This window comes from Alteromonas sp. LOR (genome assembly GCF_000753865.1).
In the GTDB taxonomy this organism is placed as follows: domain Bacteria; phylum Pseudomonadota; class Gammaproteobacteria; order Enterobacterales; family Alteromonadaceae; genus Alteromonas.
In genome coordinates, this window is the sequence record NZ_JQFW01000010.1 from 153805 (window position 1) to 200406 (window position 46602).

Genomic DNA, 46602 nt, shown 5'->3' on the forward strand with positions numbered 1-46602 from the left:
ATGCCATGATGAAATTTGTGCTTTTTTTACTTCTATTTGTCTCATTCAGTGGATGGTCATGCGAAAGGCTTATCGGAACTTATAAAAGTGTAAGTGAAACGCATTGGAATTTTGAATTAAGAATTACAGCAGATAGCGCCTTTCTTAAATACACGGATTATGTTTCTGGAGTTAAAGATACTAGAACTGACTACACGGTCGAATCTGAAGGATATTGCGAAATAAGTGACAATGGCTATTTATTAGTTTTCGCACATCGGAGTTTTGAGATTACTTATAGTAAGCAGCTAACCCATAGCTTTTTTGGTGGAAAGGGCGAATCTGAAGGAATTTCGGGAGAATTCATTGAAGGACAAATTGTACATTTGTGGAAGGGCAAATAACAAAATGATGAAGACGGATTTGTCACAAGAGCGGTGCCAAACCGCTTATCAAAATTGTTAGAAGTTTCAATCACCGACATGGAGTTCATGTGAACAAATACCTATTAATAATCTCTTTAGCTATTTCATCGTTTAGCACTCAAGCATCAAATTTAATCAATGATGAACGAGTTATAGATCAAAAAAGCTGCTTTACTTGGATTTTTACTGATTACGCTTCATGGCGTAATGCCATGGAGAAAAAATTCAAAAGGAAAATCAAATCAGACGAAAAGCTTAAACAAGCCTTGACTCGGTTTGATTCGCGTTTCGGCAAAGAGAAATTCGATTTTTATCAGAGTAATTTGTCTTGTTCTACCTTTAATTATTTTGTCGATGGAAACACTGTAAAAGGCTATGTAATTAAGCCTAAAGTATCAAAAGGGAAATTGCCTGTTTTAATTTATAACCGTGGTGGTAATGGAAACTTTGGTGGTGTCGTTTTTGGCTCAATGATGCATAATTTATTTCCTATTGCTAACGAAGGTTTTGTTATTATCGGAAGTCAATATCGTGGAACTTTCACTAAAAACTCATCAGCCCATGATGAATTTGGTGGAAATGATGTCAATGATGTAACTGCATTATTAGATTTTATCCCAAGTATTGAAGGTGCTGATGAACAACGTATTGGAATGTACGGTGCAAGTCGTGGGGGTATGCAAACTCATTTAGCCGTGAAAAAAGTAAAAAATATAAAAGCTATAGCAACTATTGCGGGTAATTCTGATTTATTAAAAGGTTTAACTTACCGCCCTGAAATGGAAAAAGTATTCAAGCACCGAATTCCTGATTATGAGAAAAACAAAGTAGCTGAACTAGAAAAGCGTTCAGTATTAAACTGGACAGCTGATTTATCGCCAAATGTCCCTATTTTACTTCTACACGGCACTAATGATAAGCGTGTATCAGTCAATCATTCTATTGATTTAGCTGCTTCGTTAAAAAAGAACAATATTCCGCACAAACTTGTTTTATATCCTGATGATAATCATGGTTTAATGCAAAACAAAGAAAAAGCAAATAAAGAATTAGTTAGTTGGTTTCGAGAGTATTTATAAAAAACTTCTAACAAGGCGTTCAAACGGACAAAAAACAGCTGGCTGTTGTTCGTGCCTCACACATTTTAGCCAGCTATTATTTGCCGCTTAACGTGGCGTTAATGTCCGCTTTAGAGTAAATAATTCAATCAAAACTAAGTGTCGGCTACGTCTGGTTATCGCTAATTGCCGTCATTAGAATCTTACTGCTCCAACTTCCGGTTTACGTACTTTTGAGCCGTTCAGTATGGTTCTTTTTTGTACCGTATTACTCGCCTAGTCATCAGGTCGCAACAAGTAGTATGATTGATTAGGTCATTAGCGGATTAGTCTGTTGCCTGAAAGCATAGAATTTTGGGTTTTAAAAGTATGATAGTTTTTTGTTAAACAACAATGGCTTCATACCACCAAGCGTGAAGGTTCATAGCCCAAATTCCTCAGCTAGACAAAAGATGGAACAGGAGATTGACAATATACTCAGCTTAACGCACCGAAAAAACTAGCAAAGCCGCATGGATGCGACGATAACTCTACACATACCGCTAACATCTATCCCCACACTGCAAAACTAAACTGTAGATTCAAGAAAGTTGTCATACTTTTCAAATACTATGCGTTATTGCTTGGCTTAAAGTGCTCTGTCGAATTCCGCTCCACAACAAAGTAACGGGCGGTAACTAGGGCTAGTATCGACACTCTTTTTCAAGGGGGGGACACATAAATTTTTCCATTCGCGAATTAGTATTTAAAGAGTTGAGTATCAAAAGGATTATTGCTAGATTACTTCTATGAAAAACAACTCAACACGCACATTTTTCTTTTGGTGGCACTCTAAATAGAGCGGCACTGAATTTGTACATTCTATAGCTGCTGGAAGGTAGCTAAGATTGTCACTTCTCTTGTATCTCCAGTAGTAACTTATTTTAGCTTGGAGATATACCCATGAATACAATACAAAATACTGATAAAAAAGAGATTATCTTAACCGGTGATAGAGCCACAGGTGCGTTACATCTAGGTCATTATGTCGGTTCTTTAAAGCAACGTGTAGCTTTACAGGAAATTCATGAGCAAACGATTCTAGTTGCTGATATGCAAGGCCTTACTGATAATGCTCATAATCCAAAAAAAGTGTCATCCAATATTTTAAATGTCGTTGCAGATTACCTAGCTGTTGGCATTGAACCATCTAAAACAACTATTTGCCTACAATCACAACTACCAGCCCTTGCTGAATTGACTATGTATTACAGCAACCTTGTAACAATTAGTCGGTTAGAACGAAATCCGACTGTCAAAAGTGAAATCCAAAACAAAGGTTTCGAACGGTCTATCCCCGCTGGTTTTTTAACATATCCGATATCTCAAGCGGCTGACATAACGGGCTTTAACGCAACATTAATTCCTGTTGGGGATGACCAACTACCAATGCTTGAACAAACTAATGAGATAGTGAGAAAGCTTAACTTAATAGCAGGGCGTATTGTTTTGAATGAATGTAGACCTCTATTAAGTAATTCATCACGTTTACCCAGCGTGGATGGGAAAAATAAGATGTCGAAGTCGATGGGCAACGCCATTAATCTTGGGGCTACCGAAAAAGAGATATCCTATGCGGTCAAATCAATGTATACCGACCCCAATCACTTAAGAGTCGAAGATCCCGGCAATATCGAGGGGAATGTTGTGTTTACCTATCTCGATGCTTTTCATACTGATAAGGACTACATAAGCCAGCTAAAAGAGCACTATCAACGTGGCGGTCTTGGCGACGGTACAACGAAAAAAGTGCTGGAAGAGTGTTTGCAGGACATGCTCCGGCCAATAAGACAGAGAAGAACAGAGTTTTTACACGATAAAGCTCAACTAGTTGATATTTTAGTCGAAGGAAGTCAAATCTCTAGAGATAAAACAGAAAAAGTACTTTTCGATATTAAGAGTGTTTTTGGACTTAATATTTTCTGAAAAAACTGTTTTAAACATTCGAAATCGAGAAGGTAATCGGCTGGACCTCTTCAAACTAAAGATTACTTCTCACGTTCTTAGGCAGAAACAGTGAATATCTGGATGAATACTAAAATAAGTTTTTATTAGCGGCATTTTTAGGAGGCATGAACTTGTCGATTTTGGAGATGATGATTCATTATCTTCCTTTAGAAGTCTCTGTAGGATAAGATCCTAGAAGTGCGCGCCGCGTCAGCACAATTTAATAATTTAATATTTATGAACTGACCTTCTATTCTCGTGGCTTACTGAATCCAGCGGCTGGGTAAGACAGAATCACCTCGTAGGATCAGTGTATGCATAATTCGATTAAAAAAAAACCATTCGACAATCTCAATCTGAAAACAATAAGAAAAGAAGTTTCAGCAGTCTGTGAAGTTTATAACCAGCTATCCTCAATAAGACTTGCAGAAAAAGATCTTTTAAACTCTTTTGCTAAAAGTTTTGGTTACAAAAACTGGGAACAGATTGTCTCCGTCAATAAATCGAGACGATACTATTTGCCTTTCTCTTTTCATTTCAGATGCCACGTTGCCGCTATTATCAAGAACTTGATTCAGGAACTCCCGAAACATGTTGAGCAAGATATCTTGTTAATAGCCGCATCTTTCAATGAACTTTCAGTAACAAATGTGAGAAATATATTTAAATTTGAAACCAATTGTCCACTAGACGGAGAATGTAAACTTTATTGGTTTACTGACAACTTGAATAGTCCTTTGAAGTATCTCGCTGAATCGCCAAGAGCAGCAATACTTCGACGGGAAGGTATATTTTTCAAACATTTCAAAATTCTTTGGCCAGAAGTTTCGGTCTGGTTGCAACGTAAATTTGACCTTCGGAATAATTCAATTCTAATGTTCGCAGAACCCATTTGGTGGAGATATTGTGATCACCTATCTGCAGATTTTTTACAAGATGACGTCGGGCATTGGGAAGTCGATTTTATGAAAAAAGGATTAAAACGGACTTGCTATCATCCAATAAGTGCTCCAAGCAAAGGAAGCTCGCTCGCAGAGTCGCTTCAATTTGATGAGTTTGGATTGTTTGACCTTGAGCCTGTAACGCTCGACGAAACACAATCCATAGAAGTGGATTTGTTGCAATGCTTACAGTTTTGGAAGTCACTGCCACATGTTACTAACATAAGAATTACGTTTAGTGAAATGTATGAACATAAGCTAGAGCATTCTTTAAGAAGCTTATTAAGCGATTATCTCGCACAACACAACCAAGAAATAGAAGCGAAAAGAAAGCAACTAACAAAGCTTGATTTAACGGGTGCTTACTCGAGTTTTGAAGAAAGATTGGTTAAAAATGCAGGAAGAACAAAAATTTATAATGAAGAATGGATAGAACAAAGTGAACTTGAAAAGTTTAAAGAGATAAATACATTGATACAATCTGAGCTTGCTAATCAGGGCATGCTGCAGCCTAAAGCCGCCATTGACGCCATAGATAATTACAAGAAAGCTTTTTATCGTTTTGGCTAGCATCTAAGCGTCAAAGCAAAAAGCTCACTGTTACCTATTTCTTGAAAATGGAACGCTTTCTTCTGCTATCATCGAATAATTTATTACCTCAATGAACCGCTATGCGGATTACTTAAAATAAGGAATGCAATTAGATCATGAGTTCCTCTATGCGAATCAATCAGGACGATATAAACAAAGCAGTATGGTCCGCTTGTGACACGTTTCGCGGCGTTATCAGTGCCGATACCTATAAAGACTTTATACTCACCATGCTTTTCTTAAAGTATATCTCGGACGTGTATAAGGACGATTACAACCGTTTGGTAGGACAATACGGTGATAATCCTGAACTCATTAACGCTATGGTGTCGAAGCAACGTTTTGTGTTACCAGAAGGTGCAAGCTTTTGGGATTTGTATGAAAAACGCTATGAGCCCGGTAATGGTGAGCGTATCGACAAGGCCTTGCATGCCATTGAAGAAGTTAACGGAAGCAAGCTTAAAAACGTATTCCAAGACATCAGCTTTAACACCGACCGCCTAGGCCAAGAAAAGCAAAAAAACGACTTACTGCGCCACTTGTTAGAAGACTTTGGTAAAGACATTTTAAACCTAAGCACAGAGCGTGTAGGTAGCTTAGATATTATCGGTAATGCCTACGAATACCTTATTAAACACTTTGCGGCTGGCAGTGGCGCCACTGCTGGCGAATACTACACGCCCCCAGAAGTCTCGACACTTTTAGCAACCGTTTTGGCGCCAGTTGAGGGTGATGATATTTGTGACCCTTGCACAGGTAGTGGCTCATTGCTTTTAAAATGCGGCGCTATGGTACGCAAAAACTCAGGTTCGAAGAAGTATGCGTTGTATGGACAGGAAGCTATTGGCTCTACATGGGCATTGGCTAAGATGAACATGTTCCTACACGGCGAGGACAACCACAAAATCGAATGGGCCGATACTATTCGTAACCCACTACTGCTAGATAAAGACGGCAAAGGCTTATTGCACTTTGATGTGGTAACCGCTAATCCCCCTTTCTCTTTGGATAAGTGGGGCCATGATGACGCCAGTAATGACCCATATGGCCGTTTCCGCCGTGGTGTGCCACCAAAAACCAAAGGCGACTACGCGTTCATCACTCATATGATTGAAACGCTCAAGCCTGAAACCGGCAGAATGGCGGTAGTTGTGCCGCATGGCGTACTATTCAGAGCATCGAGCGAAGGCAAAATTCGTCAACAACTGATTGAAGAAAACTTGCTAGACACCGTAATCGGTTTGCCAGAGAAGCTGTTCTTCGGCACAGGCATTCCCGCCGCAATTTTGGTATTCAAAAAGCATAAAACAGACAACAATGTTTTGTTTATTGATGCCAGCCGTGAGTTTAAATCAGGCAAAAACCAAAATCAGTTAACTGACGATAATATTCAAAAGGTAATCGACACCTACAAGGCACGTGAGAGCGTTGATAAATACGCCTACCTTGCCAGTTTTGACGAAATAAAAGAGAACGACTTTAACCTCAACATCCCCCGTTACGTTAATACCTTTGAAGAAGAAGCGGAGATTGATTTAGTGGCAGTGCGCACTGAGCGTCTCCAGCTAAAAAGTGAGATGCAAACTCTTGAAGCAGAAATGGAAGGCTACTTAAAGGAGTTGGGTTATGGTGCCTAATGGATGGGAAAAAGGTGTAATAGAAGATATTGCTAAAGTTTCTTCTGGTGGAACCCCTAGTAGGCAAAATGATTCCTTTTGGCTTGACGGTCAAATACCTTGGGTAACAACAACTGAGGTACAGTTTGGTATTATCAACGAAACAGAGCAAAAAATAACTGAGGAAGGACTTAAAAATTCATCAGCGAAACTTTTTCCAAAAGACACTATTTTAATGGCCATGTATGGCCAAGGAAAAACACGTGGTCAAGTTGCGAAACTAGGAATTGAAGCTTCAACAAATCAAGCGTGTGCAGCATTATTACTCAATGATGGCTTTGAAGTTGACTATTACTATCAATATTTAGTCAGTCAATATGAAAACATTAGAGAATTAGCTAACAGTGGCGGCCAGCAGAATTTGAGCGCTGGAATTATTAAAGGTATTCATGTCCCAATTCCCCCAGTCGCTGAACAACGTAAAATCGCCAAAATCCTATCTACATGGGATAAAGCGGTTAGCACCACTGAGCGCCTAATCGACAACAGCAAACAGCAGAAAAAAGCCCTAATGCAACAACTGCTCACTGGCAAAAAGCGCCTACTTGATGATTCGGGTAAACCGTTTGAGGGTGAGTGGGAGGAGGTTAAACTTGGTGACTTGTCGTCAAAGGTTACTAAAGGAACAACACCATCGACAAATGGATTCAGCTTTCAACAAGACGGAATTAATTTTGTAAAGGTTGAATCGATTTCTTCGTCAGGGCGATTTGATAGGTCTAAGTTTGCATATATTGATAACGATTGCTACGAATCATTTAAACGCTCCCAATTAGAAAAGGATGACATTTTATTTTCTATCGCAGGCGCATTAGGTCGCACAGCGTTAGTTGATGAAACAATTCTTCCAGCTAATACCAACCAAGCTTTAGCGATTGTCAGGCTCAACAGAACGCGAACTGTACACCGATACATTATTTATTTCCTAAACTCTCCAAGAATAGCCTCTGTTATTAAGGGGCTAACGGCAAAGGCTGCTCAACCAAACTTAAGCCTAAAGGATGTGAATGGTTTAACAATATTACTGCCGTCACTTGAAGAGCAGGAAAAGATATCTACTGCTCTTTTTAACGCAGACAAAGAAATTGAACTATTAGAACAACAGCTTGCTGACTTAAAGCAAGAGAAAAAAGCACTGATGCAACAATTGTTAACTGGCAAGCGTAGAGTCAAGGTGGACGATGAGGCGGTCGCATGATTTCGCAAAAGCGACCTCGCACCATCCAAATCTTTTTGCCGACGGGCGACCCTGCAGGTATTCGCATAGCAGAAAAAACTACGTCGATTATTCGTGTAATTGAAGTGCCTAGAAGCGATATCGCTGAGTTTGTAAAAATGCCGGAAGCCAAACAGGTTGGCCTGTATTTCTTAGTGTCTGGCGATAGCAAAGACGAACTCTATGTCGGGCAATCGGGCGATGTAGGCGCAAGACTCACTCAACATCACAAAGATGAGAAGAAAGACTGGGAACGAGCATTAGTTTTGGTGTCGCTCACCAATAACTTAACGCAAACCCATGCGCTGTATTTGGAATCGCTGTCGATAGAAAAAGCCCGTCAATGCCAGCGTTACGAGTTACTCAACGGAAATGGCGGCCAAAAGCCCCACACGCCCATTCCGCTTAAAGCTGACTGTGATGAAATCCATGAGATTGGCAGTTTATTGTTAGCTACACTGGGTTATCCGCTGTTTGAACCACTGACTGACCAATCTCCTACCCAAGCTGAACAGGTCTGTGTATGTAACCGTGCATCAGTCAATGCGAAGGGGATTCATACCAATGAGGGCATGGTGGTGTTGAAAGACTCTGCATCGCCTTATTAGACCAAGCGTAAAACCGATATGCGCATGATAGAAATTCGCGATAACTTATTAAGCAAGGGCGTTATCTCACTGTCAGGCAGTCACATTGTGTTTGAGCGTGATTACTTGTTCAAAACCCCCAGCGGTGCATCGGGCTTTCTGCTACTGGGTTCCTCGAACGGTTGGGTTGACTGGAAAACGGAGCAAGGCATTACGTTGCATGAGTATGAGGGCAGAACGCTTTCCTTGGCAGAGCTATAAAAATAGGCGCAAGCAAGCAGAGGTTCCTTCGGTATATCATCGTCGGTAATGTACTCGCCTTCATAGCAAGGACTTGGTATCTTTAGGCTTAAATCATCATACGCCCTGACATGCGAGTAAATGGAGAGAGTAAAGGCAATGGAAGACAACCGCAGAATGGCAGCTAACTTCAACGAAGAGTTTAGTGCAAAACTTCCCGCACTAACGCTGCTGACAAATTTGGGCTATACCTTCATTCCTCCTGCTGAATGCGAGACGCTCAGAGGTAACTTAACGGGGGATGTTAACAAAAGTACCCAGCAAGTCATCCTGCTTCCCATCTTGCGTCAATTTTTAGCAAAGCAAACCTTTTCTTTTCAGGGAAAAACGTATCCTTTATCTGAAGCGGCTATCGATAAAGTCATCCACCAACTAAGTCCTGCTATGAATCTGGGGCTATTGACAGCTAACGAAAAAATCTATGACGCCCTCATGTATGGGGTGAGTGTCACAGAATTTATCGACGGCAAAAAAGCCTCGCCCACAATAAAGTTAATTGATTGGAATACGCTAAAAAAAACCGCATTTCACTTCACGGAAGAGTATGTGGTGCAAACCGCCCCTGCTACCGGGCGACGCATTCCCGATATCGTGTGTTTTGTAAATGGTTTACCGCTTGCGGTGATTGAAGCAAAGCGCCCAAATGATGCGAGAACAGGAAAGCTCACCACTTCAGCGGGTATCTCCCAGCATTTGCGTAATCAGGGGCACGATGAAATTCCGCATTTATTTGCGTACAGCCAATTGCTGCTTTCCATTAATGGATATGACGGCTTGTATGGCACCACCGGAACGAAAGAAAAGTTCTGGGCAAAGTGGAAAGAAGAACTGATAACCGAGGCTGAATTTAGCGCATTAATCAATAAACCACTTTCTCAAGACAAGCTCGATTTACTGCTTAACCATCGCCCTGTAAACGTAAAAACTGAGTTCTTGTCATTATTGAATGCAGGAGAGCTCGCGGTAACGGACCAAGACCGGTTGTTAGTCAGCTTATTACGACCAGACCGTCTTCTCGAAATGAGTCGCTTATTCACGCTTTTCGATAAAAAAGCCGGAAAGATTGTGGCGCGATACCAACAGATATTTGGTATCAAAGCGCTCATAGAGCGCATCAGTTCGTTTGATAAGTCCGGCTCTCGTGAAGGCGGTGTTATTTGGCATACTACGGGTAGCGGTAAGTCATTCACTATGGTGTTTTTATCTAAAGCGCTGATATGGCTTGAAGCCCTTGCGCAATGTCGCGTAATCATTGTCACAGACCGCGTGGACTTGGAAGACCAGCTGAGTCGCACCTTTGCCTCTGGTGGCGTGTTAACTGACAGAGATAAAAAAGACGCCATGGCCACATCGGGTAAACGATTGGCCCAACAAATCGGTCAAGGCAACGAGCGCGTTATATTCTCCATTATCAATAAATTTGGCTCTGCCATTAAGCACGAAGAGTGCTTCAACGATAGCCCGAATATCCTTGTGCTGGTAGACGAAGGTCACCGAAGTCAAAACGGTGAAAACAATATCCGTATGCAACAAACACTGCCCAATGCCGCATTTGTCGCCTTTACCGGTACACCGTTACTCAAAGACGATAAAACAGAGAATAAATTCGGTAAAATTATTCACTCTTACACGATGCAGCAAGCAGTAGAGGATAAAACCGTCACGCCCTTGCTGTATGAAGAACGGATTCCTGAATTAGCTGTGCAGGATAAGGCCATTGATGCCTGGTTTGAACGAAGTACGAAAACATTAACCGATAAGCAAAAAGCCGATTTAAAGAAGAAATTTTCTCAAAAAGGGCAGGTTTACCAAACCGAAGACCGGATTCGCCTAATTGCTTACGACATTTCTGAACACTTCCAGAACTTCAAATACAAAGGATTGAAAGGGCAGCTTGCCTGCGACTCCAAAGCCTCAGCCATTCGCTATAAAAAAGCGTTGGATAAAGAAGGCAAAGTGACCTCTGTCGTTGCCATGTCACCACCCGATACCCGCGAGGGTCATGAAGCGGTTGACCAAGAAAGCAAAGACATCGTGCAAAACTGGTGGAAGGACAACATTGGTAAGATGGATGAAAAAGCCTACACCAAAGCCATCATAGAGGATTACGGTCATGTGGACGGGCCTGACATCATGATTGTGGTGGATAAGCTCCTGACGGGCTTTGACGAGCCTAAAAACACGGTCCTGTATATCGATAAGCCCTTAAAGGAGCACAACCTCATCCAAGCCATTGCACGAGTGAACCGTCTGTATCAAGACAAAGACTTTGGCTACCTCATTGATTATCGCGGCATTCTCAAAGAATTAGATACCACTATAGAAAAGTACCAAGACCTGGCAGAGCGCACCCAAGGTGGCTTTGACATAGAGGATATCCAAGGGCTTTACAGCCCAATGGATACCGAATACAAAAAACTCCCAACGTTAAACAGTGACGTCTGGGCGATATTTGATGGCGTCAAAAATAAACAACAATCCGCCGCACTCAGTCAGGCACTGTCACCGAAAATAGAAGATATCGACGGTCAGCTGACGGACACTAACTTAAAAAAACGCGAAGACTTCTATGCTGCATTAACGGCGTTTTCCAACTGCATGAAGGTCGCGCTTCAATCTGCGTCGTATTTTGACGATAAGTCGTTTGATAAAACCCGTGACCTATACAAACGTGATTTGAAAGCGTTTGTCGAGATACGTCAAAAGGTCAAAGAACTCTCAGAAGAAACGGTCAATTATGATGCTTATGCCGAAGACATCAGGCAATTGCTCGATAGACATATTTCGGGCGTCGATATTGTAGAATCAGATGGTGTTTATCTTATCGGCGAGATGGGTAAGACTCGCGAATCCGAAAAGATGTCCGATGATGAAGCGCGAAATCAGACCGACAAAATCACCGGGCGTGTTACAAAGATGATCCAAGATGACCTCGCTGACGATCCTCATGCACAGGCCCACTTCTCAAAACTGTTAAAGCAAGCCATCGAGGACGCGCGAGCGATGTTTGATTCCCCCGTCAAACAATACCTGATGTTTGCCGAGCTAGAAAACGATGTTGCACAACGTAAGGTCGCTGACATTCCAGACCGGTTTGTTGATGACAGCGGAAAACGTAATCGTCATGCCCAAGCGTATTACGGTCTCTTTGCACATGTCTTAGGCGATACACTTAACGATAAGCCCCACTTGAATGAAGACAAGCGCGTTGCCCTAGCGTATGACATTGAGACTATCGTGAAGGACGCTGTGGCAGAGTTTTCTATTACCCCGTCAGAGATAGAAAATGCCATTCATAATAAAACACTCCCGCTCTTATTTCATGAGGTGGGGTTAGAGAATGCCACGGTGATGGTAGAGGAAATAATACGCATAACACGTACTGGGTTATCAAAAGAGTGACACTGTGACACAAAAACACCTCGCTGCCCGTATTGGCAGTAATAACAGTGAGTCTGCTGTATTGCATTACGGTGATGAGCGTATTGAATACGACGTCATCAGGCGAAAAACGCCGACGGACTCAGCCGCTCCCCGTAGAAATGTAACCTTAAAAGTTCACCCAGACCTTAGGGTTGTTGCGACCGTGCCCCATGATGCATCGAATGATGATATTCACCAGGTTGTCACAAAACGTGCCCGTTGGATTTGGGATAACCTGAAGCAGTTTGCCGAACAGCAGTCCATGGTACTGCCAAGGCAATATGTCAGTGGTGAAACTCAGTTTTACCTTGGGCGTCGCTATGTGTTGAAGGTCAGTCCGAGTGATTCACAACGTTCAGACATCAAGCTCTTTCGAGGAAAGCTTCAAGTGACGGTCAGTGCTGCATTGTATGACGCAGAATTGTCACGACAAGCTAAGGTGAAAGGTTTGCTTAAACGCTGGTACGCCAACAAATCTCAGCAGTTGTTGACTGAACGGATTGCGCAAATGGTGACAAAAACACCGTGGGTAAAAGAAACGCCGTCATTTCGAATAATGGAGATGAAAAAACAATGGGGCAGCTGCTCGGCGAGCGGCAGTTTGTTGTTTAACCCCCATCTCATTAAGGCGCCTAAAGAGTGCATAGACTACGTCGTACTTCATGAGCTATGTCATATCGCGGAACACAACCACAGCGAGCGATTTTGGCGTTTGCTGACCCGTTCCATGCCAAATTGGACGGATGTTAAAGCCCAGTTAGACAGTATGGCTGAGCTATACTTGAATCATTAGAGCTATATAGGAATCTGCTTAAGCAAAGTTTCGAATGCTAGCTTGTTTGCTATAATTTTGTTACGCACTTCAACACTGCACGCTTAACTGTTAATCAGATTGTCAAAGTGAACTCTAACCGCTAATTTTGTTCAACAGACTCGCTATGTAATCGGATTGCTAACTCTCCCAGTGATTATAACAGTATTACAACTAGCGTTTGCACGCTTTCAACATCTTACCAACTATACGCAGTTCGCTGGGGATGTAGCGAAGCTCATATTTGTCCATAACTGTATTAAATTTTTTCAAATAATCACATCTGAATGAATGATTAGGCGGCATCCATTCGTCGGGGCCTTTAGCGCCTTTTTGTCGATTTAATGATGCCTTTACGAGTAGTAAATTATCAACATCGTTGGCAAATTGTTTTTTTCGGCTTTTACTCCACGATGCCCCTCCATGTCCATGTGCGAATTTGAGCGGTACAATGTGGTCTAAATCTAGGGCTTTTGAGTCTGTGATGGTTTCGCCACTATAAGGGTCGTGCCACGAGCCTGTTATTACGTTACATTCTTTCGTAGACATGAACTCAACACCGGATAGCGACGTTGCCAGTAACAGCTCGTGGCGAGTATTTTGGCAGTCGCCATCGCTATCACTCCAATGAGGCCAGTCACTCCTTTCATATAATACAACGAAGTCTCTGTTTTCGTTTACAGCCTCACGTAATGCTTTGTTCATCTGGCCTTTAGGTAGTCGACCACCAGAATTCAGACATGCTGTTAAGCTTTCATAAGGCGTAAAATTTTTTGTTCTGTTATATGACGAACTTGTCGCGTCGTGACAGATATTTGATGAAGACTTTTTAACGTTGACTTCATTAGTGTGTGTTTTGGCAGAGAGGGAGTTTTGACCGCATCCTGCCACCAAGATCAAAAATAAGGTAAAGAGTAATGACTTCTTGCTATTCATAAAACGTGATTAGAAAAAAACGTTGTTTTTATAATAACAGATGCATTGAAAATCGCAGTTCTCAAACTAGACCTTTGAGCAGTTACAAAACACTGAGGCAGAGGCTACTCTTTTTTAAATGTCCTTCTCCCTCTACATATGATGAGACGAAACAATGGTTGCTGAACCTACGATAGAGACTATCGCGGAAGAGTTGAGTGTTGCTTATGACATTATCCTCAACATTCTTGAGCGCTTCCCAGATATAGATACTGAGCATGCAGCAGATTGGCACCTCAATGAGGTCATAGAGCGACTGGAAAACGTGAAAGCGCATGCTGAAACGATATTTCAAACGTTTGATAAGCTCAACCTTGTTGAATATTAAGACGCAAATGCAGAACTAACAGTGTTTGATATTTGAGGTGTTGCATATCATACATATGATATGCAACATTATGATTTTATTGTGAAAAAAATTTCGTGTTGGAGCTTTTTTATGGCAGTAACGGTATTGTTGGCGTACTATTTAAAATGTTGACGATGAAGTATTGAAAGATATTAACGTTATTTGTACAGCGAGCGACGTAAGAATACGAATCAAAGTCGGGGGGAGGAGTTTTCAATGTCCGAAAGAGAATTTTCATTATCTCAGTACCCGGAAATTGCATTGATTTTTTGGGATTACAACATCGATACAATCGGAGAACGGGAACTTTTTAATCACATTCGCAATAGAATGAAATACCTTTATCAAGACTTGCTCAGTGATGAGGAAGTCGGACTCATTAACGAGCTCTGTAATAAGTATAATGACGGTATTTCTCTCCTTGGTTAGCGGTAATAATGACTTTTTAGATTACGAACTGCATTGGCAAAGAAGTACATTAAAATCAAATGGTATGAGCTAATAGTAAAACCTCGCAAACAGTGTCCTTGCTGTGGCCACATTTCACTGGCAGAGCGAGGAATCTATTTAGTTTTTCCAGTTTGTTGTTAGGAAGACGATAGACTCGATATTAATACGCTAGACATTGGGTCATGCGCATATCACGACATCACGTTGCGTCAAGCTTGACACAACTTTAGAGTATTTGGCGCGTGTGAGATAAAAGTAAAAATACTTACTGTCAGTTAAAGGAAGAAAAGCTCTGACTAGAACGACAGAATTCTTGTGCCTTGAAATCACGCTTAGAGATGTAATGAATCACGCGATGCGTGAAGTCAAACGTCAAACATAAATTGAGTTGAATGACATCGGATAAGACGTGGCGGCTCAGTAAGAGCAATAAGCTCTATGAGTCATGTGTTTAAGCTCCAATTTTCAGGACAATAGCATGTGCAAAAAAGATTTGATTTCGCTCGCGCCCAACGCAGTGAGTCTTTATCAGTCATGTGAAGATGCGGCTGGCCATAACGAAACGCAGTCGACTAACGTGATTATCCAAATGGATATCTCAGCTACGCACCCCACACTAGAGCCGATAAAAATATTGGCATCTCAAGTGTGGGTAAAAATTCCCTGCGAATCTTTTGATGTAATCGCGCGAGATTGGTGCAAAAAGCGTGAACTAAACACAAATAAATTTACGCTAGAAGAGCTTCTCAGCCAGTGCACTTTTCAGTGGCCAATAGTCGAAAAAACGCTCATTGATGGATTAGATGAATGGGTTGAGGACTTATCGCTCACTGAGCAAGTCAATGAGCGTGAACAACAAGATGAAAAAGAGGTTGTTCTTCACTACGAGAATATATTTGATGCAGTAGTTGACGATGAAGATTCAGCAAGGCTCATGCAAAAAAGCTGCAACGACCTTTTAAAACTGCGAGAAATGGGCCAACGTCTTCAGAGCGCCTTCCCGATTTTAAGCGTTATAAGTAACGAAGCGGAACATAAAAAAGCTCTAGATACCATGGAAATGCTATTGGAAGACTATGGGAGTAATTTATTGCTGATAGATGCGCTAAGCTCAGCGATTGCTCGATATGAGCAACAATGAACAATAATAGTCCGAATAGCATTAGGGTTTAAGTCTTGGAACTTGTGAAAGAGCATTGTTGATGAATAGTCTGTATATCAGGGCGATGGAGTATTATGGGAGTTCAGAGCGCAGTAAACGTTGATTGAAGACAGCAAAAATATTTGGGACGCAAGACGCCTCTGGAAATGCGTCATAATTTAGGCGGTATCAAGATGGTGAAAAACAGGTTCCTGCAACTCGAGTGCGCCATGGTAACCTAATGAACCCAAAATATTTTGTCTAGTTAATCAACACAGCTTCTTGATTTCGCAACAGCAGTATTATTGAGCCATAACATTTAATTAAGGTTTGAAGTATAAATGTCTCGTCAATTCACAAATGGACTGAAACAAAAGTCTCTTCATGTTGCGTGTGATATCGCTGGTCAATTTTATATTACCGGTTATGGCGGCATGGGCATGGAGCTTATCTCTCTCGCCAATGAGGATGGAAACGCAATAATTCTTGCGTTAATCGAAGAAGGAAGGTTATTACAAAAGGACAGCATTAGGTATTCTCCTGAGCTCGGCGTAGATTTGAAATTTTATGATTACAATGATGTGTAGTGTGTATTGGCAAATTCTCTGGAAGCAAAAAGAAAATAAGACACTGACTGCTATAGTGTGAGCGTTCGGTAATCCCCACATTCAAATCATAAATTAGCTACGGCATGGTGTTCTTTTTTTGCTAAGGAGAATGCTAATGCAGCAACACCAACGAAGAGAAGTGCAAGACTGGCTCAATTTATTTGATCAACAAAAGGAAAGTGGACTCACTGCTGTGGAGTTTTGTCGCCAGCAGCAGATTAACGTTCAAACCTATTATACCAGGCATCGTGATCTTCGGCCTCAACGAACAAACAGCAAGTTCGTTCAGGTGAAGCGTGAAGTCACGAAGGTTGAGTCATACAACAAAGAAATAGATGGCGAACTTCTTCTTAAATCGGAAAACGCTCAACTTTGCACAGCAACTAAATCTGTTGGTCTTTTTATTTGTACGGCTGCTCTGGAGTAACGAAGCTACCGCAGCTTGCCTATTTGCAAGCATCGGCCTGCTTGCATCTGTTCTCCTGTCGGATCTTGTCCTATCTGCGTCCCACTATCGTTGTAACGTGTATAGTATAGGGATTAGCCGATGATATGCCACAAGCTTTATGCTTTCTGACCTGGCGCTAAAAGCTTTATCACCAGTGAAGCAAAGGATTGCCTATTTGGAACATGTACAAACGCTGGAGGTTTAACGAAAAGCAGTAAAACTTTAATTTTGCTTAGGGTTTCTGGTAATTAAAATTTCGATAAGGTTATCTACTAACGATGAGAAGAACAAAGCACCCTGGTAAGCTTTTTCATGAATACATCCTGAAAAGAGAAGAGAATAATATTCAATGCTTCGCTGCTTTAATGAAAGTAAAAGCACCGTTGCTTCAGGATTTTATTGACGGTCAAATTAGTGTGAATGAAGATTTTGCTAAAAAGTTATATTCTGTAACGGGTATATCAGAACAGTTTTGGTTGAATATGCAATTGAACTACGACAACTCGAACTAAGAAAAATAGGGGTGAGAATAGGGGGGTTGTTAAATTAAATTAACCCACATTAAATCAGACAATAGGGCAATAACTTACATATATTTCTTGCATCATCTATCCCTCGATGATGGCTGCCCATTAACGGCTCATTGACTAATTCAAGTGCCCGCTGCATTCCCACCTTTTTTACTTTCATTTGTTTTGCAAACTCGTTTTTAAGATTAACGTGCTTAGCAGAAATCGGGTTTTTGACGTTGTGATACGCTGAGTCTGACTCAAGGTGATTTCTATCATAATTTCCCCAGCTGCAGAACACATAATTTTTGTAGCGATGCAGCCATTGCGCAAAAATTTCCGAAGCTTCAGGAAAGTGAGGGGCTTTATCTAAGTCTTTCTGTGTAATTGTTGTTAAATTTGTGCAGAACTGAGTGAGACTTGGATGTCTTACTGGTCTCACAAATATGTCAAAGCAATCAACTTCTTTGAGAGAAGTTGCGTCAACCATCACCGCTCCTATCTCAATTACTTCATGCTCTCCCTTTGGAATCGAGTCATCTTCACAACATGTACTCTCTAAATCAACAATCAAAAAATGTGAGAAGCAGTCTACATCAACCATATCGTCAGAACTCAAAAATAAAACTTTCATAAAAGGATTTAACTAGAACGTCAGGCAAACATCCTCTCCGGTTTTTAGTTACTCTAGTATTACCAAACGGTTAAACTATAAACATACGCTAGCATAAAAAACCAGAGCCTGTGTCCACGGCAATCAAATTTTACCGTACTTCTTGATGTAGATTGACAAAAAAGTATCATACTTTTATATCCTCGATGTCAAAGGCAGCTTTAGACAAACACCGGACCTTCGCTTTCCTGTGATTAGGTCTGCAAAGAACGTTTCCCTGTCACTGATGAAGATAACAGGCAGGCAGTGAAAAACACCTAACCAAGTATCAGCAAAATAACGGTCCGCAACGCATCATGGGCAGAATCAGCGCCCGGCGGCTATTAAGCACAGGCTCCCCCTCCACTATAACACTAGTGTCCTCACTTCAGTCATCTGCAAACGAAAGGTGGAGAGAACCAGACACATCTGTGTATTCTCAATATCTCACTGGCTCACCGCTATACACAAAATGTCAAAAATTACGCATTAAAGTAACACATCTTACTGCGCAAAATTATGCTTGAACGCCTTTGTTCTAAGCTTTAGCTGTTAGTTGCAATGTGTGTCTATTTAAGTTTAAAAATCACTAATCTTATAAATTTTTATACCAACATTATTTTCATGAGATACGATCAAAAAATCTTGATAGACAAATACCCCTTCAACCGTGTCTACTACATCAATCTTATATGTATTCTGGATTTCGTCATTTGAAAGTCGATAAAAGTATATGAAGTTGCTGTTAGCGATAAAAACACCTTCATTGTGGACAGAGACCCTGTTGATTGCATTTACTACCGATGGACTCGCTGGCTCTTGGAAAATTACTGGTTCTCCTAAACCATTCGAGTCGACACTCATTTTCCACACAGATGAAAATCCGGTAAAAAAGATGAAACCATCTCTGTACTCGATATCACTGCCATAAATCTCTTCAGTCGAAGAATACTCGTCTTTCAGTTCAAATTCAGAGTTAAACAATTTGATATATCTGTTTCCTGATACTCCCTCGAATACAACAAATTCACCGCTTTGAAGTGGAAAGATGTTATCTATGTAGTTGCTCGTTTGATATCTTTCTACTTCGGTACTCCCGCTTTCCTCACTAATACACAATTCCTCAAGCGTATCAGGAGACTCGCCAGAAGTTCCTCTGTCTACCCAATAAACGCAATTTCCATAAGACGCAAATATCGTTGCACTTAAATTGGGTGATGGTTGAGTGGAATACACAGCATCTAATAGGCTCCCCTCTAAACTTTGAATACTCACAGAATTCAGACCTAATATTCCAAGTAGGTCATTTGTTAGCGCCGCTAAATTATTTGCAAGAGAAGCAGTAATTTGCACTTCTGTCTCTACCAATCCGGAGCTGCTGATATTCAAAAGACTAACTCCTGCATTGTGGCTTATTGCTAGAGAGTCTTGGTAAGAAACATAGGTTCTTCCCCCTGGCAACCAAAAGGAATCCACAAAATCCACATTAATTTCGACTATTTCAGGAGAAGTTTCACTACCATTATTATTGCTTCCCGTGTCGTCATCTATGAGGGTCTCTGGGTCGCTATTTGAACCACAAGCATTTAAAAACATTAAGGAAGAAAGAAGAAGAGCTTGGGTTATGCGCATAAATACTCCGATAGCACACTCACGTTGGTATACTGGTGCTGACGACTACTCTTTTCTTTTTTACTCATAAGATCATCCATTCTAATACTCTCCTAAGGTTTTTAAATCGCGGCTATGAATTTACCTGTTAACTTTTCACTAGCGAGTGTCATAATTTTTTTCATATTTTACGCAAAGCACGATATAGCCACAAAACGAAGATACTCAATACTATGACTAAAGCATAGTCAAACATATAATTGCTTAATGTCATCAAGCTTCCGGTAATGATAAATGACGCAACGTGCCCGAGAAAAATAGAAACTGTAGATGTGAGCGCTAGAGCTGAAAAGCTAGCAAAACTTAATTTAAATGCTTGGTATATGAGAAACGGAAGGTAGATGACTGCAAGCGCCGAATAAGATACAGCCGTAAAGCTGAAGGAGTTTATCGCTATTCCCGAAAAGTTGTAAATCAACGTACCGGTAAGAAACTGAGTAACCGCGAGCATGCAGCAAAATAAGGCTAATTTTCTATTCATTTTAACGATTCCTTTCAATAACATAACACCAAATTAAGCGGCGTTGCCCGCTCTTGGGAATGTTTGCTTAAATTTCCTTGTTAACTTTCATTTTCAATATCAAATTCCAACCTAACCTTCATATCTTTTTGAACTACTGCAACTCCGTCTACAATCTTAGGTTTATACTTCCATTTTCCTAGAGCTCTTATAGCTGCTTTATCCAACATTCCCTGATGAGTAGATTTTATTACCTTAATATTAGCGACATCACCAAGCTCAGTGATGTCAAAAGATAGATCCACCCACCTTTCAGATGTCGGCGCTTCCAATAAATCTGCTTTTTTTGATTCATCTAAACTATCTGCGGTACATATCCCTACAGGCATTAATAAAGCAAAGAAAATGACAACCTTAAACATGAATAATCCTCCTTGAAAGTTAACTTTTAAATAAGGGGCGATGGCACGTAGGGTATAATAAGCGAAGCGGCCCTGCGTGTTAGCGTCTCAACGAGCGACAGCGAGTGACTTTATTTTTTTGTTAGGCGGCATGCAGATCTATTGGCTGCACATTATCCAAATTAATGTTTTGTTTCGCTTGCCAAAGTTCATAATTGTCTTGCATGCTAAGCCAACTTTCTGGGCTGCGTCCCAATACTTTTGATAGCCTTAAGGCCATTTCTGGCGTTACTGCACTTTTACCCTTTACGACACGATTTAATGTTGAAGCTGCAACACCAAGATGGGTAGCGAGTGTTCTGCAGCTTATACCATGTGGCTCCATGTAAATAGACTCAATAAATTCACCTGGATGTGGTGGGTTATGCATATTCATTAGTGATAATCCTCGTAATTTAAGATGTAAGCATTACCATCCGTGAACTCAAAAGTTACTCTCCAATTACCGTTAACTGATATTGACCAAATGTTAGATCTTTCTCCCTTGAGTTGATGGAGAGAAAAGCCAGGTAGATTAATGTCATCAATATTTCGTGCGGTATGAATTGCTGCTAATTGCATACGAAGTTTTTTCGCATGCTTAGTTTGTATGCCTGAGGTTTTCCCTTTTTCGAAAAAGAGCTTCAAGCCTTTATGTTTAAATGACTTAATCATGGCATGAGTGTAGCGCATTGCGCAACGCGGTGCAACTTGACGCCTAACACTCAAATAAGCGGCGCGCTTGCGATGCCAACACAACAGCTAAACCTAAACCGCGTCCGACTTTATTTGTTTTGTTAGGTTTCGATTTCATCTAGTCCTCTATTTTGCCAATAATTAAATCTAAATTACTTGGCACAACTTCCAAATTTGGAACTTCCACTTCATCAAAATGTTTATGGTAACCAGCAATATCACAGTTAGCTACTTCGATGATTTTCGAAGCCAAGGCTAGCAAACCGTCTTTGTCGCCAGTGACGTAAATAGTTTCATTAGCAATATCAAAGGAAACTTTGCCCGAGGGATCAGACTCACTAAATGGAATTCCATTTTTATTAAGCATGAATGTATAACTGAAATTAATCTCTTTCATAGAAACCTAACAATTTAGTAGTGCGCAAATTGCGCGTTTTTCTTCCGAGCATGTGCTTGTTTTTATCCATAGTGCCATCATTCAGAGTTTACTGAAAGTCAAAGAGTACAGAGGTTACGCTTAATAAGGGCTAAATACGTAGAGGACAAAAACGCGCGATTGGGTCGTTTTCCTGAATATAGGGGAAGGCAGCCGAGACCGTATACGTGGACAGGCATTTAACTCTTAATATGTCAATATTTTGAGCATAAACTAGCTCTTTGGGTCCATTAAGTAATAAATAATCAACTTCCGGTTTACGTACACAAGGGCTGCACAGGCAGCCCCTTACAGCCTAAACTTCTATAGATTCCGATATTTCCAAAGCGTCGTCCACCTCAATGCCTAAGTAGCGAACAGTGCTCTCTAACTTTTTATGGCCCAGCAAGAGTTGAACTACCCGGAGATTTTTAGTCTTCTTGTAAATCAGATAAGGCTTGGTTCTGCGCATTGAATGGGTGCTGTAGAGAGATGTATCTAGACCAAGTTTTTCAATCCATCCGTGAAAAATGCGGTTATATTGTCTAGTTGATATGTGCTCAGCGCTATGTATACGGGACTTAAAAAGATAATCAGAGGGTTTTAATCCAGCTTTCTTTACCCAAGCCAATATAGATTCTCCCGTGTTTGGTGTTATCTCAAATTGGACAGGACTACCTGTTTTTTGCTGAACGACATGCGTGCGCCTAAGAGCTGAGCGTCCGCAAACGACATCGGAGACCTTGAGTTTAACAAGGTCACAACCTCGTAGTTTGCTATCAAGACCAAGATTGAACAGTGCGAGATCACGCGTCCGTCCTTCAAGCTCTAAGCGAATCCGGATACCCCATATATGTGATATCTGAAGAGGCTTTTTCTGACCGATAATACGATTTTTGTTCCAAGGTGTATGGATTTGAATTGCCATAATTTGTCTCCTGTTTAATAGGAAACATAATTATGGCAGTCCGGCCAAAGTTTATGGTTTGAATAATGGTACTGACAGATTTTTTTACCGGGAATTCAGCATTGCTCAACCATCAGACTGAGAAGCTATATGATTTCTTATATACTGTGCTTTCTTTACCCTACCTGCGCAGGTATGGCCAAAGTAAACTGCATGAAATTTTAACTATTTTGATTTTGTTCAGAAATATACTGAGCATAAAGAAGGTCAGCAAAATCCGCTTCACCAATTTTGCCCACAACCAAATCTCTGATGGCATCTGCGAATAATTCGTTATCAGCAATTAATTCATAATCATTGAGAGATAAATATTCCAAAGCTACAGCGAGACCAGTCCGTTTGTTTGCATCAGGAAGCGAATGAGAAAGTGCAATAGAGGCAGCATACTTTGCTGCTATTTCGAAAACATCATTCAAGCCTAAATAAACAATAGCATTATCAATCCTGCCTAGCGCCCCCTGAAGCTTATTGATATCAGCGGCCCCCTTCATACCAGGCTCGTTTTCGAGAATGTAGGCGTTAATCTCTATAACGCGCTCGAAGGGGAAAAAAATAAGCTCCATTACATGTAAGCGAGTTTTTCGAACGTACGCTTGTGTGTTCTTAGCACTAGCTTAGTTTCGGATTTCACGATCTGTTGCCCAAACTCACCAGAGAGGTCAAGTTTCTTTCTTGCTGGAACTTTGGGGCGTTGAACAGCTTTAACACCGTAAACTTCAATTTTTGTATTCATAAATACCTCTCATAACTAGATCGATAGTATACACCTGATTTTAGGAGAAACATATTAAGCCAAGACTATTGGTATCATATGCACACATACCAAGCTAAATTGCCTCTTCAGGCAACAAAAGACAAGAAACGGACATTCAACAAAATCAGTTTTTGGATTGTTTTTAAGCTAATACGGCTATCGTCCAGCAGCCTTTGCTGCCTTTTCTATCCAAGAACCCATGTTATTGTAACCATCATCATCAATCCAATCATATGTTGGATAAGTAATTGTTTTTCCGGCGCTTTTGAAAGTCCATTTATCAAAGGGATTTTTTCCCTTTGCACTAGTGTTGCCTCTGCTGTCTTTTTTCTTATGAATATAAATACCCAACATGCCATTTCCCTTCTTATGGCTTTCCGTTATCTCGTAGTCAATCCACTTTTTGCCCACTGTATCCGAACCGATTAAAACTACGGTAACAGACGTCCCTTTCATCTGCTCGGAAATCCACTTCTCGATATCCGCATCCTTCTTCTTCTTTACCTCTTCCCATTTCGCGGTATCAAAAAAACCTGATGCCTTTCGATTTTGGGTTAACCAGCTATTTCTAATACTTGCCGCTCGCCAGTTATCAGCCTTATACCTGAAACTAAAGAATGTGTGTCTAGCCATTAATTATTCCCTTTACATCAATTTAATAATTTTAATCACTGATTCGATTAATTCTTCAGACTTTATTTTACTACTGCCAATATCTGAGAAGAGTTGTTTCATCTCAGCTGAGTTCATAGTAGATTTTTGAACTTCTAAATTTCTCTCGTTCCATAGTTCTTCCGCCATGTAACCAGTAGCCCCAACTGGAATCAAAAATAGTCCTTTACTCTTAGCAATTTCATATTCTTCGCGCATACCGTTTGACAATACAGTCCTATCTCCAGCAGACTTATTTCCAAATAAAAATAATGCGATTCCTGCATGATTTATCATATCGTCTCTATACTTCGTCCATAAAATAGGCAAAGGCGATTTTCCTTCAGTAGACTGAGGAAAAGGGCGCAAAACAAGTTGATCTTCTATTTTAGCTTTTGGGCTAGTGAAGGTTTCCTCCAGTACGCCAGATATCACAGCACTTCCAATTCCCAGCCCAAAGCCAGAAACAACACGAACACCTTGTGATACTAGTTTTCGACTTAACTCATACACAAATTTTAAGGCGTCGTGTTCGCCCATCTCACCATACTCACAGGCTGCCCCTGATACAAAAACAGTATTAGATTTGTAGTTTTTTTCTAACTGTCTCAATAACTCTGTGATTTCAGAAAAATCGTCAACAAGAATTGTTTTTATATTGAACCGCTCCAAGTCTTTTATAAAATACTCTTGCTTCCTCTGTCGATATTCAAAATCAGCTATTTCTTCGGAGTGTTCTTTTTCAATACCTTTTATAAAGCAATAATGACGTCGTTGGTTTCCCTCATAAGCAACTCGAACTCGGCTTAGTATGTAATCCAAGTTTGGATCTGTGAAACTAAATCCAATAAATATGAATGTTTTTGATATCAGATCGCCTTTTAAATTGGCTAGATATTGATCCATCTTGACGTGATATTTCTCATAGTCATCCTTAGTCAGGACAGCTTGATTTGGGTGATCAACATCACCATGCATTTTATAAACGACCGCGTCACGTTTCGGCTTGGTAGTGGACAAGTGCTCTTTTGTATATTTTACATCTGCTATTTTTCCAGAGTTATCAAGAGCACTTTCAATAATCTTGTCATAATTTGTTGTCCAGTAAGTTCTAATTGGCAATCTACAAAGTATCTTATGATTTTGTGTTTCTGAAGCGTCTCTTGAAAACTCTTCTATAAGCCTTTGATTTAGCTGACTTCTGTTGTTGGCGTTATCATTGCAATGAAACTGCGCTAGAGCTACTAAATCACTTTCTCTATCTACATCTAACCCAAGTTCATCTGCGATTGGTCGTAACAATTCGGACCAGTTTACGAATCCTAATCCCGCGGACATTCCAGCCCCAGCAAAAACGGCTACGTTTTCATTAAGTAGCTCTTTACCCACATCCCTTAGAAAGGCTTGTTTTTTTAAATCCATTACCAGTGTCTCAAATTAATTCAATCTTTTGGGGCATATCTCAGCATACTTTGATTTCATCGTAACACTCACTGAACTGTCAAGACATGCTTTAAGTTAAAAAGGTATGAAGAAGTGTCCGCTTTACGTACATAGCTGCCGTTAAAATTGTTTAAACTCAACGATATCTTTTGGCACATAGCGGAAGTTGGAATACTCTAAGCGACTCCACATTCTTTTTTCTTACGAGCAGCCTTTCAAGAGCGACCATCAGCAGTTTGCTTATGGTCGCTCGGAGTTCGTTTTACTCAAGCGTAAATTGGTCGATATTAGGACCGCTTTCACCTACTGTTCTAAATTCTATATGGTTGGCGCCCTTTACCAATGTGAAGCTTACTGCTTGATGTCCCCACTTGCTGTCCCAACTTCCTGTCGGTTCGAATTCAACCATTGCTGCTTTTTTATCGTTGATATAAATAGCGAGTGGTCGTTTTGACTCTGTGTCGTTGTGCGTGTACCTAAATACAGCTTTATATTCTCCTTCAGCGCCATCGTTTTCGTGATACCAATACATCGTACCTTCTTTATTATTGAATGTTCCGTAAGCGCCACCGTGAACCCCATGAGCACCTCTCACTGCCCCTGCACCCTTGCCATATTCAGCGTCTTCGCCTTGTAATGATAATCCGCGCCCAATCCACATGTCGGCTGAGTTCTCATCGCCCCAAAAAAGGCCAACACCTTGACCAAATTTTTGCGTCATTTGCATTTCAAGTCTACCGTTTACAAATATATTGGCGTATACCGTATCTCCATCATCTACATTGAACGGAGTTAAATACGCTTTCATTTTGGCTTCATTGCCACTGTTTACACTATAAAAAACTTCTATTTTTTGAGAAGTGATGTTGGCAGTGTCAGTGATAGCAATGGTTTGGACATCAATGGCAACTTTATTTGATAGCCTTAAAGCTTCATCACCTACTATTGCGCCTATCGTTACAAATTCACTGGCATCTGGATGAGTCACTTCAATAAACGCCCTGTTTTTACCCATAAATAAGTGCCGATAATTAGATTTAACGCGGTTGGTGTGCTCGTAAGGAGAGCCGTTTTCAAGGGCTTTTACCTTTAAGCCTTCACTGAAATGGTAATAAGTTTTATGGCTTCCATAAGGATAAAAGTTGTTTTCTTCGTCAATAGTTTCAGTGGTGATTACTTTCGCAGTATTAAAACCATCTTCAGCTGCATAAGTGTCAATGCTGTGTCTTAAACCAACAGGGGAGTCAGCGGTTTTAAATTCTTTCTCTAAGATTTTTTGACCGTTTTTATAACCTACTGCCCTTATCGAGCCTGGTGTCCATGGAACGAGCCACTCTACTTGCATTTCATTGGCTTGTTTACCTGGCTTATCACGACCAAGAGATTTGCCATTGAGAAACAACTCGACTTCATCGAGGTTCGAATACACCCATACTGGAATCTCAGTGCCTTCCTTCATAGTTGGATGTGTCCAACTGGGAAGTATATGGAGTGAGGGTTCATCGAGCCATTGGCTTCGATAAAAGTGAAAAAGATCTTTCTTAAAGCCTGCGAGATCAAGTGCGCCGCCCATAAATGCAATGTAAGGCCAGCCTCCATGTGCTAAGCCAGCTTCACCATGGTAATCAAAACCTGTCCAACGAAAGTGTCCTGCATGATGCGGTAAATCACGGGCTAATTCCCAGTTTTGACGCGCACTAATACGCACGGTTGCGTTATCGTATGAAGAATTAAGGTGTTGCTTTTGATTCGACCAGTTTTTTGGGTCTTTCCAATCGTAGAAAAATATCTCTTTATCAGTAATGTTAGGTAACTCGAACGTATCGTCTTTCGGACCGTCACGCCACCACGTCTGGGTGCGATAGTATCCTCGAGTTTGCCACGTGTGAGGTGCTTCCGTTGATACAAATGGCTTATCAAAACGTCGTTCAAAAAAGCTCTTACTTTCCGAGCCTCCGTTAATGCCTACTACGTCTAAACCTTCTTTGTTCGTTGAACCGGAGGTCACCAGTCGGGTAGGGTCGTGCTTTTTAACGGCTGCAGCGAGTTCCGTAACAATTTCGCCGTGGGTTTCGTTACCTACGCTATAGATGATTATTGAAGGGTGATTTCTATTGCGGGTTACCCATTCGGTTAAGTCTTTTTCCCACCACTGCTCAAAGTGGTATCGCCCATAATCATGACGCGCTTTTTGTTTCCAGCCATCGAACACTTCATCCATAACCATTATGCCCAGTTCGTCACAAAGTTCGTAGAACATGGTGGGGTAGGGGTTATGGCCGGTACGGATGGCGTTTACTCCCATTTCTTTTAAAAGGCTTAGCTTCCATCGCAAAAGAGGTTTTGTCCAAGCACCCCCAACAGGTCCGCCCTCATAATGTTCGGCAACGCCCTGAATCTTGACATTTTCGCCGTTTATCCAAAAACCGGTATCTGTTTTCCATTCGATATGACGGATGCCAAACTTAACACTATCTGTATCTACTGGCACATTGTCTTTCTTTAGTACAATATCAAGGTCGTATAAATATGCGTCATGAGGTTGCCACAATTGTGCGTTGTTCAAGTCAAAAGAAAATGTGTAGTTGTGATCACTCTTTATGTCTTTCAGCATCTGCTCGTGTGAAAAACGCTCGGTCCCTTCTTGATCATGCACGCGATAATGAATTGAAAAATTATCTTTATCGTTTGGTTGCACGTTCAGCTGAAAACTAGTTTCAACCTCTGTACGCTCTCCAACTAATGGCGTATTTACGAATAAAGAGTTATCTTCAATATGTGTAGGATTAAGTATAGCAAGCTTAACCGGAGCGTAAATTCCGCCCGGGTGGTACCAACGCGCAGAGGGTTGAAGCTCATTGTCAACGCGCACGCTAATTACGTTGTTTTCTTTCTTGAGAAATTTAGTGAGCTCATATTGGAAACTGATATAGCCATAGGGACGTTTTCCTAGAAAGTGTCCGTTTATCCAGACTTCGCTATTCATATAAACGCCTTCAAATTGAAGCCACACTTGTTTATCTTGCCAGTCATTATTGAATGTGAAGTGCTTCCTATACCAAGCAGTTCCTCCGCCGTGATAGCCGCCAGACTGGCCTTGGGTTCCCGATTTGTTTACGCCCTCCTCGAATATATAGTCATGAGGAACATTGAGTAATGTCCAACCGCTGTCGTTGAAAGCCGGCTCTTTATAAATACGGTTATCGCTTAAATGAAATTTCCAGTCATTGTTGAAATCAATATATTGCCTGCTATTTTGGGCGGCAAAAGAATCGGCCGCTGCAAGCAAACCGATAATAATAATGACACTCATAATGAGGTGGTTAAATGTCTTCGCTCTTGGCAACGATGTTAACGATTGCAGCATACAATTTGGTCCTTAAAAATCTAAAATCAGTGGGGTCGCTAAAGTAGTTATTCTTGGTGTTTAATTGGGAGCGACATCCTTATATGACGCATGATGGGAATCAGTCATACGTATTTCATCCAAATACAGATAGTGGTCATTTTGCATACCGCTTAGGTCGCCATTAAAGTACATACCCCATGAAGGGTAGATGCCTTTATCATCGTTATACCCAAATCGGATATTGTCTTTATCCAGCACTTTTTCGCCATCTACCCAAAGCTCTATTAAGCCCGTTCTTGCGTCGGTATAGTCAACTTTCACATGCAGTACAAAGTCAACCCATCGGTCTAAGTAGTCCTGCTTCGAACCTAGGATTTCGAAATGCTCCGTGCCGTCCCCATTTCTTGTAGGGCTTAACTCATATGGATCCCATTTCCAATTGCCTCTCATTCCTTGTTCTGTGAGTGTAAGGCTAAAGGGAGGATTGCGGGAATGCTCTTGCAATCGTTTATCTGCACTACCGTGAATTTGAAAAAATAGCCAATCGTTGGGCTCACTTGTTGTGCCGTCACTCGGAAAATAAAAGCTAAAGCCATACCACGCTTCAGCGCCTAATACCGTGCTGGTTTTAAAGCCATGAAACATCGCTTTTCTGTCTACATTATCTAACTTTTTTGGGTCTCCGTTATAAGTTGCAGGCTTTTCGTGTTTCCAGTGCAGTTTTGCGGCGTATTTCCCGTTTCGTACAATCTCTTGTTCCACCGAAAATGCGGAGTTCGTTTGTAGCTGATTAAACATGAAGTTTTTTGGTAATGCGCTGTCTAATCCTGGTGTAAAGCCACGCGGGTAAGCGGCGTTCCAACCTGCATTTTCAAACGATTCATAAATCAGGGGGGCGGTGGCAGACAAACTATCATCAACTGCGCGTGGTTTAGCGGGCGTTTGAAACTCTCCATCATGCCAAAGGTATAATCGCTGCGATGCCCCTTTTTTAATATTTAATATAACCCCTAGATTATGCCCATTGTTGTCCTTTATTCCTTCCATTTGAATCCGAGTGTTTTTTAGCGCTAAATGCTCTTCCAATACGTTCCAGTTCGTTCCGTTAGTACTTTCTACAGTTGCAAAGTGGGTTACTTTTTCCGCATCACGATAGATTGCAACGCCAGTGCGTCTATCGGGATCTGTACTCAATGTTTCCAAGCTTAGAATATCTGAAATAGTCTTGTTGTCTTTGTCGCTAAGCGTTCTATTAACCGTATTAGGCAAAGGCAAACTGTGTTGCCACTGACCATCGTTAAAGACCGCCATTCGTTTCTCACGGAAAGACTTGGTTCGGGCTTCATAAGCTACCGCCGGTTTACCATCTTCCAAAATGAGTGGGGACGTGCCGAAAGGTGTTTCCTCTTTGTCTGTTGAATCGAACGCTAGCATTTTTTCGTTCGCCATATTAATGGTCACGGGAATGTCAATCGTTTCATCTTGAGCGTTATAGAATAGTCCGCTGGAAGTATCTAATCGCATGTAATAAGCGTTGATACGGGCATAAGTTTCTTTATCGTGATATTCAAGAAAGTTGCATTCATGCCATAAAAAACTAATCGCTATTTCGGTATCAGATATCTTTAGTGGATTGATATAAAAAGTGTCAACATTAATTGGGTTGCCCGATTGCGGTGTGGGCCACGTAATAACTACGGGGTCTTCAAATCGTTTAGAGCCCGCTGGCATTTTGTAATATACCCAAGGAGATTTATGTGTTCCGGCACGGGTAAATAAGTAAATGTCGCCGTTTCCCATTTTGTAGCTTTTGGTATAAGACGCAAAAGGAGAAATATCATCAAGGTATTCAAACTCACTTATATCACGCGGTTTTTTGGAAACCACGTGAAGCATTCTTCCACCTGCATGAGGAGTATCAATCGACAATGGGTTTAAACCGTCTTCTCTTTCGCCGCCATGTCCTCCGTAAACAATGTGAAGGTAACCTTTGTCATCCATTTCTATGATTGGACGTCCGTGACTATCAATCTTCCTATTGCCTTTGGACAATGTGCTTTCCGCCGCTTTGAGAGGTTTTTGCCACTTTTTCGATGTTAAGTTATAGGATGTAATATAAGGGTCGGTAAGATGCCCTTGGTAAGTGATATATAGCGTATCGCCATCGAGATATTGCCAACCTCGATGAGGATTACCTGGTAAATTTTCAGTAAAGTGACCCTCTGGTAACGCTGGAAGAGAGTCAGGTAAAGGTTTTTTAGCGCCGAAGTCTTCTTTTACTAAAGGGTAAATATCTTCAAATTCTCTTCCAGCTTTAAATGCATCATAAATTGGCTGATATTCTGGATACTGCCCATACATGTACTGATCAATTCGCCACTGCCAATATTGCGCACTCTCAGGATTTTTATGCTCGATTTGTCCCTTCAATGCTGAAAAAACGTTGTCGTTTTTAGAGTGTGTCGCAATAAACGCGGCTCTTTGTTTATAAAAATCGTTTTCTGGTATGGATTCTTTCGCTGCCTCTGTTGGGGCACATGCTATGGTTAAAAAACTTATTGTAAGCCCAATAGCTGCACTTTTGAGGAGCCCCGCGGCTGGGAAACTTTGGGATGCAGCCTTGTTTCTTGTCTTCATGCGATTTTAATCTCATTAGGTTTCACCATTGCCTCTTTGCTCTCTTTAACAAATGGCAAGGGTGATGTATATTCGTTCATATGTAATCACAATGTAACAAAAATAGTCAATATGAATCATAATCAATTTGATAAATTGTTAAAAAGAACTGTGAAGCTACATGTTTTCACGCTAATAGGCTGCATAGCAGTAGCTTCATCATCATTAGCGCAGACGACCCTTGAATCAGAGTTTGCAATGCCAGAGCCATCGTATCTTCCTAAGACATGGATGCATGCGATGAATGGAAATATAACGAAAGAAGGACTCACCGAAGATTTTAACGCTATGCGAGAAGCTGGCATCGGTGGCGCTATCTTCTTTCATGTGCACAGACGCAACGTACCTTTTTCATCTCGAGGCCCTATAAGGTTTGGAACCGATGAGTTTAATAAACATCTGGTCCATGCTGCAGCTGAAGCTGATAAACAAGGAATTGAGTTTGGTATACACAATTCTGATGGTTGGACATCTAGCGGTGGACCATGGGTAACACCTGAACAATCAATGAAGCGACTTACTTGGTCAGAAACAAGTATAAGTGGTGGGCAAACTTTAATACCTCCTCAACCGGGATACGCGGAGCAGCTGTACCGAGATATTGCTGTCATAGCTATCCCAAGAAATAAGTTTTCGTCAGATAATAGTTTCCAAAATGGACAGATTACCGTTTCAGACAGTTCACTTGATACCAGTGTGTTAAAGGACAGTGATTGGGATACGGAACTCACATTTTCTAAAAATGAAGAAGGTGTTTACTGGGTACAGGTGGAATTGGATTCTCTATCTTCTCTTCGGAGCCTTCAGATTGAAACACCGAACCGACATGGTGATGCCGCCCTTCTCATATCCGATGACGGTATTCATTTTCGTAACGTTGTAGAGAAACTCCGTAGGCCAAGAACAGGCGCTAGGATGTGGGCATTCAGCCCACAACTCGTTTCTAAGGATAATGATGGTTTTAAAGCAAAGTTCTTTCGGGTTGTATTTGATAAGCCAATTGCCATTAAGCGTTTTGATTTGTGGTCAACACCGCGCATAGACGATTGGCTTTCAATGAATTCAATGGAGCGAGGAAAACTGAGTTTGACACCGAGTATAGCGCCTGGTGCCATAATCAAGCGCGATGATATTCTAGTGTTGAATCAAGGCGACTTGCCTGCCAAGGGTGTAGAGCTTCCAGAAGGCGACTGGCAAGTTTTGCGTTTTGGTTTTACTAGTACTGGGGCTTTCAATATACCAGCTACCGTTGAGGGTGAAGGACTGGAAGTTGATAAGTTTAATGCAGAAGCATTACGACATCATTTTGAACAATTTGTCGGGAAAATAGTAACAGATGCCAAAGATGCTGGTATCGAATCATTAAAAACGGTTGAAGTTGATAGCTACGAAGTGGGTGGTCAAAATTGGACTGATGACATAGCAGAGAGCTTTCAACAGCAATTCGGCTACGACCTTATTCCGTGGTTACCGGTAATGACTGGAAGGGTTATCGAATCTCCTGAGCATACGGGAGCCGTTCTACAAGAGCTTAGACAGCATCAATCTGATCTGATGGTTGAGAACTATTTTGGAGAATTTACTCGTCTTGCAAATGAGTATGGACTTGAAACATATATTGAGCCCTATGGGTGGGGCCCTTTCGATGAACTGGCCGCGGGTGGAAAGGCAGACCGGTTGATGGGTGAGTTTTGGGTACGGGAAACAGAGTACAATGGTCGCATTATGGCTGCCATATCTTCAGCACATATTTATGGAAAAAAAATAGTTTCGGCTGAATCATTCACATCAATTAACACCGTAAATTGGTATGGCCATCCTTATTTTTACAAACATTATGGCGACGAAATGTGGGCGAGGGGAATTAACGAAACTATGTTCCATAGGTTTGCTCATCAACCTAATAATCATGTAAAGCCTGGTATGACCATGGACTCCATTGGGTCTCATATCGATAGAACACAAACGTGGTGGAATAACGGCGGCAAATCATGGTTTAAATATTTGGCAAGGGGATCTTATTTACTTCAGCAAGGCGTTCCCGCCGCAGATTTTCTTGTTCATTTAGGCGACGTTGCGCCTCTTCGAGTCGGCAATAAAAACAACACTAATGTACCTAAAGGTTTTGGCTACGATTACACGAACACGGATGTTCTGCTTAATCGTGTAAGTGTTAAAGACGGTCTGTTAGAGCTTCCCGAGGGAACAACATACAAAGCGTTACATTTACACAGAACAGATTTCATGCACTTTAAAACACTAGAGCGAATCAAAGAATTAGTGGGTGCGGGTGCGACGGTTATTGGAGAGAGGCCACAACGTGTTATTGGTTACAGTGAGTGGGCGAAGCAAAAGGAGTTTGACCAAATTGTAAATGCACTTTGGGGTTCAGAAGAAGGGCAAGCACATCAAATAAACCGTTATAAAAAAGGAATTGTGAGCAGCTACTCATTAGGTGACTCAATTAATGAGTTAGGGATTAGGGCTGATATGGAAATTGACGGCGTGCCAGCACAGTTTTTTGCACACCGACGTATAGGACAGAACGATCTTTACTATTTTTATAACGATGATCCTGATTTCAAAAATGTTGAAATCACCCTTCGTGATGGCAATGGAACGCCGGAGATTTGGAATGTGGACGATGGAACCATAGAACAAGTTCAAGATTACCAAATAACCGACTCGGGCTTAAAAGCCAAGCTGCCGCTTGAGCCATTTGCATCGAGGTTTGTTCTCGTTAGACGTGATGATAAAAGCCCCAAATACAATGGCTTTCACAGCGAAATAGTTAATGATATTTACGCACGAAAAAGTGACCACAATATTATTAATACATTTGCTAAGCCATGGAATGTAAAATTTGACAAAGCGTGGGCTGGGCCAGGTGAGGTGACGTTTGATTCACTTATAGATTGGACTGACAATGAAATAGAAGGCATTAAGCATTACTCAGGCACTGCTAGATATCAAACTTCTTTCCAAGTGGATAGCGAGTACTTGAGCAGTATGTCATCTCTTTATCTTGATCTTGGGGATGTTCAACAAATTGCAGAAGTAACGGTGAACGGGCAGTCTTTTGATACATTATGGAAGCCGCCCTTTGTGCTAGATATTCGAAGCGCAGTGCAACTGGGTGCAAACAGCCTAGAGATAAAAGTGACAAATACGTGGGTAAATCGACTGATTGGTGATGAAGCTCTTCAAGACACCAGTGGTTACTCAATGACAGGTGATACGGTCCCTTGGTTAGTCGAGAATAGACCGGCTCCTGAAAGTGAGCGTGTCACATTTACTGGTTTTAATTTCTTTGCAAAACAACCCAAAAAATTGCAGGCATCTGGCTTGATTGGACCAGTTCGTCTTTTAACGATAAAGCAAAACTAAGATGGTGAGGTAAAAATGGCAATGGGCGTGTAGCTATTGTGTAGAGTTGGGTGAGCTCTATAAAAGTGTTCGTGTTTAGGAACTTATACAATAAGTTATCCAAAGACGTTTAGGTACTATACTTACCTCTTTAGATAGAACACTTTCTAAAAAATAGAAAGTACAAAAGTTTTACCTAATGCGAGATTTTGTTCATTTGTAGAGCGAACTCGTGAGTCGCGTACCCACCTTAAGGCACTTTGGGTATTAACAAGAAAACACCTTCTTTTTTGGCGTCTAAGACGTTCATTATTATTAATACGCCACTTTATTTTTTGTGAATAAAGTTGCTTTTTTGTAGTACGGTATGAATACCTTGCTTTCTTTTCGCGGAGAAGATGTATAGCAAAAGATAGCTGGTCTTAATTAATGAAAATAAAATTGCACTTAACCGTTCTTTATAGATAACGTATTTTAACAGGAAAGCTGTGTGACCTACTTATCCGCCTCACTAAGTGTAATTATCTTAATATTAACTGGCTGCTCGTTTTCGCTGCATGCTGCGCAAGTCTCGATATATATCGCAGACAATCAAGGAAAGCCGCTCACTAATATCGTTGCTCTTTTACGCAGTACCGATATGTCGAAGGTAGCTAAGACTGAGCCAGCGATAGCAATCATGGATCAAATAAATAGAGAGTTCGTTCCCCACACATTGGTGGTACAGCAGGGTACCAAGGTTGATTTTCCTAATTCCGATAATGTTCAACATCATGTTTATTCGTTCTCACCTGCGAAAACGTTTGAGTTAAAGCTTTACAGTGAATTAGAGGTGGAACCTCAATTATTCAATACCCCTGGTGTGGTGGAGCTTGGGTGTAACGTACATGATTGGATGTTGGGATATATTTATGTTGCAGATACACCTTATTTCGCACAATCCAACAGTGAAGGCAATGCGACCATAACAGTCCCCGACGGCGATTATACGATGTCTATTTGGCACCCAAGACTGTCAGAAAGCGACACCGCGAGAATGTCGAGTTTAACCGTCGGTAATGATGATATTACCGTAAGCTTTTCTTTGTTTTCGCCTTTATTACCCAGTCTTGTTGAATATGATGCGGTGGAGGGCTTTACCGAATATGATTAAAACTTTGTTTGGCCGCGCCTTAAATTTGCGCACGACATTAATGGTAAGTTTTTTAACTATCGTTTTAGTGGTCGTGCTATTTACCTTGTATATCGTTCAGCAAGCCACATTCACTCATTCAACTGGACTGTTGAAAACGAATGCCGAGACATCGAGTCGAGTAATAAACGACTACGTGCGAGAAGTGGCTAATGTATTACAATCCTCAGCAACCAACTTAGCTGCAGATTTCAGTGTTAAAAGTTTAATTTTAAGCGCAGATACTCAAGCGCAGTCACTGACACTTGGTATGCGTAACTTTGCAGACCGCTTTGGTGCAGAAGAATTTGCCGTGATTGACAGTAAAGGCAAAGTATTATCTACCTCAAAGGGCTTCACCTCGATAAAAAGTATAGATGTTGAGAGACTCGCGGTAGATGGTATAACGTGGGCAGAGATAGACGGTGCTATTTTCCTAGCCAAATCGGTTGCTGTGAAAAACACGCCACGTTCCAGAGATGCCATGGCGTGGTTAATATTTGCTAAGCCTATTGCGGGATTGATAAACGATGACCTAACACGTCTCACCACTATGGACGTCAGCCTGCTGCGTGAAACACAAAACTCATTTACTTATTTAGCGTCTAGCTATCATAGTGCTATCCAACAAGAATTTTCGAATGTGCTGATGAGTGAGAGCAACGACTTACAGGATGCTTACCTTTCCAGTGATCATTATGTGTATTTTGTTAGCGCGTTAGGCAGCACCCAAAGTGCAACAATATTACTTATGTTATCCACAGTAGAAAGCAACGCTTATCTGTCTTACAACAGCTTGTTAGGGCGCTTAATCGGCTTGCTCGTTGTCGTTGCCATCGTTGCGCTAATAGCAGCGATGTTAATATCCAACAGTATTACTAAGCCAATTCTTATTTTAGTAGGGTTAACTGAGAAAATCCGCCAAGGGCTGCATGTAAACAAGTTTCCAGAAGAGGGAGCCGCCGAAGTAAACACGCTGTCTAATGCCATAAGTTCGATGCAAAGCGCAATTGTCAAAAGAGAGCACGAGATAGAAAGGCTGGCATTTTATGACAGCGTAACGTCTCTGCCTAATCGTAACCGCTTTATTCAACTACTTGAAGAGCAGATAACGCTTTATCCGGGTAGTATGTTTTCGGTGGTACTCATTGATATAGCTCGATTTAAAGAAATCAACGACACTATTGGTCACAGTACGGGTGATAAGCTGCTCGCTTTGGTAGGAGAACGTTTACGCAGCGGTTGTCGCGACAACATGTTTATAGCCCGTTTAGGTGGAAATGAGTTTGCTGTAATCGACACTGAAGATGGAAATGTCGAGCAGTTGATGGATGAGTTGGCAAGTATGTTTAGCGGTGCTTTCAACATTAACTCACTTTCGCTAAACATAAATGTCAGTATTGGTGGAGCTAGGTACAACGACCATGGAATTCAGCCGAGTGAACTGATGCAGGCGGCAGATATTGCGCTTCATGCCAGCAAAGATTCCCATAAGCCTTACGTACTCTATCATGAAGAATTAAATACGTTCTCAGTGCTGCGATTGCGGCTAATGAGTGAGCTAAAAGAAGCACTCAATCAAGGTCAGTTGACGTTGTACTATCAGCCGAAAATGGATTTGGCTAATGATAAGGTTCACAGCGTTGAATGCTTGATCAGGTGGATACACCCCGACCATGGCTTTATTTCACCAGACGAGTTTATCCCTTTAGCTGAGCAAACTGGCGCCATCCGCTATGTAACCAGTTGGGCGCTGCGACAAGCTGCCCAGCAATATGCACAATGGCGAAGCGTAGGAATGGACATTGCAGTGGCGGTCAATATTTCTGCTGTGGATCTCACCGACTTATCACTCCCTCATACCGTGTCGGCGCTGCTGTCCGAATTTACTATGCCACCTGACAAGTTCATTCTTGAAGTAACTGAAAGTGCGGTTATGGGCGATCCTGAAGTGGCAATCAATGCGCTCAATATGTTAAGTCGAATGGGAATTAAGCTTTCGATCGACGATTTTGGTACCGGGTTTTCTTCAATGGCACAGCTGAAGAAAATGCCCGTCAATGAGATTAAAATTGATAAAGCATTTGTGTTAGAGCTTGCTACCAATGAAGAAGACCAAGTTATGGTTAAAACACTGATCGCATTAGCTAAAAACCTAGGGTTGAGTACGGTTGCTGAAGGGGTTGAAAATGAGGAGTCGGTGATATTACTTCGCAACATGGGGTGCTCGACAGCTCAGGGGTTTCACTTAAGCAGACCATTACCAGCAAAAGACATTACGCCATGGTTAGAGGCACATAGTGACGTTCGCTAACTTTTAGCAATGTACTAACGTTGAATAAGGAAGGCAGTGAAATACTGGATTCTATTGTTATTGATTTGTGTTGTTATCAGTGCGCCAATTAGCGCACAAGTGCTGTCTGGGCGTGTCGAAGTTGCCATTGTCGATGCCGACAAACTGACAACGTGGCAAAACAGTGGTACTGGTATTCTTCGGCCTGAAAGCGGGGGTACTCAGCTTCAACAGGCTTTCATTAGAACCCACTTCGACTTAAACAGTGATTGGTCTGTAGATGCCGTGCTTAATGCGTATGAAGACGGTGTAGATCATATTGGTTTTACTCAGGGTTTTCTGCGCTATAAACCTCTGACACCAAATAAGGTTAAGGTAAAGGCAAGACTCGGTTTTTTCTACCCATCAATGTCGATTGAAAACGTTGCCGAAGGCTGGCTTTCCCCTTATACCTATACACAATCTGCTATTAACAGCTGGATAGGCGAAGAGCTTAGAAACGCAGGCGGAGAAATTAGCTTTTTTGAAAATGGTAGAGCGAGTCGTAGCCCCTGGAGTTGGGAAGCCACATTCGGTGTGTTTAAAGGTAACGATCCGCTAGGCTCTCTGCTGACATGGCGCGGCTTTGCGATGCATGACAGGCAAAGTCTTCATTCAGACAGAATAAACTTTGCGAAGCTGCCTAGCGTTATTCGCGAAGACGCAATCAATTCACCCGCATGGGTAGAACCCTTTACCGAAATTGACGGAAGGTGGGGAGGTTATGTCGGATTTCATTTACGCCATTTTCGAACATCAGAAGCACGATACTACTTTTACGACAATAGAGCCGATCCAAGCGCTATTAATCAGGCGCGTTTGTATGCATGGCGCACCAAATTTCATTCCCTAGCACTACAGCATAATTTCAATAGGCAATGGCGTCTGATGTTTCAATTTATGGACGGGTCGACAAACATGGGCCCCAATATCGTCAGAGCTGACTTTACTGCATGGTATGTTGCTGGGCGATATTCTCATAACAAGCATTCAGTGACTCTGCGTTATGATTGGTTTGATGTTCGAGAAGACGATTCTATGCCTGCTGATCAAAATAACAGTGACGGGTACGGCGTAACGCTAGCATGGCGTTATCAATATACCCATCACTGGGAGTTTGGCGCTGAGTATCATCGAAACGAAAACAAAGCAGAAAACAGAGTTCAACTTGATATTCCACTAAGTCAAACTCAAACGCAGTCTCGCTTTGTTGCGTCATATCGTTTCTAATAGGTTTAGTACTTTCGATGATTAAATTACAGACCACCTTCAAGTAAGTATATTCTCTAGGTGTCCCTCATCTACCACCGAGGTGCCCCTCTTGCTCAACTCGCGCGCGTCTTCGGTTGGAGTGGTAGGGCGGGATTGCAGGGTTGATGCCACTGTTGGGGTGTCGCGGGTGGGTTTTATGAGTGTTTTTATATGAAGGTGGTCTGTAAATATAATATAATAGGGCATGTTAGTAATTGATAAGAGGAAGAGGTCATGGTGAATGACTTTGCGCGCTTTAATAGCCTGCTTACCACTTTGGATGAATTATATGATTCACTTTACAGTGCAATGCGGTTATCGCCCACCGCGTATTTTGCCAATATTGATGATGTCACTAAAGAGGAATTCAAAGCGTTCTCTGCTGGTGAGCTTATGCTTGGCCATCGCGACATGTTCAATGTTCAGGCACAGATGCGTTGTCTTAATGCCTTAAAGTGCTTCCATCGTCCCTCTCACGATATTTCAGGCCGCGTTGCGGGCAAATACCCTGGCATTCTTCTGCTTGAAAACCATGACGACGTCATTGATACCATCATAGCCATTAACAGTACAAAGACGGCTATCAAGCATTGCGTGCAGGATAGAAAGCCTGATGCCTCTCACGGGCGCAATCATCTACAAAAGCATGAGTTCTTGCATCAGCATCGTGGCGCCGAGATTATCTCGTATCAGCTGTATCGGCATATCGATGTGATTAACTGTCGCCCTGGTACCGATACCGCGCTTAAAAGCGTGAATTTTTATTGGGCCTATAAAAATGCAGACCAGCGACTTACGCCAGAGCGCGCCGTTTTGTACCTGTATAACAGCAAGTCTGGGCTTACTGATACACAACTGAACGATGTGAAAGCGCGCATTATGGACACACAACACACCCATCGCTTTTATATTCGCAAGACACGCAATGCGTCGGTAAATTTGTCCCTTTACTATGGCGCCAGTGACGGTAAGCCCTTGGTGAATACTGTAAATGCAGCGCAGCCCATTATTTTATGCAATTACGAGGAAGTCCCCACAATTCGTCCGTTAAGCGCCCATGTGCCGCAAAAGCGCAATGCGAATAGGAAAGGGCACGCGTGGGAGTGCTTGAATGAGGCCATAAACCTCTATACAAGGCCGATTACAGAGACGGACAAAAAACGTGAAGCTCAATTAGCCAAAATCTAGCCTAGTTAGGTTATCGCGATAAGCGAATGGCTTTGCCTTACTGCTGTTTTTATAGTTTTTGATTCGATCTGTTGACGAGGTGTTTAAGGTATTGCCAGACTTCTCTAGACACTTAATTGCTTTATAATTATGTGTACTAAAGAGAAAAGATGTCTCAGCGATCTACAGAAGAATTTAATATACAAGCAGTGCAACAAGTTACCGAGCACGGTTATTCGGTAGCGAGCGTCTCTGAAAGGCTGTGAGTCACTAGCAGTTCTCTTTATAATTGGATAAAGATGTATGGCCCTGATAATGAAGAACACGTTCAGTCTAAAGAGCAAACCGATCGAATTAAGCAGTTAGAGAAAGAGCTTAAACGCGTGACAATGGGACACGACATCCAAAAGGAAGCAACCGTATTTTTCGCGGGCGAGTCAAAGAAAAATATGCGTCCATAAAAGACAGCCAGGCTCAAGAATTATCCAACAAAATTGATGTGTGGAGCGAATAAAATGCCTCCACTGGTTTGTGAAAAGCTAGAATAATTCAAACGAAAATCTGTCTAGTAAAGTCTGGTCGATCCGTAGCAGATGGAGAAAAACGCCACTAGGTGGAGAAAAACGCCACCAGGTGGAGAAACGCCACTAGGTGGAGAAAAACGCCACCTGATGGCGAAAAACGCCACCTGTTTGATTTGTCCTGTTCACTCTTGCTTTCGATTTAGGTGGAGAAAAACGCCAGTTGTATTGTTCCGTTTCACTCATTTAAAGAATGTCTCTTGCCTCTTATCCTTCTTTACAAACCCGATTCATCTTCCTTTGTGATTTATTTTTAAAATTCCATTTTTGCCCAAAACACAGGTGGCGAAAAACGCCACCTATTTAGGTATTTTGTACATTTTTCGTCCGAATTCGTAAGTCGCGTACCCACCCGAAGGTACTTAGGGTATTTTCAAGAAAACCACTAAATTATTCGGCATCTAAGACGAGCAATTTTACTAATAATACGCCACTCTATCTTTTGTGATTAAGCTTGCTTATTTGTAGTACAATATGCATAACTTGTTCGTTTCTTTGGCGAAAAAGGCCGTTGAGGATTCAAGTGGTCAATGCAAAAGTTATACTAAAATACTGATTTGCACGAGGGCTTTGGATGAAGCGAATAAAACGTACGTCTACTCAAGATAAGCGAACACTTATTTTTGATTTATGGAAACAAGATACTGGGTTCAGTGAAATTGGTCGCATCATTGAAGCAAAATCGTTACTGCTATGCCCTTGATCAATCACGAGGCTAACAGCATCGAGTTTAAATTCTTTTGTGTATCGCTTTCTTTCAGGCATTTCTTTCTCCAGTTTAGCTGTAATTATACTCTTAACTGGACTGGTCAATTCAATTAGACCACGTCAAGATGACTGAGAATCTAAACAAATGCCTCCCCTGCTATCACGAATATAAAAGTATGATAGTTTTTATTTCAGTATCATTATTTTTGTTTGGGCTATACCATTTGTAAGTCTACAGCAAACTAAAAATGCCCAGCGTTACGAACATGCCGCTAAGGCTTTATAGCTTACCCTTAGCACTAATCGCACGATTTAATTATATTGCACATTCTTAGCGATAAACTACAATGTTATTTCACTTCCAAACTTGGAGCGTACTCATGCACACATTAACAGCGAATGATGCCAAACGTAACTTCGGTGAGCTACTGCTAAACGCTCAACGAGAGCCAGTTAAAATTAGTAAAAACAACAAAGATGCCGTTGTTGTGATGTCCATTAGAGACTATGAAGAGCTTGAAACTATGAAAGCCGATTACATCAAACATTGCTTTGAGACCGCAAAAGCAGACTTTGCCCAAGGCAATGTAGTTGATGGTGAAAGCTTCCTAAACGCGCTGTAAGTAGAATATGCACAAAAGTAAATATCAACTAACTCAATTAGCACAGACTCACTTGCACAAAATCAAACATTATACCGTTACAAACTTTTCCGAGAGGCAGTGGAACGCATACAAAGCCACTCTTCTCACTGGATTTCAGATGCTCGCTGACAATCCATCAGTAGGCAGAAGCTGCAACGATTTATATGAAAATGGATTTTATTTCCCGATCGGTAAGCACACTGCTTTCTTTACCAAAGAAGACGGCTTTATTTTGGTCGTTGCAGTCCTTGGACAATCGCAATTACCACAATATCATCTACGATAAATATCACCCCCTAGCATTTTGAATTAAGATGGCAGTCTTGATTGGTAAACTAACTTTTCAATAACGGGCGCAGGCAAGCAGGGCATAATGGCGAAGCGTTTCTCACTTATGCATCCCAGCTAACCAAGTGAGCTAGTTGATTGAGTTGGCTGACTTTATAGAGGTAGTGTTTGTGTAGCACCTCTTGAAGGAAGACAACGTCACATAGAACATGTGATTACGCATTTTCGCCGGAGAAAGCGACGTCATCGACACCTTTGTTTTTAGGGCGGAGCACCACCGTACCGGCCAGTTTATCGTGCAACGCTTGTTTCTTAGGGTCCCAAATTACCCACAAATACCCCAAAAGGAGCGGCAGCGTTGATATGATATAGCCGATATAGCGAATGATGGATTGCTGTACTGTGGGCTTGTCACCTGTTTTGGCATCTACGACGATTAGTTTTAGTGACATTTTGCCGGGGGTAGCGGATTTGTGTACCCAAAATGCCACTGTTCCGACAAATGGAAGCACAAAGCTAATCAAAAAATCAGCAAAGCCTAAAATGACCTCGTCAGATTCCCAGTAATAGCCGCCGTAAATCGCATACAAGAGGGGGGTTGTCACAAGTAATAGAATGAGTGTGTCAATGATGGTTGCGAGAAGTCTGACGCCAAAACCCGCATATTCTTGTGTCGCTTCTAAACGTTCCATGTCAATCGTGTTCATGTGTGTAGTCCTTTAACAGTGTGGTATATCGATAGATTTTTTTAATGTATCCAAACTACAATACCACAATATACGTGATGTGAGAGCACTTTTCTCTATCCGCGACCCGTTAGCCATACTCACCATTGAAAATGTAATTTGACGAAAATCGGTCTTTGAAAATACAATACTGTATATTTATGCAGTTAAGCGGTTTTTAATAAAAGTTATCCCGATTAAAGCGCAGGCTGGCCTAGTTGGTTTTGAGAGCCCGGCTGCGGAATATATCGAAATGGAATTGAGCTTGGATGATTTGCTCATCGATAAACCCTCAGCGACGTGGGTTGGCGTAGCCCAAGGCACCTCAATGGAGCTAGATGGCATTTTTGACGGTGACGTCCTAATCATATCAAGAGCAGAGAAAGTAAAGCACATGTCGATTATTGTGGCAGTGCTTAATGGTGTGTTTTGTTGTAAGCGTCTCGATATACATCGACGCGCGTTGTTGTCGTCACAAATTGATGCCTCTCCCTATTTTATTCAAGAAGGCGATGACTTTTCGCTTGAAGGCGTGGTAACGCGCTCAATTAGAATTCACACGCCACTCAACAAGAAAATAGGGGCCTGATGTACTTTCTTATCGACGCAACGTCCTTTTATTGCTCCGCCGAAAAAGTGATGCGCCCGGACCTTCGAAAAAAGCCTGTCATTGCCCTCAGTAACAACGATGGTGCCATTGTTGCGGTATGCCCTATAGCAAAGCGCTTAGGAATTAAGAAGTTCGTGCCGTATTTTCAGGTTAAAGATATTGTTAGAAAACACGGCATTGTAGTGACGAGCTCAAACTATGAACTTTACCACTCTCTCAGCACAAAAATGATGGATACCATCAGTCAGTTCGCCGATGACATTTACATTTATTCTATTGATGAGCTCTTTGCCCGTTTTGATACCACACTAAGCCATGATAGCTGGACAGCATTAGGTAGAGACATAAGACGGACTGTGTGGAAGGAGGTAAGGCTACCCGTTGGAGTAGGAGGCGGAATGACACCTACGTTATCGAAAGCCGCTAGTCATGCTGCCAAACACTTGCGAGGCTATAACGGCGTTGCGGTTATTGATAATGAGCAATAGCGTATCGACATTCTTAAACAGATGGATTTGACAGCCGTCTGGGGAATAGGTGGTCGGCTAAGCAAAAAACTCGCCACACCAACCTAGTAAAGTTTTGCCCAACGCCTCAAACAGAGCATAAAACGTATTTTCTCTGCAGCTGCCGTATTTACTGGGCTAACCTAAACGCCTCAAATCGCAATTGTGCCATATTCTCTAAATCCTTGAAATGCTCGCTTCTACAGCTAAATAGAGCTTTGCCCTACGCATCAAACAGACCATGAAGTGACTTTCCCTACAGCCCACGTATTTAATGGCCTAACCTAAACGTCTCAAATCGCATTCAGCTAAATATTCATTAAAAATCATAGATAGGACTGACGAAAAACTGGGAGTTTTTTTAGGACATATAAAGTGCTATAGATATATATTTGATAGCATACGTGCAGCGTATGTATAAGCGAATTCCAAAGCAATTTATTAATGCTCCCGTCGATAGAGTAAATATAGTAGATTACATGAACCAATACGCTACGCTTAAACAGGTAGGCCAACGGGGTGAATTAAGAGCAAAATGCCCTTTACCTTCGCAGAAGGATGACACACCATCTTTTTATGTTAATGAACATAAACAAACCTATGTTTGTCACGGCTGTGGCTCAGGTGGCGGAATTGTAACCTTTTTGGGGGATATGCACGGTTATGAGTTCTTTCCTACTATAGAAGAACTCGCAGATTTCATGAGTTTGCAAATCCCGTATGAATCATCTCAAAAAGGTAATTTCAACTCTTACTCTGATATTTATAAGACGATTTATAATACTGCAAAAGCTGAAAATACTGATCGTTTACAATGAGACTTTTCTATTAAGCTATCAGATGAACTGTATAACTCTTCTGGCCTAGTACCTAGCCAAACTTGAGCAGGTTTTTGAGAAATCGCTTAAAGACAAGCCTGATATGTATTCTAATGTCGTCAGTAACTTACCTCATAATGACAATGAACTATTAATGTTACCTATGAGAACACAGTTTTCTGGTTCAATTGAATGCCTATTTTGTTTGATGATGATAAGTGTTTTCTGCCAACAAAACCTTCCCGTGGTTATGACAAGCTGGTTTACAGTTTATATTCATCGAAAACTGGAATTGTTGGTGGAGGTGGTTCCGGTGTTGGTGGCACTGGGTCACTCGGCGGCGGTGTTGTAGGTGGAGTTGGATTTGAAGGAGTGTTTATTTCAGACGGCACTTCTTGAGAGCCATTGCTCACAGAACAATTATCACTTCCACCCCCGCCACATCCTACTGTCATCATTGTCAATGTTGCTATTGTTGTCAGCTTGAATTTATTGTCTTTCACTTTCTCATCCTTTTACCAATGGATGGTTCAGTGCAATTCTATGTCAACTGCACCGTTCTGCCCAATATTATACATATGTGCATTACCCTTTAGACTGTTTATGTTGCTTATTAAGGTATGCCATTCAATCATCTGTTGACTTTAAGTGTACACAATCCGTCTTTATGGTGGAGAAAAACGCCACCTAGTGGAGAAAAACGCCACCTGTTTGGTTTGCCCAATCTATTTTAGCTTTTTACGTAGGTGGAGAAAAACGCCACCTAGTGGCGAAAAACGCCACCTATT

45 protein-coding genes are annotated in these 46602 nt (G+C 41.5%); 30 read left to right on the forward strand and 15 right to left on the reverse strand.

Annotated elements, in window-relative coordinates:
* The 10 genes from JV36_RS0104515 to JV36_RS0104555 form a co-directional block, all read left to right on the forward strand.
* On the forward strand, positions 1 to 383 hold a 383-nt coding region (locus JV36_RS0104515), incomplete at its 5' end, for a hypothetical protein (protein WP_200883133.1).
* An 89-nt stretch (positions 384 to 472) separates the two neighbouring features.
* Positions 473 to 1483: an alpha/beta hydrolase family protein gene (locus JV36_RS0104520; RefSeq protein WP_032095632.1), complete on the forward strand. Its 1011-nt coding sequence runs from the start codon at positions 473 to 475 to the stop codon at positions 1481 to 1483.
* A 921-nt stretch (positions 1484 to 2404) separates the two neighbouring features.
* Positions 2405 to 3427 carry a tryptophan--tRNA ligase gene (trpS, locus tag JV36_RS0104525; protein WP_032095631.1) on the forward strand — a complete coding sequence of 341 codons (1023 nt, stop codon included), beginning with the start codon at positions 2405 to 2407 and terminating at the stop codon, positions 3425 to 3427.
* Positions 3428 to 3762: 335 nt separating this feature from the next.
* Positions 3763 to 4959, forward strand: a complete 1197-nt coding sequence (locus JV36_RS0104530; RefSeq protein WP_032095630.1) for a hypothetical protein — start codon at positions 3763 to 3765, stop codon at positions 4957 to 4959.
* A gap of 137 nt (positions 4960 to 5096) precedes the next feature.
* Entirely contained in the window at positions 5097 to 6617 is a 1521-nt protein-coding gene (locus JV36_RS0104535) for a type I restriction-modification system subunit M (RefSeq protein WP_032095629.1), read from the forward strand.
* Positions 6607 to 7854: a restriction endonuclease subunit S gene (locus JV36_RS0104540; protein WP_032095628.1), complete on the forward strand. Its 1248-nt coding sequence runs from the start codon at positions 6607 to 6609 to the stop codon at positions 7852 to 7854. Before JV36_RS0104535 ends, JV36_RS0104540 begins: the two co-directional genes overlap by 11 nt.
* Positions 7851 to 8480: a GIY-YIG nuclease family protein gene (locus JV36_RS19060; RefSeq protein ID WP_235207767.1), complete on the forward strand. Its 630-nt coding sequence runs from the start codon at positions 7851 to 7853 to the stop codon at positions 8478 to 8480. Before JV36_RS0104540 ends, JV36_RS19060 begins: the two co-directional genes overlap by 4 nt.
* Before the next feature lie 24 nt (positions 8481 to 8504).
* Positions 8505 to 8720: a DUF4357 domain-containing protein gene (locus tag JV36_RS19845; protein ID WP_235207768.1), complete on the forward strand. Its 216-nt coding sequence runs from the start codon at positions 8505 to 8507 to the stop codon at positions 8718 to 8720.
* Positions 8721 to 8840: 120 nt separating this feature from the next.
* A complete protein-coding gene (locus tag JV36_RS0104550) occupies positions 8841 to 12161 on the forward strand; it encodes a type I restriction endonuclease subunit R (protein WP_235207769.1) in 3321 nt (1106 codons plus the stop codon).
* A gap of 4 nt (positions 12162 to 12165) precedes the next feature.
* Complete coding sequence (locus JV36_RS0104555; protein ID WP_032095626.1) at positions 12166 to 12975, forward strand: M48 family metallopeptidase; 810 nt, start codon at positions 12166 to 12168, stop codon at positions 12973 to 12975.
* A 192-nt stretch (positions 12976 to 13167) separates the two neighbouring features.
* On the opposite strand, the gene JV36_RS0104560 is transcribed toward JV36_RS0104555, so the two are convergent.
* The gene (locus tag JV36_RS0104560) at positions 13168 to 13698 is read right to left on the reverse strand and encodes a GmrSD restriction endonuclease domain-containing protein (RefSeq protein ID WP_235207770.1); all 531 of its coding nucleotides are present in this window, start codon (positions 13696 to 13698) and stop codon (positions 13168 to 13170) included.
* A 385-nt stretch (positions 13699 to 14083) separates the two neighbouring features.
* Here JV36_RS0104560 and JV36_RS0104565 point away from each other — a divergent pair, with 385 nt between their 5' ends.
* The 6 genes from JV36_RS0104565 (at position 14084) to JV36_RS0104590 (ending at position 17476) form a co-directional block, all read left to right on the forward strand.
* Positions 14084 to 14296 carry a hypothetical protein gene (locus JV36_RS0104565; RefSeq protein WP_032095624.1) on the forward strand — a complete coding sequence of 71 codons (213 nt, stop codon included), beginning with the start codon at positions 14084 to 14086 and terminating at the stop codon, positions 14294 to 14296.
* Positions 14297 to 14533: 237 nt separating this feature from the next.
* Positions 14534 to 14746, forward strand: a complete 213-nt coding sequence (locus JV36_RS0104570; RefSeq protein WP_032095623.1) for a hypothetical protein — start codon at positions 14534 to 14536, stop codon at positions 14744 to 14746.
* A gap of 499 nt (positions 14747 to 15245) precedes the next feature.
* Positions 15246 to 15908: a hypothetical protein gene (locus JV36_RS0104575; protein WP_032095622.1), complete on the forward strand. Its 663-nt coding sequence runs from the start codon at positions 15246 to 15248 to the stop codon at positions 15906 to 15908.
* A 341-nt stretch (positions 15909 to 16249) separates the two neighbouring features.
* Positions 16250 to 16495, forward strand: a complete 246-nt coding sequence (locus tag JV36_RS0104580; RefSeq protein WP_032095621.1) for a hypothetical protein — start codon at positions 16250 to 16252, stop codon at positions 16493 to 16495.
* 136 nt (positions 16496 to 16631) lie between these two features.
* Positions 16632 to 16943 carry an IS66 family insertion sequence element accessory protein TnpA gene (gene tnpA, locus JV36_RS0104585; RefSeq protein ID WP_052010126.1) on the forward strand — a complete coding sequence of 104 codons (312 nt, stop codon included), beginning with the start codon at positions 16632 to 16634 and terminating at the stop codon, positions 16941 to 16943.
* Positions 16944 to 17242: 299 nt separating this feature from the next.
* Positions 17243 to 17476 carry a helix-turn-helix transcriptional regulator gene (locus JV36_RS0104590; RefSeq protein ID WP_032095620.1) on the forward strand — a complete coding sequence of 78 codons (234 nt, stop codon included), beginning with the start codon at positions 17243 to 17245 and terminating at the stop codon, positions 17474 to 17476.
* Between the two features lie 49 nt (positions 17477 to 17525).
* Here JV36_RS0104590 and JV36_RS0104595 read toward each other — a convergent pair whose 3' ends face one another.
* From JV36_RS0104595 to JV36_RS19200, 13 genes are all read right to left on the reverse strand, one after another.
* Positions 17526 to 18107 (reverse strand): 3'-5' exonuclease, encoded by a 582-nt coding sequence (locus tag JV36_RS0104595; protein WP_200883134.1) that lies wholly within the window; start codon positions 18105 to 18107, stop codon positions 17526 to 17528.
* 597 nt (positions 18108 to 18704) lie between these two features.
* Positions 18705 to 19757, reverse strand: a complete 1053-nt coding sequence (locus JV36_RS0104600; protein WP_032095619.1) for a hypothetical protein — start codon at positions 19755 to 19757, stop codon at positions 18705 to 18707.
* A 160-nt stretch (positions 19758 to 19917) separates the two neighbouring features.
* A complete protein-coding gene (locus tag JV36_RS0104605; protein ID WP_032095618.1) occupies positions 19918 to 20277 on the reverse strand; it encodes a hypothetical protein in 360 nt (119 codons plus the stop codon).
* Positions 20278 to 20357: 80 nt separating this feature from the next.
* Positions 20358 to 20678: an energy transducer TonB gene (locus JV36_RS0104610; RefSeq protein WP_032095617.1), complete on the reverse strand. Its 321-nt coding sequence runs from the start codon at positions 20676 to 20678 to the stop codon at positions 20358 to 20360.
* Positions 20679 to 20799: 121 nt separating this feature from the next.
* A complete protein-coding gene (locus JV36_RS0104615) occupies positions 20800 to 21093 on the reverse strand; it encodes a HigA family addiction module antitoxin (protein ID WP_032095616.1) in 294 nt (97 codons plus the stop codon).
* Positions 21093 to 21371, reverse strand: a complete 279-nt coding sequence (locus JV36_RS0104620; RefSeq protein ID WP_032095743.1) for a type II toxin-antitoxin system RelE/ParE family toxin — start codon at positions 21369 to 21371, stop codon at positions 21093 to 21095. Before JV36_RS0104620 ends, JV36_RS0104615 begins: the two co-directional genes overlap by 1 nt.
* Before the next feature lie 139 nt (positions 21372 to 21510).
* Positions 21511 to 21789, reverse strand: a complete 279-nt coding sequence (locus tag JV36_RS0104625) for an Imm32 family immunity protein (RefSeq protein WP_032095615.1) — start codon at positions 21787 to 21789, stop codon at positions 21511 to 21513.
* A 334-nt stretch (positions 21790 to 22123) separates the two neighbouring features.
* Complete coding sequence (locus JV36_RS0104630) at positions 22124 to 22735, reverse strand: tyrosine-type recombinase/integrase (protein WP_032095614.1); 612 nt, start codon at positions 22733 to 22735, stop codon at positions 22124 to 22126.
* A 200-nt stretch (positions 22736 to 22935) separates the two neighbouring features.
* Positions 22936 to 23337 carry a type II toxin-antitoxin system death-on-curing family toxin gene (locus JV36_RS0104635; protein WP_032095613.1) on the reverse strand — a complete coding sequence of 134 codons (402 nt, stop codon included), beginning with the start codon at positions 23335 to 23337 and terminating at the stop codon, positions 22936 to 22938.
* Between the two features lie 347 nt (positions 23338 to 23684).
* Complete coding sequence (locus tag JV36_RS0104645) at positions 23685 to 24161, reverse strand: TIR domain-containing protein (protein WP_032095612.1); 477 nt, start codon at positions 24159 to 24161, stop codon at positions 23685 to 23687.
* 12 nt (positions 24162 to 24173) lie between these two features.
* Positions 24174 to 25601 carry an SIR2 family protein gene (locus JV36_RS0104650; RefSeq protein WP_032095611.1) on the reverse strand — a complete coding sequence of 476 codons (1428 nt, stop codon included), beginning with the start codon at positions 25599 to 25601 and terminating at the stop codon, positions 24174 to 24176.
* Between the two features lie 283 nt (positions 25602 to 25884).
* Positions 25885 to 28989 carry a glycoside hydrolase family 2 TIM barrel-domain containing protein gene (locus JV36_RS0104655; RefSeq protein ID WP_052010125.1) on the reverse strand — a complete coding sequence of 1035 codons (3105 nt, stop codon included), beginning with the start codon at positions 28987 to 28989 and terminating at the stop codon, positions 25885 to 25887.
* A 60-nt stretch (positions 28990 to 29049) separates the two neighbouring features.
* Positions 29050 to 31608, reverse strand: coding sequence for a heparin lyase I family protein (locus JV36_RS19200; RefSeq protein ID WP_081926523.1), 2559 nt, complete (start codon positions 31606 to 31608; stop codon positions 29050 to 29052).
* 111 nt (positions 31609 to 31719) lie between these two features.
* Between JV36_RS19200 and JV36_RS0104670 the strand changes: the two genes are divergently transcribed.
* From JV36_RS0104670 to JV36_RS0104705, 9 genes are all read left to right on the forward strand, one after another.
* The gene (locus JV36_RS0104670; RefSeq protein ID WP_032095610.1) at positions 31720 to 35034 is read left to right on the forward strand and encodes a glycosyl hydrolase; all 3315 of its coding nucleotides are present in this window, start codon (positions 31720 to 31722) and stop codon (positions 35032 to 35034) included.
* Positions 35035 to 35503: 469 nt separating this feature from the next.
* Positions 35504 to 36166 (forward strand): methylamine utilization protein, encoded by a 663-nt coding sequence (locus JV36_RS0104675; protein ID WP_235207771.1) that lies wholly within the window; start codon positions 35504 to 35506, stop codon positions 36164 to 36166.
* On the forward strand, positions 36159 to 38498 hold the full coding sequence (locus JV36_RS0104680; RefSeq protein WP_052010124.1) for a putative bifunctional diguanylate cyclase/phosphodiesterase: 2340 nt from the start codon (positions 36159 to 36161) through the stop codon (positions 38496 to 38498). Before JV36_RS0104675 ends, JV36_RS0104680 begins: the two co-directional genes overlap by 8 nt.
* A 36-nt stretch (positions 38499 to 38534) precedes the next feature.
* Complete coding sequence (locus JV36_RS0104685) at positions 38535 to 39746, forward strand: hypothetical protein (RefSeq protein WP_235207772.1); 1212 nt, start codon at positions 38535 to 38537, stop codon at positions 39744 to 39746.
* Between the two features lie 255 nt (positions 39747 to 40001).
* The gene (locus JV36_RS0104690) at positions 40002 to 40955 is read left to right on the forward strand and encodes a DNA replication terminus site-binding protein (protein ID WP_032095608.1); all 954 of its coding nucleotides are present in this window, start codon (positions 40002 to 40004) and stop codon (positions 40953 to 40955) included.
* Between the two features lie 278 nt (positions 40956 to 41233).
* Positions 41234 to 41395: a hypothetical protein gene (locus JV36_RS19670; RefSeq protein WP_160173350.1), complete on the forward strand. Its 162-nt coding sequence runs from the start codon at positions 41234 to 41236 to the stop codon at positions 41393 to 41395.
* Positions 41396 to 42089: 694 nt separating this feature from the next.
* Positions 42090 to 42218, forward strand: coding sequence for a hypothetical protein (locus tag JV36_RS19980; RefSeq protein ID WP_268746546.1), 129 nt, complete (start codon positions 42090 to 42092; stop codon positions 42216 to 42218).
* A 385-nt stretch (positions 42219 to 42603) separates the two neighbouring features.
* Positions 42604 to 42846 carry a type II toxin-antitoxin system Phd/YefM family antitoxin gene (locus JV36_RS0104700; RefSeq protein WP_032095607.1) on the forward strand — a complete coding sequence of 81 codons (243 nt, stop codon included), beginning with the start codon at positions 42604 to 42606 and terminating at the stop codon, positions 42844 to 42846.
* Positions 42847 to 42853: 7 nt separating this feature from the next.
* Positions 42854 to 43153 (forward strand): type II toxin-antitoxin system RelE/ParE family toxin, encoded by a 300-nt coding sequence (locus JV36_RS0104705; protein ID WP_032095606.1) that lies wholly within the window; start codon positions 42854 to 42856, stop codon positions 43151 to 43153.
* Between the two features lie 217 nt (positions 43154 to 43370).
* Here JV36_RS0104705 and JV36_RS0104710 read toward each other — a convergent pair whose 3' ends face one another.
* The gene (locus JV36_RS0104710) at positions 43371 to 43862 is read right to left on the reverse strand and encodes an RDD family protein (protein WP_052010123.1); all 492 of its coding nucleotides are present in this window, start codon (positions 43860 to 43862) and stop codon (positions 43371 to 43373) included.
* 199 nt (positions 43863 to 44061) lie between these two features.
* On the opposite strand from JV36_RS0104710, the gene JV36_RS0104715 reads away from it, so the two are divergent.
* The 5 genes from JV36_RS0104715 (at position 44062) to JV36_RS0104730 (ending at position 46213) form a co-directional block, all read left to right on the forward strand.
* Entirely contained in the window at positions 44062 to 44469 is a 408-nt protein-coding gene (locus tag JV36_RS0104715) for a S24 family peptidase (protein WP_032095605.1), read from the forward strand.
* Positions 44469 to 44978: a Y-family DNA polymerase gene (locus JV36_RS19070; protein WP_052010122.1), complete on the forward strand. Its 510-nt coding sequence runs from the start codon at positions 44469 to 44471 to the stop codon at positions 44976 to 44978. Before JV36_RS0104715 ends, JV36_RS19070 begins: the two co-directional genes overlap by 1 nt.
* 9 nt (positions 44979 to 44987) lie before the next feature.
* The gene (locus JV36_RS20010; RefSeq protein ID WP_326938259.1) at positions 44988 to 45065 is read left to right on the forward strand and encodes a hypothetical protein; all 78 of its coding nucleotides are present in this window, start codon (positions 44988 to 44990) and stop codon (positions 45063 to 45065) included.
* A gap of 344 nt (positions 45066 to 45409) precedes the next feature.
* Positions 45410 to 45814 carry a CHC2 zinc finger domain-containing protein gene (locus JV36_RS0104725; protein WP_032095604.1) on the forward strand — a complete coding sequence of 135 codons (405 nt, stop codon included), beginning with the start codon at positions 45410 to 45412 and terminating at the stop codon, positions 45812 to 45814.
* 192 nt (positions 45815 to 46006) lie between these two features.
* Entirely contained in the window at positions 46007 to 46213 is a 207-nt protein-coding gene (locus JV36_RS0104730) for a hypothetical protein (protein ID WP_032095603.1), read from the forward strand.
* Positions 46214 to 46602: the final 389 nt, after the last annotated feature.

Bases quoted from the DNA above. Each gene is read 5' to 3' on its own strand.
- JV36_RS0104625 (WP_032095615.1), bottom strand. From the start codon at position 21,789: ATGAAAGAGATTAATTTCAGTTATACATTCATGCTTAATAAAAATGGA.
- JV36_RS0104595 (WP_200883134.1), bottom strand. From the start codon at position 18,107: ATGAAAGTTTTATTTTTGAGTTCTGACGATATGGTTGATGTAGACTGC.
- JV36_RS0104655 (WP_052010125.1), bottom strand. From the start codon at position 28,989: ATGCTGCAATCGTTAACATCGTTGCCAAGAGCGAAGACATTTAACCAC.
- JV36_RS0104605 (WP_032095618.1), bottom strand. From the start codon at position 20,277: ATGAATAGAAAATTAGCCTTATTTTGCTGCATGCTCGCGGTTACTCAG.
- JV36_RS0104630 (WP_032095614.1), bottom strand. From the start codon at position 22,735: ATGGCAATTCAAATCCATACACCTTGGAACAAAAATCGTATTATCGGT.
- JV36_RS19060 (WP_235207767.1), top strand. From the start codon at position 7,851: ATGATTTCGCAAAAGCGACCTCGCACCATCCAAATCTTTTTGCCGACG.
- JV36_RS0104550 (WP_235207769.1), top strand. From the start codon at position 8,841: ATGGAGAGAGTAAAGGCAATGGAAGACAACCGCAGAATGGCAGCTAAC.
- JV36_RS0104670 (WP_032095610.1), top strand. From the start codon at position 31,720: ATGAATCATAATCAATTTGATAAATTGTTAAAAAGAACTGTGAAGCTA.
- JV36_RS0104535 (WP_032095629.1), top strand. From the start codon at position 5,097: ATGAGTTCCTCTATGCGAATCAATCAGGACGATATAAACAAAGCAGTA.
- JV36_RS0104580 (WP_032095621.1), top strand. From the start codon at position 16,250: ATGTCTCGTCAATTCACAAATGGACTGAAACAAAAGTCTCTTCATGTT.
- JV36_RS0104565 (WP_032095624.1), top strand. From the start codon at position 14,084: ATGGTTGCTGAACCTACGATAGAGACTATCGCGGAAGAGTTGAGTGTT.
- JV36_RS0104730 (WP_032095603.1), top strand. From the start codon at position 46,007: ATGCCTATTTTGTTTGATGATGATAAGTGTTTTCTGCCAACAAAACCT.
- JV36_RS19200 (WP_081926523.1), bottom strand. From the start codon at position 31,608: ATGAAGACAAGAAACAAGGCTGCATCCCAAAGTTTCCCAGCCGCGGGG.
- JV36_RS0104680 (WP_052010124.1), top strand. From the start codon at position 36,159: ATGATTAAAACTTTGTTTGGCCGCGCCTTAAATTTGCGCACGACATTA.
- JV36_RS0104575 (WP_032095622.1), top strand. From the start codon at position 15,246: ATGTGCAAAAAAGATTTGATTTCGCTCGCGCCCAACGCAGTGAGTCTT.
- JV36_RS0104615 (WP_032095616.1), bottom strand. From the start codon at position 21,093: ATGAATATGCATAACCCACCACATCCAGGTGAATTTATTGAGTCTATT.
- JV36_RS19070 (WP_052010122.1), top strand. From the start codon at position 44,469: ATGTACTTTCTTATCGACGCAACGTCCTTTTATTGCTCCGCCGAAAAA.
- JV36_RS0104700 (WP_032095607.1), top strand. From the start codon at position 42,604: ATGCACACATTAACAGCGAATGATGCCAAACGTAACTTCGGTGAGCTA.
- JV36_RS0104600 (WP_032095619.1), bottom strand. From the start codon at position 19,757: ATGCGCATAACCCAAGCTCTTCTTCTTTCTTCCTTAATGTTTTTAAAT.
- JV36_RS0104635 (WP_032095613.1), bottom strand. From the start codon at position 23,337: ATGGAGCTTATTTTTTTCCCCTTCGAGCGCGTTATAGAGATTAACGCC.
- JV36_RS0104690 (WP_032095608.1), top strand. From the start codon at position 40,002: ATGGTGAATGACTTTGCGCGCTTTAATAGCCTGCTTACCACTTTGGAT.
- JV36_RS0104560 (WP_235207770.1), bottom strand. From the start codon at position 13,698: ATGAACAAAGCATTACGTGAGGCTGTAAACGAAAACAGAGACTTCGTT.
- JV36_RS0104540 (WP_032095628.1), top strand. From the start codon at position 6,607: ATGGTGCCTAATGGATGGGAAAAAGGTGTAATAGAAGATATTGCTAAA.
- JV36_RS0104590 (WP_032095620.1), top strand. From the start codon at position 17,243: ATGAGAAGAACAAAGCACCCTGGTAAGCTTTTTCATGAATACATCCTG.
- JV36_RS19980 (WP_268746546.1), top strand. From the start codon at position 42,090: ATGAAGCGAATAAAACGTACGTCTACTCAAGATAAGCGAACACTTATT.
- JV36_RS19845 (WP_235207768.1), top strand. From the start codon at position 8,505: ATGATAGAAATTCGCGATAACTTATTAAGCAAGGGCGTTATCTCACTG.
- JV36_RS0104610 (WP_032095617.1), bottom strand. From the start codon at position 20,678: ATGTTTAAGGTTGTCATTTTCTTTGCTTTATTAATGCCTGTAGGGATA.
- JV36_RS19670 (WP_160173350.1), top strand. From the start codon at position 41,234: ATGTATGGCCCTGATAATGAAGAACACGTTCAGTCTAAAGAGCAAACC.
- JV36_RS0104570 (WP_032095623.1), top strand. From the start codon at position 14,534: ATGTCCGAAAGAGAATTTTCATTATCTCAGTACCCGGAAATTGCATTG.
- JV36_RS0104725 (WP_032095604.1), top strand. From the start codon at position 45,410: ATGTATAAGCGAATTCCAAAGCAATTTATTAATGCTCCCGTCGATAGA.
- JV36_RS0104645 (WP_032095612.1), bottom strand. From the start codon at position 24,161: ATGGCTAGACACACATTCTTTAGTTTCAGGTATAAGGCTGATAACTGG.
- JV36_RS0104650 (WP_032095611.1), bottom strand. From the start codon at position 25,601: ATGGATTTAAAAAAACAAGCCTTTCTAAGGGATGTGGGTAAAGAGCTA.
- JV36_RS0104710 (WP_052010123.1), bottom strand. From the start codon at position 43,862: ATGAACACGATTGACATGGAACGTTTAGAAGCGACACAAGAATATGCG.
- JV36_RS0104530 (WP_032095630.1), top strand. From the start codon at position 3,763: ATGCATAATTCGATTAAAAAAAAACCATTCGACAATCTCAATCTGAAA.
- trpS (WP_032095631.1), top strand. From the start codon at position 2,405: ATGAATACAATACAAAATACTGATAAAAAAGAGATTATCTTAACCGGT.
- tnpA (WP_052010126.1), top strand. From the start codon at position 16,632: ATGCAGCAACACCAACGAAGAGAAGTGCAAGACTGGCTCAATTTATTT.
- JV36_RS0104620 (WP_032095743.1), bottom strand. From the start codon at position 21,371: ATGATTAAGTCATTTAAACATAAAGGCTTGAAGCTCTTTTTCGAAAAA.
- JV36_RS0104705 (WP_032095606.1), top strand. From the start codon at position 42,854: ATGCACAAAAGTAAATATCAACTAACTCAATTAGCACAGACTCACTTG.